The sequence below is a fragment of the Chryseobacterium sp. Leaf405 genome, assembly GCF_001425355.1.
Taxonomy (GTDB): Bacteria; Bacteroidota; Bacteroidia; order Flavobacteriales; family Weeksellaceae; genus Chryseobacterium.
Genome location: NZ_LMQN01000015.1, coordinates 1,038,089 through 1,095,759 on the forward strand (window position 1 = coordinate 1,038,089; position 57,671 = coordinate 1,095,759).

Here is a 57,671-nt window from a genome sequence, read left to right on the forward strand (position 1 = left end):
GACAAGAGGATTGATATTATAGCGTACTCCCACATTTCCGACTAAGCTGTTAAAATCTAAATTACCGCCTTTTACAAAAATACTGTTGGGGAAAGTCCCATCATTTTTAATTCTTGGCAGTGTGTTGAAATCGCTGACCTCAACTTTCATGTTTTCATAACGGAAACCTCCTTTAATGGTTAGTTTTTTCAGTAAATCAATTTTAACTAAAGCAAACGGAGCAATGTTGGTCATGCTCATTTCGGGAGTCCAGAAACGTCCGTCTTCAAGTTTCTGAGCAGTTTTATCATTTAAAACATCTAATCCGTAAATGATTTCTGCTTGAGAATTGGCAGCATTCCAAAGCTGAGTATCTAAATTTAACCTTGCGCCGCCTTTTTTAGAAACAATATTAGACTGACCTCCGTTTAGGAAAGTATTACTGTAACCGTACACCGTTCTAAAATCCTGGTAATATAAATTGATGTTTAAAGCGGTTCCTTTCCAAATGTTTTTGTTGTCGTAGCTTAGTTTATAATTATGATTTCTTGGTGTTCCCTGCGGAGTGGTTTCCAATCCGTTTCCTATACCTTCTCCGATGGTTGGTTTAATTCCGTATTTTCCGTTGACCAAACCTAAATTTAAATCAGATTTTGAAGCATATCCGATATAAGAGGCTTCAATTCTCTGGTTATCATTAATATTGTAGCCTAACTTCAACATTCCGTTATAGTTATCCATTTTGGCAGTGCTGTAAGTCGGACTTAAATTTACGCCGTCTGCATCTTTCATATAGCCTGTTCTTTCGTACGCCAATAAAGCAACGTAGTCGAAACTTTTAGAGATTTGTCCTGATAGCAGCTGACTTGCTCTGAAACCTAACGTTCCGCCATAAGGCTGTCCGCTGATGCCCACCTGAGAAATACCTGTAATCTTCTTATCTGAATTATTTTTTCTTGTAATATAATTGATAATACCGCCGTCTGCGCCGTTTCCGTAGATGGATGAAGCGCCTTTAATGACCTCAATTCTTTCGATAACTGAAGGATCGATCACTCTTAGATCTCTTGCTCCGTTTCGAAGTGGAGTAGACTGTGGGATTCCATCAATTAAAACCAAAACCTGGCGACCTCTCAACGTCTGTCCGGTGTTTGAAGTCTGTCCGGAACTTGTTCCCAAACTTGGAACGGTATATTGTAAAATGCTTGTAATATCCGAATTTACCGTCAGTTGCGACTGAATTTGCTTCTGACCGATAATCGTAACAGAACTTGGAATTTCCTTGATGTTTTCTCTTTTTCTGGAAGCTGTTAAAACGACTTCGTCTACATCTTTTACCTGTAAAGAATCCTGTTGCTGTGCAAATGTTGTGATCGCAGCTAAAGTGGCTACGGATAGTATGAGTTTTTTCATTTCTTAATTCCTTTTTTCTTCTTCCCTAGCCATACCAGAAATCCTGTTACAGGCAGTGAAGTGCAAATTAAACCAGCCATAAACCAGATGATTTTTCCAATGATCCCAAAATAAGAGCCTGTATGAATATCATAATTGGCATTGGCATATTTTTCTGCGTTGGTAAGATTCTGATGAGGTTTGTCTGCTAATAGTTTTCCTGAGTATTTATCAAAAACCAGTTGATTTCTGATGGCAAATTTTCCGTTTTCACCATAAATGAGGACTGGAATATTTTTTAATTCTTTTCCTTTTTTATTTTTTCCGTTCAACGGAATTCTGAAGCTTGATGAAGCTGAATATAATTTTCTCGTTTCTTTTTCTGTAAGATCAAAAACTGTCTTATTTTTTCTTGATAATGAGTCTGGAGATTTGATTTCTTTTTCCTTCGGAAGTTCCAATGAACCTGAAAGTGTAAAATTAAAAGCATTTTTCACCCAAGGGTAAGCAAAATAAATACCTGATAAACTCAATAGTAAAGCAATAAAAGAAGCATAAAATCCCAGAATATTATGAAGATCATAGTTTTTGCGTTTCCAGGTTTTTACGTTTTTCCAATCGAATGTTAAACGTGTTTTTCTTACTTTTTTATTCTGTGGCCACCAAAGAACGATTCCCGTAATGAGCAGAATAATAAATAAAAACACCGGAATACCGACCACATATTTTCCCCAGTCTGATTTTAATAATAAACTCCAGTGAATGACTTTTAAGACAGGAAACAGATCGTATTTTTCATTATAAATTCCTAAGATCTGCCCGTTGTATTGATTGACATAAACAAGTTTATTGATTTTTATTTCATCAAAATAATTCCACGCTTTTTTATCTTTTTCTATATAGAGAAATTCGTAAGATTTGTTTTTGTCTAAATGAATTTCAACTGAGCTAAGGGGATATTTCTCATTAATTTCCATTGAAACTTTCTCCTTCAACACTTCAATCGAAAGCGGTTGTCGAGTAACTGTTTCTGATTTTACATAAATCACATCTTTTCGAAGCTGATTCTGAATTTCATCCTTAAAAATATACATCGTCCCTGTCAACGAAACAATAAACACGATAATTCCAACGGAAAGCCCCAGCCACAAGTGCAGCTTGGCAGACCATTTTTTTGTGAATGAAGGTTTCTTTTTATGGTGATGCTTCTTCTTCATGAGAAAAAAGTTAACCTTTTGAGGGGTTAACTTTTAATTATTTAAAATTTATATCCTATTGATAATCTAAAGTTTCTTGGGGCTTCTGCCTGATAATAGTAACCTCCTTTTTGAGTACCATCTGCCATCGTAAAGTTTATGCTGCTTCCACTATATAAGTATCTGTCGAAAATATTGAATACGTTCAACCCAATTCTGAACTTTGTATTTTCCCAAGAGAGACCAGCATCAAATTTTAGATAATCATTCATTTCTAAAGGAGCATTTGTGCTTCCCCAGTTCCAGCTGCTTCTTCCTCCTAAAAATGTTCCTCCAAAGCTTAATCCAAATCCTTCCAAATCACCTTGTGTGAATGTATAGTTTAACCAACCGTTTATTGTATGTTTTGCATATCCAGGAACTTTATCTCCTTTGTTAGCTAATGGAGTTGTTTCTGTAAATTTATTTTCCGTGAAGGCATAATTGAAAATAGCATTAAAGCCTTTTGTAATTTCTCCTTTTAGATCAAATTCCGCTCCTTGAACTCTTGTTTTTCCAAGAAAAATTGAGAACATTCCCGTTGGATCTGTTGGGTCTGTACCTATTGCATTATTTTTGTTGATATTATATAGCGATAATGTAGTATTCCATTTTCCACCGAACCAATCTTTTTTAGCGCCGACTTCGATATTATTTCCTGTAATTGGTTTGGCTGTTGTTCCATCTCTGAACAATCCAGATTGTGGTGAGAAAGCTTGGTCATATAATGCATATACAGACATATCTGTATCAATAGAATAGCTTAAGCCTATACGAGGAGTAATTCTGTTTGCTTCAGTTTTTGTTCCGTAACTATTTTCTTTTACGTTTGTATATCTTGCAGCAAGCGTTAATCTTAAAGCATCATTAAAAAATCCTAGTTCATCTTGTAAATAAAGACCTGTATATTCCTGCTCAATTGTTCCATATGGTGTTGCTCTTTCTAAAAGCGATTTACCATCATCGCTAAAATGTGGATATCCATTGCTTGGAGTAGAATATGTCGTTGAATTTAAATCAAATGGATTTGTTGCAGTATCCAATGCTCCAAATTTTGACCAATCTGCTAAGTATTTTTTTGATCCTAAATCAAGACCAGCTAAAATTTTATGAGAAACGGGGCCTGATTTGATATAACCATTTAAAAATGCTTGTCCAAATTTCATGACATTGCTTGCTTCCCAGAAATTTAGATTTCTAATGAATTGTGTATTTGAAATAAAAGTTCCTGGCCAAATATCACTCCCCATTGTATATTCATTTACATAAGATAATTGAGTGGTTAATTTCCAATTTTCGTTAAATTTATGTTGCAAATTTACATTTACTGTATTATTCGTAACATTTGTTGGGTCAATTCCCGGATCAGTAACAGTATATTCAATTGGCTTTGTACCATAACCATCAAAACTAAATACATATGCTGATCCTACCTCAGACATTTTAGCTCTTTGGTAAATATATTCAGCTGTTAAAGTTGTTTTATCGGTAAGATTTACTTTTAATGAAGGGTTAATGATATACCTGTCGTTGAATTCATAATCTCTGAAACTTTTTTTGTTCTGAGCCATTAAATTCAATCTAAAGGCTACTTTATCCGTAATTTTTGTGTCAATATCAGTTTCTCCTCTGTACATATTGTAACTTCCAAGGGTTACTCTGGCTGAACCGTTTAAAGATTGTCCTGTCGGTTTTTTTGTAACAATGTTATAAATACCGCTTGGTTCACCGTTTGACATTAAGAATCCTGATGGACCTTTAATAAATTCAATATGATCTACGAAAGACATATCTTCACTAAGTGGTCCCCAGTTTGAAGTTACGTTTACTCCGTTCATGAAAGCGGCTGCTCTTGAACCTCTCATGTTTACTCTCGTGTACATATCACCCCAGTGCTCCAATCTCTGAGCTCCTGCAACGTTTCTCAAAACACCGTCACTTAAAGTTGTTACCTGCTGATCTTCTAAAGCTCTGTTGGTAATGATTGAAACGTTTTGAGGAATCTTGATTAATTCTTCATCTAAACGCATAGAAGATGATCCTTCCTTTTCTACATATTTTTTGTAGTATTTTCCATTTACAACTACCTCTTCAATATCATTAGATTTGATAGAATCTTTTTTCTCCTGAGCAAAAGTCAGCATAGAACCCAACAATGAGGCGCAGATCAGTACATTTTTCATGAAAGTCAAATTTTACGCAAAGATATTGTTTTTAATTATTCTAAATAAATTTGAGTATTGATATTTATCATACATTGCTATTTATTGAATAACAAAAAACCGCTCCAAGCAATGCTGAAGCGGTTTGTATAATAAAATTAATTTTAAACTTATGCAGGAATTTCTCCTTTGTATAAGAATGAAATAATTTCTTTGTTTAATTTGTCAATCATTTCACTGAATAAGTGGAAAGATTCCTGTTTGTAAATTACCAACGGATCTTTTTGTTCGTAAACAGCACCTTGAGAAGATCTTCTTAAATCATCCATTTCACGAAGGTGAAGTTTCCAGTTTTCATCGATAATTGAAAGGGTGATATTCTTTTCAAAATCATTAATTAAACTTTCACATTGCGTTTCATAAGCTTCCTTAAGATCTGCCACGATCGTCATTGTCTTGTGACCGTCTGTGAAAGGAACCTGAATCATTTTAAACATTGAACCCTGATTTTGGAATACATTCTCAATAATCGGGAATGATTTTTCTTTCAATAAATTAAGTTTCATCTGATAATCTTCCTGAGCTGCTTTGAATAAGATATTCGTTAATTCAGGAACTTGTTTATTACCAAAATCACTTTCCGAAACTGGAGAGCCCATTGTGAAATATTTGATAACTTCAAATTCAAAATCTTTATAATTTCCGTTTGCTTTTCCTTTCACTACGATAGAATTGGCAACATCGAAAATCATATTCGTAATATCATATTTCAAGTGATCTCCGAACAAAGCATTTTTTCTTCTCTTGTAGATTACGTCACGCTGTTTGTTCATCACGTCATCGTACTCCAAAAGTCTTTTTCTTGTTCCGAAGTTATTTTCTTCTACTTTTTTCTGTGCTCTTTCGATAGATTTAGAAATCATAGAATGCTGAATTACTTCACCTTCTTTATGGCCCATTCTGTCCATCATTTTAGCAATTCTTTCAGAACCGAACAAACGCATTAAGTTGTCTTCCAAAGAAACATAGAACTGAGAACTTCCAGGATCTCCCTGACGTCCCGCTCTACCTCTCAACTGTCTGTCAACACGTCTTGAATCGTGTCTTTCTGTACCGATAATTGCTAAACCTCCGGATTCTTTTACTTCTTTAGAAAGTTTAATATCCGTACCACGACCCGCCATGTTGGTTGCGATGGTTACAACTCCAGGCTGTCCTGCTCCTGCAACGATTTCTGCTTCTTTTTTGTGAAGTTTTGCGTTAAGAACCTGGTGATTAATTTTTCTTAATTGAAGTGCTTTTGACAATAATTGAGAAATTTCAACCGAAGTTGTACCCACCAAAACAGGTCTTCCTGCGGCAGTTAATTTTTCAATTTCTTCAATTACAGCGTTATATTTTTCTCTGTTAGTTTTGAAAACTAAATCCTGTTTGTCATCTCTTAAAATAACACGGTTGGTAGGAATTACTACAACGTCTAATTTGTAGATTTCCCAAAGCTCACCTGCTTCCGTTTCTGCTGTACCTGTCATCCCCGCAAGTTTATTGTACATACGGAAATAGTTCTGAAGCGTAACCGTTGCAAAAGTCTGCGTTGCCGCCTCAATTTTCACATTTTCTTTCGCTTCGATCGCCTGGTGAAGACCGTCTGAATAACGTCTTCCTTCCATGATACGACCAGTCTGCTCATCAACGATTTTTACTTCACCATCAATAACCACATATTCATCATCTTTTTCAAATAATGTATATGCTTTCAATAATTGACTCATTGTGTGAACTCTTTCAGACTTCTCGGCAAATTCTGCAAAAAGTTTTTCTTTAGCTTCAAATTCTTCTTCTTTAGATAGATTTTGAGCTTCAACTTCAGCGATTTCAGTTCCAATATCAGGAAGAACGAAGAAATTGTTGTCTTCATTTCCCTGAGACATATATTCAACCCCTTTGTCTGTCAAATCAACCTGATTGTTCTTTTCTTCAATAACAAAATAAAGATCTTTATCTACAATCGGCATATCACGGTTGTTGTCCTGCATATATTGAGCTTCAGTTTTCTGAAGCAATGCACGGTTTCCGCTTTCCGATAAGAATTTAATTAATTGTCTGTTTTTAGGAAGACCTCTGTATGCCTGAAGCAATTTAAATCCTCCTTCTTTTGTTTTTCCTGCAGCGATTAATTTTTTAGCTTCATTAAAAATTGCAGAAACAGTTTTTTTCTGAACTTCAACAATTCTGTCGATAGAAGGTTTTAGAACATCAAATTCCTGTCTGTCTCCTTGAGGAACCGGACCGGAAATAATCAACGGTGTTCTTGCATCATCTACCAAAACAGAGTCAACCTCATCTACGATAGCAAAGTTTAATTCCCTCTGTACCAGCTCTGAAGGTGAAGTTACCATGTTATCTCTCAAATAATCGAAACCGAATTCGTTATTTGTTCCATAAGTGATATCTGAATTGTATGCTTTTCTCCTTCCGTCTGAGTTCGGTTGGTGATTATCAATACAGTCGATGCTCATTCCGTGGAATTGGTACAATGGTCCCATCCATGCCGAGTCTCTTTTTGCAAGGTAATCATTCACAGTTACTACGTGAACTCCTCTTGCAGGAAGTGCATTTAAGAAAATTGGAAGCGTACCTACCAACGTTTTACCTTCACCGGTTGCCATTTCGGCAATTTTACCGCTGTGAAGAATAACCCCTCCGATAAACTGAACATCGTAATGTACCATGTCCCAATGTACGGGTGTTCCGGCAGCATCCCATGAGTTTTTCCAAACAGCCTGATCTCCCTGAATTTCTACGAAATCTTTACCAGCCGCCGCCAATTGTCTGTCCCAATCGGATGCTGTTATGCGGATTTCGCCATTCTGTGCCCATCTTCTTGCTGTTTCTTTTACTAATGCAAAAACTTCAGGAAGAATTTGAAGGAGAACTTTTTCTTCGATTTCGTATGATTCTTTTTTCAGCGTCTCAATTTTTGAGAAAAGACCTTCTTTTTCGTCTACGTTTTTCGAATTTTTTATCTGCTCTTGTGTCTGTTCTATTTGAGCTGTGATTTTGCTGGTTGCAGATTTAATATTTTCTTTAAACTCAGCAGTTTTCTCTCTTAAACCATCATCAGACAATTGCTGAATAGTTGGTTCAACAGCTTTGATTTTTGTTACAACTTTTTTTACTTCTTTTAGGTCCTGCGCTTTTTTGTCTCCCAAAAACCCTTTTAGAACTTTGTTTAAAAAACTCATAAATTTTTTGCTTTATGCCTAAAGTGATATCCTTTAAGCGTTTTTAATAACACTTATCGTGTAAAAATTGATAGTTAAAAAATGGCAAAAAGCTTCAAGCAAGACCTAAAGCTTCATGCAATTAATTAATATTCGTCTTCGTTCCAAAGATAATCTTCGTCCGTAGGATAATCGCTCCAGATCTCGTCGATTGCATCATAGATCTCTCCTTCATCTTCGATTGCCTGTAGGTTTTCTACTACTTCCATCGGTGCACCAGTTCTGATTGCATAGTCGATAAGTTCTGACTTAGTCATTGGCCAAGGTGCGTCGCTTAAATATGAAGCTAATTCTAATGTCCAGTACATAATTTTCTAATTTTTTGCAAAAGTATAAAAATAGCTTATATTATATGCCTTTTTACACCTGATTTTCAATTCTTTTTATTAATTTTTGTTCATCGTATGCCAACAAAAAGTATTAGAGCGACTTTCTGAAGCTTACTTGAGGTCACTTTCTCAAAAACCATTCCACAAATTTTTTTATGCCATTTTGGAAGTTTGTGTCAGGTTTGTAGCCAATTAATGTCTTTGCTTTGGTAATATCTGCATTGGTTTTCTGGACATCGCCGGGCTGCATTGGCAGATTTTTTCTGATGGCAGATTTTCCCAGTGTATTTTCTATAGTGGAAACCATTTCATTTAAATTAATCACCTGACTTTCTCCAAGATTAATGATTTCGTAAACATCAGCGTTATTTTCCAGATAATAGATTGATTTTACTATCCCATCAATAATATCATCAATATAAGTGTAATCTCTGGCTGTCGTTCCATCGCCATAGAAAGGGATTTCTTTGTCTTCAGAAATCAATCTTGTGAATTTATGAATAGCAAGATCCGGTCTCTGTCTCGGTCCGTACACTGTGAAAAACCTTAATTGAATCATATCAATTTTATATAGGTCATGATAAACATGACCTAAAATTTCACCGCATTTTTTAGTGGCAGCATAAGGAGAAATCGGATTATCTACGTTGTCAGTTTCGGCAAAAGGAACTTTGTCGTTATTTCCATAAACACTTGAAGATGATGCACAAACGAATTTATTGATATTGAAATCTTTACATAATTCCCAAAGGTTCATTGTTCCCCGAATGTTTACTTCTTCATATTCCAAAGGTCTTTCGATAGAAGGGCGAACTCCGGCAAGTGCTGCAAGATGAATAATTAAATCAATCTCATGATTTTTAAATATCTCCTCCAAACCTTTTTTATCCCGAATATCCTGATAGTACAGTACGTAATTTTCTGATTTTGAAATTGAAATTAAATGTTGGATATCATTTTCCTTATCAGAAAACTCAAAATGCTGATTTTTGCCAATGGACTCTAATGTATTTTTAATTTTCACCCGATAATCGTAGAAATTATCGAAGTTGTCAACGTTTATGACAGAATGTCCTTTTTTTAATAATTGCTCGACTAAGTGGGAACCAATAAAACCGCTTCCTCCGGTTACAAGATACTTCATCTGTGTATTTTTAAGGGTACAAAAATATAAATTTACTTCGTGAAAAATATAATCATTAAATTTACTTAAAAAAGTTAACTAAAATTAATATGCAGTTTCGAGGGCAAATTTTAAAAATGACGAGCTTCAATGATGAGCCGATTCAATATTACCTGAACCTTTCCGGCGACCTTATTCACATGAACGAATTGTTTGGAAAAGAATTAACTATAAAACATGTCGGTTTTCAATGCGTGAATTGCGGAGAAAATAAACCAATTTACCGAATGGGATTCTGTAAAAGCTGCTTTTTTGAAAGTCCTTATGCAAGTGATACAATCATTCGTCCCGAACTTTCTACAGCCCATTTGGGAATTGCGGAACGGAATTTGGAAGTAGAACAGCAAATCCAATTGCAGCCGCATGTCGTATATTTAGCGTATACCGGCGATGTGAAAGTCGGGGTAACGAGAAATACGCAGATTCCTACAAGATGGATCGATCAGGGTGCAACTTTTGCCTTGCCGATTGCCAGAACAGAGAATCGTTATGAAGCAGGAATGATAGAGGTTGCATTAAAACAACACGTTGCAGATAAAACAAGCTGGAAAAAAATGCTCCAGGATGATTTTGAAGGAGAAGTAGATTTAGCAGATTTTCAGCAAAAAATTAAAGAATATTTTCCTGAAGATTTCCAGAAATTCTACAGCGAAGGTGATGCGATGTGGAAATTTGATTATCCTTTTGAAAAACCGGAAAAAGTAACATCATTTACTTTAGATAAAAGACCTGAATTTACAGGGAAGTTAACGGGGATTAAAGGACAGTATCTTGGTTTCCATGGTGGCGAATTTATTAATGTAAGAGGACATGAAGGATATATGATAGAGCTGGATATAAAGAATTAATAGTAATAAAATTAATAGCCAAACATGAAAAAATGGGTTAAAAAAATAGTTATTGGTCTTGGAGTTTTGCTGGTAATTATTTTACTGGCAAATTTTGGACTTAATGTTTGGCTTAAAACCCAGCTTCCAAAATATATAAAAAATAATACCGATTATAAAGTTTCCTACAAAAATATGGAGGTTGACCTCATGTCGGGAAACATTCTGTCAACTGGAATTACGGTCAATAACAAAAATCCTCAAAACGTTGATGTGATTGGCTTGCAAGGCACAATTGACACTTTGAAAATCAGTCGTTTTGGTATTTATGATGCGATTTTTAATAAGCAGATCAGTTCCTCAGACTTGCTTTTATCGAAACCTAATCTGAATATTATTCTTGCAAAACCGGTTGATGTGAAAACCGATAAGAAAAGAAACCCTGTCCGCTTCGAAAATATAAGAATTAATAAGGGAAATATCAGTATTTTCAAATATACAAAGCAAAAGTTTTTTTCTGTTGAAGAGTTGAATTTATATGTTGAAAATTTACAGTTGACGGAAGAATCTATTGAAGATAAATTACCTGTTGTTTTTGATACGTATGATGTTAAAGGAAAGAATTTTTTCATTCAACCGGATAATGTTTATGCTTTGAAAATCAATTCAGTAAAGACCTCAAATGGAAGAGTGTCTATTGAAAATTTTCAGGTAATTCCTTTAATTACGATTGATCAGTTTAAAAAATATTACCCTAAAAAAACAAAACTTTTCCAAGTCAATATTCAGAAAATGGAATTCACTGATGTTGTTTTGAAAAAGAATAAGGTTTCTCTTGCGAATGCTAATTTTTACAATCCAAATATTGTTGTTTATAATACAGGAGCAATGGCTGTAAAATCTGATAAGCCCATGAATTATGAGGTGGATTTGGGTGGTTTTAAACTCAGCAATGCTAAAGTTCAGGTAGTTAAGCCAAACGGTGCAGATCTGTTTACTGGTGAAAATTTAAATCTGAATATAAATGAACTGCATTTTGATAAAGAAACTTCAAAAGAAAAAATTCCCGTAAAATATAAAGATTTTGCGTTTTCGGGAAAAAATGTACTTTTTTCTAATGGTAATAATTATTTGGTTAAAAATATTTCTTTAAATCCTAAAAAAGGAGAAATAAATGATGTTTCCATTGTTCCGGATAATGTACATTCCGATGCTGCTAAAATAAAGATGGTTATAGATCGTATTGGTTTCAATATTAATACGATGAATTTTGACAATGATAAGCTAAATCTTAATATTAAAGATTTTCTTGTAGAAAATGCTAAAGGAACAATTACTTCAAATAATTCGAAAATTGAAAAGAAAAATAAACCTTCCGGAATAGAATCTGTTCTGATAAGAAAAATATCACTGAAAAATTCTGATATTACTTATGACAAAGGAAATCAGCCGTTAGTTTTTAATGATCTTAATGCGACAATTGATAATGTAAAATTAACCCCAAAATCTGATAATTCAGGATTGGCTGTTGATGTGAAAGATTATTTGGTGACAAGTAAGAATTTTGCCTACAAAACTGAGTTTTACAATATGACGGGCGGACTTTTAAAATTAAGTAAAAATAAACTTCAGATGAGTCAGTTTGTTACAAAACCACTCGTTTCACGAGCTCAGTTTATCAAAATGATTCCTGTTGAGAGAGATTTGTATGATATTAAAGTCAGCCAAATTACAGCGGACGGAACCTGGGATTTCTTCTCTCAAAACAAATATATAAATGCATCTAATGTTACCGTACAGTCTGCGGATGCCAATATTTTCAGAAGTAAAATTCCGAATGACGATCCGAAAGAAAAATTATTGTACTCGGCGATGCTTCGAACAATAAAAATTCCGTTAAATATCAATAATCTGAATGTGAAAAATTCTATTTTGGTATATGAAGAAGATACACCTGAAAGCGCCGGACCCGGGAAACTGATATTCAATAACTTTAATATGAATGTCAAAAATCTAAACTCTGCAAAAGCCAAAGGAAAACCTACTAGAGTTGATATTAAAATCAATTGTTCATTTATGAATTTGGCGCCCCTTTCTGTTAATTGGAATTTTGATGTTGCAGATCGTAGAGATGTATTTAATATTTCAGGAAAAGCGGTTAATCTTCCTGCGGTGGGCATCAATCCGTTTATACGTCCGTATTTGCATGTGACAGCAACGGGAACTATTCAGGAAATGCTGTTTAATTTCAGAGGAGATCCTAAAGGGTTGAATGGAAGTTTTAATCTTAGACATAAAGATTTGAAAATTGCTATTTTAGATAAAGACAACAAAGAGAAAAAAGGATTTTTAACAGCTATTGCCAATTTGGTGGTGAAATCTGATTCTGGTAAACTTCCTGAAGATGTGCAGGTTGAAGACGTGGAAAGAGATCCTACGAAATCATTCTTCAATTTATTTTGGAAAGGAATTGAGCAGGGTTTAAAGAGAACGTTAATCGGAATTAATATCGAGAAAGCTAAAAAAACAGTTGACAATACCAAAGAGAAAGTGCAAGAGGTAAAAAAAGATGTGAAGGGAATGAAACAATCTGTAAAGGAGATTGGTCAGGAGATTAAGAAAAATTCAAATGAGAAAAAGCAGGAACAACCTGCAGAAGAAAAACCGAAAAAAGGCTTTCTGAAAGGAATCTTCAATAAAAAAGAAAAGTCCGAAACAAAATAGTTCCGGACTTAGTATGCTAATCAAAATCAAATTCATGACTCTCTAAAATTTCAACCTCTCGTATAAATTTATCGAATTCATCGCCGGGATAGTTACTGTCGGCACCGTATGAATCTATAATCATTCCCAAATTTCCTGCATCATCCTTTACGAGATATAAAACAGCATTGTCATCCGGGCTGCTGGGTCCTTCGAAACGGTACGTTTTGATGATCGTTAATTCAGAGGGCTGATATACCTTTTCGGAATTTTCAAACTTCATTTCGCCGTTTTCATTCATTCGAAATTCTCTGTGAATACCTCGCTGAGCCAATCTGGTCATAACCTGACTCAAGGTTGTCATTTTATCGATATTTCCTGTGCTTTCCATAATAATATTTTTCAATTGAAGTACAATAATTAAACCATTGATATTGAAAGAGTGGTATTTAAATGAATTATGTTCTTATTATAAATCATATAATGTTAACAAAATTTATAATATCTGAAATATATTGGGTATACTTTTTGCAATAGACCACCATATAAATCAGACAAAATATGAAAAAAGAAGTCGGAGTTTTACTGGCAGGAGGATTTGGTCTTTTGGCAGTATTAAGTATCATCGGAATAAAAAAGATATTACACAAGAAAGATAAAAAATACAGTGATACCTATTCAGACTATCACAGACATTTTGATGGAAAAAATAATGATGACGATACCCATGGGGTAGAGTTTTTTGCACTGAAGTAGTAAAAAAATATATTATCAGGTTAAGATCCGGCGCTATCACAGCGTTGGATTTTTTGTTTAAAAATTTACTGTTAAAGTTTATTATTTTATAAAAATTCTGTTCTAATTTTACACTTGAAATGCAGAACGAAAATATCATAAAAGGTCAGGGAGCACAACGAAATGTTATCAACCGTTTCGATAAATATACCTTTGAGCCTGATGATGAAGATTTCGAAACAGTAAAAACTTCTTTCACGGAAATTTTCCCTAAAACAATTGTCAATCAGGTGAAAAGCGAAGATTTGCCGATGGAATATTCGATGAATCCTTATCAGGGTTGCGAGCATGGATGTTCTTATTGTTTCGCCAGACCCACCCACGAATATTGGGGATATAGCGCCGGAATTGATTTTGAAAGAAAGATCATGATCAAGAAAAATGCACCGGAATTACTGGAGAAATTTTTTCAGAAAAGAGGATACCAACCGGCTTCTATTTTACTCTCAGGGAATACAGATTGTTATCAGCCGGCGGAAAAGCAATTTGAAATTACCAGAAAAATGTTGCAGGTTTGTCTTGATTACAGACACCCTGTCAATATTCTGACAAAAAATGCCTTAGTGTTACGTGATCTTGATTTATTAAAACCGATGGCAGAACAGAATTTGGTTTCCGTTTCATTAAGCATTCCGACAATTAATGAAGATTTAAGACGTAAAATGGAACCTAGGACGAGCTCTTCCAAAAATAAACTAAAGGCTGTAGAAATCCTTTCAGCAAATAATATTCCTGTGAATGTAATGGTGGCGCCGATTATTCCGGGATTGAACAGTGATGAGCCTTTAACGATTTTAAAAACAATTTCCGAAGCTGGGGCTCAAAGTTTCGGATATACAATGGTTAGGTTAAATGATACGGTGGAACCTGTTTTTGTAAAATGGATCGAGCAGGCTTTTCCGGATCGAGCGCAAAAAGTTTTAAACTTAATCCGCTCAATGAGAGGTGGAAAATTGGGTGAGAAAAGATATTTCGACCGACAAAAAGGAGAAGGGAATATCGCCGAAATGATTCATAATACTTTTAAAATCGGAAGGAAGAAATATTTCGAAGGGAAAGAATTTCCAAAACTTTCAACAAAAAATTTTACAGGCTCTAAAGATCAGCAGTTGAGGTTTTTTGATTAAAGATTTTTAAATAGTTTGAAATTAACTTTTATCTATCGTTAAAACAAAAAAGAAACCGCTCCAAAAGGAACGGTTTTTATCGTTTGGGGTTTTGTGTTAGATGGAATTATCCGGACATTTGAAATCATCGCTGCATGTTGCACAAACGATTGTTCCATCTGGACACGCATACATACAAAATTCTGGTTCAGGAAGCTTGATTCCACCTGCTCCTTTAATCGTTTTTAATTGACCTTTGCTTAGTTTTTTTAAATTTTTCATATTGTTTTAGTTAAAAATTTGACACTATGGTAAAGGTAATCAAAAATATGATATGTCATCATCCTGTGGTATATTTTTAATTTAGAATTGTTTTTTCGTGTAAAAGTTTTAATTTTATGCTTATGATATGCCATGAAAAATTAAAAAATAAAGGGAAGATTGTATTATTTCTGATATTTTCTTGTCTAAGTACAGCACAAAATATAATGATTGATAATAAAAGTGATTTTCCTGTTGAGATAGAATTTAACCAAAAGAAAGTTGGTATAGAAGTTAATCAAAAGAAAACCATTAATGAGAAAACCAGGCTAAAAGAGATTTCCATATTGTATAAAAATGAAAAAAAATTGGAAAGAAATATTCCTTTGTTTTTAAATCCAAAGGAGTCTTTGTTGATAAGTCTTGTAAAAGATACGATCAAATTCAAAGGTGATAAGGAGGCACTTCATGATTATTACCAACATGGTTTTGGATTTCTTACCCTTAAAATCGGAGAATATCAAAATTATTATCAAAAAGGCAATACAAAAGGGTTTATTAATACATCAGAAATGTATTTGGGAGAAGTGTTGAAAAAAGCGGAAAGATTAAATAATTCTCCTTTAGGAAGAGAAGATATTGGGTATAAAGAATTTGAAAGACTGATAAAACAACGATGGTTTTTTACTGTTTTTATGAGTTTTGGCGGAGCAAAATTAGGAAATGTGGAAAAAGACCTAATGCTCTATTATTATGAGAAATATTTTGAAAAAGATATCGAAAAATATCAATGTGATACGTGGGTAGAATATAATATTTTGGAAAGATATGCCATACATCAAAAAACTTTGGGCTTTAATCTGCCGAAGTATGAGATCATAGAAAACTCAGATGAAGATGAGGTCAACCAATATTTACCTGCAAAATGCCAGGAAGAATATTTCAAAAGTTCATATAGTTTTTGGGTTCAAAAAAAAGACTTGGTGAGAGCAGAAAAGTATAAAAAGATCTTAACAGAAAAATTTCATGCAAAACTATAATTAAACAAAAAACCGGGCAAAGATACCCGGTTTCATTATTATTTTTTGATCAATCCTAATTCGATCAGTCTTTCATGTAAAAATTCTCCTGCTGTTGTATTTTCATACAATTTCGGATGATTTTCGTCTACACAGTTTTCAAGGGCATTTAATGACATAGAACTCACAGGATGCATAAAGAAAGGAATTGAATATCTTGAAGTTCCCCATAATTCTCTTGGCGGGTTTACCACTCTGTGAATTGTAGATTTCAGTTTGTTGTTAGTATGTCTTGATAACATATCACCAACGTTAATCATCAATTCGTCCGGTTGTGCAATAGCATCGATCCAGTCTCCGTTGTGATTTTGAACCTGAAGGCCTTTCCCCTGAGAACCCATCAAAAGAGTAATCAGATTAATGTCTCCGTGTGCCGCTGCTCGTACAGCATCATCCGGCTCTTGTGTAATTGGTGGATAATGAATAGGTCTTAGAATGGAATTTCCTTCCGCAATTTTATCGTCAAAATAAAATTCATCAAGACCAAGATACAATGCCAAAGCTCTCAAAACGTACTGTCCTGTTTTTTCAAGCATCTGGTAGGTTTCCTTACCCACCTCGTTGAATTTTGGTAATTCTTCAACGATTACATTGTCAGGATACTCGCTTTTGTACTTTGAATCATCCGAAACATACTGTCCGAAATGCCAAAATTCTTTCAAGTCTCCTTTTTTGAAGCCTTTTGCAGTCTCTTTACCGAATCCTACATAGCCTCTCTGTCCTCCAATTCCCGGAATTTCATACTTCTGTTTCGTTTCCGTTGGAAGTTCAAAAAAGTTTTTTACCTCTCCATACAATTCACTCACTAGCTTATCATCAAGGAAATGTCCTTTTAAGGCTACAAATCCGATTTCTTCATAAGCTTTTCCGATTTCATTTACAAATTTCTGTTTGCGTTCCGGTTCACCCGAAAGGAAATCACGCAGGTCTACACTAGGTATTTTATCCATTTTAGAAATTTAACGTGGAGCAAAATTACATTTTTTTTAAATTAAATGATTTTAGAATTAAGTATTTATAGACTAAATTTGTCTTATGAAAAAATATTCTTCCAAAAGAAGTATTCAGATACTCGCACATCTTCTTCAACAATACGGAATTTCAGATATTATTATTTCTCCGGGGTCAAGAAATGCTCCTTTGGCGATTCATTTTGCGGAAATGCCGGGCGTTTTTCATGCGTTCAGTATTGTGGATGAAAGAAGTGCAGCTTTTGTAGGAATGGGAATGGCGATGAATGAAAAGAAACCTGTTGTTATTACTTGCACAAGTGGTTCTGCTGCTGCTAATTATTATCCTGCAATTACGGAAGCATTTTACTCAAACATTCCGATGTTGATATTAACTGCCGACCGACCGACTGATTATGTTGACATATTTGACGGACAAACCATCAGGCAGAATAATCTTTTTCATCAGCATTCTTACGGCGATTTTCAATTGTTGGAAGACAGTAAAGAAAATTCGGAGGATGTAAATTTTGACACGATTAAAAAAGCCATCGAACTTTGTTTTGAAAAGCAAGGTCCGGTTCACATCAATATTCCGTTGGAAGAGCCTTTGTATGAATTGGTTTCAGAGCTTCCGACTTTCCCGACGATTGAAAAAACAATCAAGGAAAAAGAATATGAAATTCCATCAACTCTCGTAGCAGACTGGAATACTTCTCAAAGAATTATGATTCTTGTCGGAACCAGAGATCACAGTCCTGAATTGGAAAATCAATTGACACAGTTGGTTAAAAACCATTCGGTTGTGGTTTTGAGTGAAGCCAATTCAAATGTATATCACGAAAAATTCTTTAAGCATATAGACCGTTATGTTTTCAATTTTACAGAAGAGGATTTTAAAACCTATGCGCCTGATTTACTGATTACTGTAGGACAAAATGTGGTTTCAAAAAAAGTAAAACAGTTTTTAAGAAGTGCCAGACCGAAACAGCATTGGCATTTGGATGATGTCTGGCAGCCGGATACATATTTCGCTTTAACGGAAAAAATCGAAGTCAAGCCTGAAGTTTTCTTTTCTAAATTATTGAAATTCGCAACTTTAGAGCCAAAACCTTACTTTAATCTTTGGGATGTGCTGAAAGATAAAAAAGATGCAAAACACGAAAAATTTTTAAATACGGTCGAGTTTTCAGATTTTTATTTCTTTAATACCACTTCTAAGGCAATTCCGGAAAATTATAATATCCATTTCAGCAACAGCACGGCGATTCGGTATGCGCAGTTGTTTGATTATGGTAAAAGAAAAATTTACTGTAACAGAGGAACTAGCGGAATCGACGGTTCAACTTCTACGGCAATGGGTTTTGCAATCAAAAATGCTAATCCTACTTTGTTGATTACCGGTGATTTGAGTTTCTTTTATGATATCAACGGATTGTGGAATCAATACATTCCGCCGTTTACAAGAATTATGATTTTTAATAATTCTGAAGGGAATATTTTCAAGTTTATTCCGGGGCCGGGAAATGCAAATCCTAATACTTTAGACGAATTTATTACCACGAAACATCATAAAACTGCGGAACATTTAGCAAAACATTTCGGATTCTCTTATACAAAAGTTGACGAAGAATTGACGCTTGATCGTGTATTAGAAAATTTCTTCAAACCTGATGCTCAGCCTAAAATATTGGAGGTCAATACTCAAGGTAAAAATAATGCTGAAGTACTTAAGTCGTATTTTGCCTTTATGAAAGAAGATTTAAAGGTCTAAATATTCTTCTTTTCCCGGTAGATTAATAATTCTGTTAAGCGGATAAATAAACATATCATCAAAATCATTCATTGAATTAATCATTTGAAAATGAGTGAATTGATTGATATTTTGTAATGTAATGTCAGTTTCTTTAATCTTTTTAGTTTTCAAAAGATGCTGTCTCTGAACACCGTTGAGAAGATACGTATTTGGAGTGTACCAATCTTTGCCTTCCAAAAATAAAAGGTTGGAGAAAGAGGTATCGGTAATGTGATTATTTTTAACGATCAAAATCTCTTCAGATTTAGATTTCATCTTCATTTTTTCCAACTCTTTTCGGTCTTCAAATTTGAAAGAATAATCATAACTGTTGTTTTCAACCAGCTGAAAGCTATGAATTTCCGGAATAGCATAAGGAATCATCTGGGTACGCACTTTTTTTTCAAGATCATAAACGATTCTTAATTTAAAAAGCCCGTCTTCATCATGTTCCAGATGCTTGTAAATTTTAGCAAGATCGATAGAATCCTCTTTTCCAAAGTGGGCAAAAGTCTGATCTACACGTTTCTGATGATATTCTAACAGGAAAATTTCCTGATCTTCTACTTTAATACTTTCAATAAATTGGGACATAAATTTTATTTTTCATTTCCTGATACTCATCTTCTAATTTACTCATATGGGTGATTCCGCCGCCGCTTTTAAAATAAAGTTCATCGCCTTCTTTTTCAATAAAACGAATCATCACGCAACTGTCAACATTGTTACCGTCAAACCAACCGCAGACTCCAGTGTAATATCCTCGGTCAAAACCTTCCGACTCTAAAATTATTTCCAACGTCTTCTGTTTGGGTGCTCCTAATATTGAACCCGCAGGAAGCAGTTTTTTCATAATACTTCCCACTTTTCCATCAAATTCAGGTTTTATATTTCCTGAAATCTCCGAACTCATCGCATACAGATCCATTTGCTGTGTTTTGATGAAATCAATATGCTGAAATTTATCAACTTTCACATCATTTGCCACCATGCTGAGATCATTTCGCAGCAAATCGACCACTGTGTAGTGCTCTGCTTTTTCCTTTTTATCGTTCTTCAGAATTTCGGCTGCATTTTCCAGAGAAGCGTCTATTGTGCCTTTCATCGGATAAGTCAAAATTTTACCGTCAATGATCTTCACAAAAGTTTCAGGAGAAAAAAATACGAAAAAATCTTTATAAAAAACTTTATATTTTGAAGTTGAATGATAAAATATTTCTTTTAACGTAAGATTTGTGTCGATTTTAGTTTTTCTGGTGTAATTTATTAAGTAAGAATTACCTAAATGAAGATTTTTCTGAACATTATCAAAACCTTTTTTAAAGCTTTCTAAACTTTCAGGATATGATTTCCACTCGACTTTTTTGTCTAAATCATATGTCGTTTCTACGTTTGAAAAGTTCTGAAAATCAATTAATAAACCTGAATTTTCAATTTCATTTTCTTTAAAAATTTCTACATTCTCCGTAAGGAAATCGACGATGAAGAAGAAGGGAGCTTTCTGAAGAGAAAGCTCATCCATTTCGATAAATTTTTGATTATTCACTGAAAACATTCGGCAAAAGTACTTATTGATGTTTACTTTTGCACAAAATTTTTTAATGCAAAATAAATATCCACAGAAACCGGGACTAGATTTTATACTGAAGCAGGCATTTTTCTATTGGAACAAAACATTGATTTTTCAGTTGATGTTTTCAATTATATATTTTGGAATTGTAATGACTGTCATTTTTTTCTGTGATGCCAAATACGGCGTTGTAGGCGAATACATAGAAACTGCAAAATATGCAACGAAGGGCGCTCAAGTATATACAGCGGAATTACAGAAGCTGCTGGCGACCGACAATTTTCAGAATTTCTCTATGTGGCTGATAGGAACTATTATATTTTTATACCCTTTAAATCTTGGCTTTTACCAGATTTACAGAAAAATAGATTTAGGCGAAAAACTTGAATTGGGAGATTTGCTGGTCGGTTATAACGGACTGAATTTTTTTAAATATGTAGGATATTTTATTTTCTGGTATGTCATTTTTGCTTACTCTATTCAGACTATTATTCTTGGTATTGTTTGGGTTTTTATCACTGTTTTTGTAGCTCCGATCATGTTTTTTATGAACAAGACAATCTTCGAGTCGATTTCTTTGAACTTTAAAGCCTTGAAAATGTATTTTGTCGAAATACTTGTTTGTGTGGTAGTTGCAATTATATTCAAATATATTGGCTTTATGCTGTTTTTTATCGGTGGGCTGTTTACTTTTCCATTCTGGAATGCGATGATCTATTCATTATACAAGATTATTTTTTCGGAAAAGAATTAAAATTCAGATAGGGGTAATGTTTTATCTGCCAAAAAAAGTTAATTTTGGTGAGAACAACATTAAAAAATATACACCATGTCAGAATTTAATGAATTTGACCAACAAGGTTCTGTTCCGGAAAGGAGCACAGGATCAATTATTTCTCATGCCATCGAAATGTATAAAGGAGTTATCCTGTATGCGATTGTGGCAATGATCGTCTATATTGTTTTAGGGTACGTTATCCAATTACTCACAGGATTCAATTCTTTTGCTATTATGGAAAGTATGAGAGATTCCGGAGATTATTCAAATTTCAGATATTGGGAGGTACCAGGATTTTCTATGTATGTCACCTTATCGAGTTTGCTTGGGCTCCTTTTGGCTCCACTTTATGTAGGTTTAATTTACATGATCAATAAGTATAATACAAAATCGCCAATTGATTTTGCTGATCTTTTTATTGGATATAAACAAAACTTAGGGAATATTCTTATTTATGCATTAATATCTTGGGTAATTACAACAATTGCATTTTCTCTTTGTGTAATTCCTGTAGTTTTTGTATATCCTTTCTTATTTTTAGGATATCCTATTTTATTATTTGAAAACGCTTCTGCCACCGAAGCATTGGGGAAATCCTTTAATATTGTAAAGGAAAATTACGGCACGTTCCTTGGAGTAGTGGTTCTCGGGGCAATCATCTCATGCGCCGGAATAATACTTTGCGGTATTGGTATTATTTTGACAGCTCCTTTCATGATGGCAGTAATGTATTCTGCTTACTGTGCCTATCTTGGAAAGCCAAGACAAGTAATCACTAAATAATATAAATGAATAAAGATCAGCAAATAAGCAGCGTTAAAATAAAGCAGGTATCTTTACTTGCCATCATTCTTGTGTTGGCAGGTTTAATCTGTTTTAATCTTGCCCTTTTTATACCTTCTGTATTAGGTGCCATTACAATTTATGTAGTGTGCCGAAAGTATAACTTTTATCTGCAGGAAGAACGAAAATGGAAACCATGGGCATCTTCATTGGTTTTAATGCTTGCGAGTCTGATTATTCTTATTCTGCCGGTTTACTTTATTGTAGATCTATTGATAGAAAAACTGGGAAATGCACAGGCTTATATGGATAAGTTTAATGTATTTCTTGAAAAGATTCATACTTTTATTTATTCAAAAGTCGGTTTTGATATTTTAAGTAAAGAAAATATGGACAAACTGAAGAATGGAGTAGGAAAGTTTTCTACAACCGCTCTTAGCAGTACTTTTAATACGCTTACGGTGATTATGTCCACATATTTTATTCTTTATTTTATGCTGGAAAGCCCCCGTTTTTTCGAACGTATTTTAGCTTCATCAGCACCTTTAAAAAGAGCTAATGTTGCTTTGATAGGAGAGAAAATGAGAAAACTGATCATGGCAAATGCTATTGGAATTCCGGTTGTAGCACTCGGTCAGGGTCTTGTAGCACTTATAGGATATTTCATTTTTGGAGCGCCCAGTCCCATTTTATTATTTGCTTTAACAGCAGCAGCATCAATGATTCCGGTAGTGGGAGCAGCAATTGTTTTTGTACCTATCTGTATTTTCATGATTGCTGAAGGAAATATGGGTGGAGGTCTTGGATTGGGAGCTTATTGTTTAGTAATTGTCGGTTTAACTGATAATCTGCTTCGGTTTACGCTTTTAAAAAAATTAGAAGATATTCACCCGTTAAATACAGTGTTCGGGATCATTATGGGGATGAATTTATTCGGATTTATGGGACTTGTTTTCGGACCGATTCTTATTTCTCTTACCATCCTTTTGGTTCAGGTATACAGAAATGAATTTTCTGATAACGACACTCCCGAACTTAAAATCCCGGGTAAAGATGATGAAATTGAAAATAAAATTGATCTAATAGTATAAAATGATAGACGGAATAAACCCACAGATATTACAGGAAATATGTGTCGTAAAAATGCCTTTCGGAAAATATAACGGAACAGTTTTAGCAGATTTACCTATAAGTTATCTGGAGTGGTTTCACCGAAAAGGAATGCCACCCGGAAAACTGGGAATGCAGCTTTCTACAATTTATGAAATAAAGTTGAATGGTTTAATGGATCTGCTTACTCCGCTTCGTGGGGGAGCAGTAAGTTATGAAAAACCTAAAACAAAGACTTACAAATTTTAATATCAAGTTTTGGCGGCATCGAAGATGCTGCCAAAACTTTTTTAAACCGTTTCTAATTCCAGTTTTGCTGCCAATACATTTTCTTTATAGCAATAAAATTCATAAGCAGGTTCTTTATTAAACATAAAAATTTTCTCCAGATAAATTTTACTGTATTGTGCTTTTAGGATGTTATATTTTTCTTTGAGATGTTCGGGCAATTCTTTGTAAGTAACAGGTCTTTCTATTTCGAAACCGTCATCAAAAGAAAACTCAATCACAAAATCTGTGTTTCTCCATGATATGACAGATTCAGATTCGCTGCTGCGGTGATTGGTCGAAAACGAAATTTTATCCTCCTGAATGATTTTGTCTGAAGTTCCTAAAAATAAGATAATCCCAGATACCACCATGGCTCCGTATCCAATTTTTTTAAATAAAAATTCGCTTAAATAAGGTAAAATATATTTTACGGTATACGACGAAATAATTGTTGCCCCCGCAATCGTTAATCCCAGCCATAAAGCAGTATTTGAATACAATCCGATTGATAGGTAAATAATTAATTTTATTAAATGTAAAAAGATTTCGTTGGCGGCTCTTGTTGCAACAATTTCTTCTTTTTTTAATCCGAATCTTAAATAAAACCGATTGAATAATAAGCCAATCGCTCCTGTAATTCCCGAAACAAATCCGGCACAGAATCCTATGATCATTAATAAATATTTCGGATATGTTTTAGGATTTTCCTGTTCTTTCTTTTTTGATTTAAATAATTCAGGAAGATTTAGTAGTAATAAAAAGGCGACAATTAACTGTAAATAATTTGGATTTATATATTTAATCAACCAGGCTCCCAATAGAACGGACGGAATTGAAAACGGGACAAACCAAAAGAAAATCTGCCATTTTATATGTCTTTTAAAAACAGCAATTCGTGATACTGAGCTGGTAAAAGTACCTATTGTTAACGAAAAAGGAACAACTGAACTGGGAAGAATTAAATTTAAAATAGGAATTAAAATTAAACTTGCCCCGCCACCACAAATGGCACTGATCCAAAATGCGATAATGGTTCCGAAAAAGAGAAGAATGATATTTAAAGTCATCTTAATAATTTAAAAATTCTTCACAAAACCGATTCCGGCATTTCCCTTTTGATAATAAGGCATGATCATAGTTTGGGATTTTTCCTTTTTTCCACCCAAAATATTGTTGATTTTAGGATAAAGCCAATAAGCGAGCTCTGTAGAAAGAATCCCGAAACCGGCACCTCCGACTACATCTCCAAACCAATGCTTGTTATTCAACATTCTGTAAACACCCGTAAAAACAGCTAAAGAATATCCCGAAATACTCAACAAAAAGTTGGTGTCTTTGTATTCTCTGTACATAAACTGTGCAGATGCAAAAGCGATAGCGGTATGACCGGATGGGAAAGATTGATTATTGGACAAATCCGGTCTTTCTTCTTTGGTTATATTTTTTAAAGGAATTGTGATAGCAGACGTGATAAGCATTGAGGTTCCGTAAATAATGCTCCTGTCCCGAAGATTATGCTTCCCTTCAACACCGAATGCATTCAGCCCATACACTAATGCAGCAGGAGCAAACTGCGTGAAATTATCCAGCCTGATATGATCCGGTTTATGTTCGCTGATCTCATATTGTGTGGATGAATTAAGCTGTCTCAATCCTTTTATTCCTAAACTTGCAGTTCCATATGTGATTAGCGCCGCCGGAACAATTAGTTTTTTGTAACTGAACTGATGGGTTTTATCTTCAATGTTAACCGTAGAAACAATTGTACTGTCTTTAACTTCTGGTGTGGCTAAACTATCCTGTGCATAGATTTCCTGAAAACTGGTCACAATAAATAATAGGACTAATAGTAAGATTCTCATGAGCGTATTTCGTGTCTTTAAGATTAATAATAGACCAAAAATGCACTTTAAATTAGAAGAAATTTTGAAGAGATTCTTTAAATAAAACAAAAAAATTCACAGAAGAGTCTGTGAATTTGTAATTATAAGAAATTGTGAAAATCAGGATTTATTTCACCTTCATTTTTCCTGTTTTAAATCTCTCACTTGCCGTCTGATAATAAGAAATCGTCTCAGAAACCAAATCATTGTTTTTAAAATTAACCTCAGATAATGATTTATCTGCACCGGAAACTGTAAATTGTTTTACTCTTTTTCTATCATCAATTTGAGTGAATAAATTATTTCTCAACAGACCCAACGTTCTGTAATTTCCGATAAAGGCTCTTTCTTCTCCAGGATTCGTCTGGTTTATATCTTTTCCGTACAAACTTGTTGTATAATTCCAGCCTAAATATCCGAATAATGTTGGCATTAAGTCAATCTGAGAAGTTAGTCTGCTGATTTTTTCCGGCTGCTGATTTAAATTGTAAATGATGGCAGGAATATGATGTTTGGCAATGTTAATTTCCCATTTTCCGGCACTGCTGGCGCAATGGTCTGCAACGATTACAAAAACGGTGTTTTTAAACCAAGGCTTTTTCTTCGCATCATTAATGAATTTACCCAATGCATAATCTGTATATTTCACTGCTCCTTCTCGGCTTCCCTGTGGCAGGTTTATTTTTCCGTTAGGGAAGGTATAAGGTTTATGATTGGATGTCGTCATCACAAATTGAAAGAAAGGTTTATGCTCTTTGCTGCTTTTATCTGCATATTTTACAGATTGTGCATATAGATCTTCGTCACAGATTCCCCAGGCATTTTCAAAACTTACCTCATTATCGTTTATCGAATACCTTTTCGTCTGAATATCGTCCGACAAAGGGTTTCCTCTGTTTCTGTCGACAATCTGAAAGCCCTGACCGCCGAAAAAAGTATTCATATTATCAAAATAGCCGTCACCTCCGTAAATAAAATACGGGAGATAATTTTTTTCTTTTAAAATAGTGGAAATAGAAAAAATATTCTGATTATTCGGTCTTCTTACAATACTATTTCCTGGAGTTGGAGGAACGCTGAGAGTTAATGCTTCCATTCCTCTTACGGTTCTGGTTCCTGTAGCGTACAAATTGGTGAAGAAAATACTTTCGCTGGCAAGTTTTTCGTAGTTGGGGGTTAGATTTTCCTTATTCCCGAAAGTGCTTAAAAAGTCTGCGCTGAAACTTTCAATTGCAATTAAAATAATATTGGGTTTCTGCTCAGGATTTCCGGTTGTCGATCTTGAAATGTCATCCCATTTTGTATTGGCATAATGTTGATTTTTTTGCAAGAGATTCTTTTTCACAATCGAATATGCTTCTTTATCAGATATTTTTGGATAAAAGGTTTCATAATCAAGTTCATTAGATTTAAATGCTGAAATAAAAGAAAATGCACCGTTTTTCCCCAATTCATTTATGACCATATTATTGCTGAAATCTGCCTGTTTGTTTTTCATGATTAAACCTAATCCCGCTGCTAAAACAATTGCAGGAATGCCATAGGATAAACGTTTCTTTACAGGAAGTTGATCTGAAAAAGTATTGATAAAAACTTTGTTTCTTTTTAATAAAACAAACGTCAGAACAATTAAACCAACCAACACTAAAATTATTAATGGAAGAGGGTAAGATTGGTTAATATTTTCAATTACTTCATACGTATAAATTAAATAATCAACCGCAATGAAATTGAATCTCACACCAAATTCATCCCAAAAAGGAATTTCTGCCAACAGGCTAAAATAGATGATAATAAGAAGTAATGTTAAGTAAAAATAAGTGAAAAACTTATCAAAATCTTTTCCTATCCATCTTTTGGGCAGCACTAAGAGGTATAATAGATAAGGCATTAGAAAGAATAAAATAATTTCAATGTCGTAAAGAAAACCCGTGATGAAAGCTCTTACAAGGTAGAAAAATGTAAAATCAACATCTTTTGAAGACCAAATCAGGAAGGTAATTCTGATCAGAAATGACAGAACGAGATACAATCCTAAAATGCTGAAAAACATTGAAAATCTGCTGCCAAGAGATTTTTTGATCAATTTTGAAATCATACTTTAACTCTTTAATTGAGCAAAGTAACTTTCCAATTTTGAAGAAATTTTGAATTTTTAAAATATATTGAAAAAATGTGATGCTTATTTTCAAATCTGTAACGGATTTTCCATTCTTGGAATTTGCAGATTTCCTTAATGATCGCAAGCCCCAAACCGCTTCCGCTGTTGTCCGTAGAAAGTCTTGAAAATCTTTTAAATAATAAATCCTGATTAAGTTTTTCCGTTCCGGAATTAGATATTTCAAAATATTGATCAGTCAGTTTTACATAAATATTTCCGTCTTTTGGCGTATGACGAATAGCATTCATAAACAAATTGTTAATTAAAACTTCTGTTAAGCTGCTGTTTCCGCTTACTTCAATTCTAGGAGAAATCTGTGAATTGACCGAAATGTTTTTTTGTTGAAAATGTTCCTCAAATATTTCAAGGCTTTGTTCCATTAATGCATCAAGCTTGATTTTTTCAGTGCTGTCAAACTGATGATTATCAATTTTTGCAAGTAAAAGGAGATTTTTATTAATTCTTGAACTTCTGGTTAAGGCTTTATTAATATCTTCCGTTATTTGATATTGTTTTTCCGTTAAATGTTCATCCTGGATCAAAATATCCAACTTGTGTTTTATAATTGCCAAAGGAGTCTGCAGCTCGTGGGAAGCATTTTCTGTAAATTCTTTCTGCGTTTGATACACGGAAACGCTGTGTTCGATTAATTTATTTAGAGACAAATGAAGTTCTTCAAATTCTGAAGTATTTGTTTTCTCAAATTCAATAGTATTTTGATGATTAAGATTAAACGTTTTTAATTTTTCCAATGTTCTGCGAAATGGCTGCCAGACAGTTTCCGACAATCTACGGTTGAGAAAAAGAAGTCCGAGAACGATAATAATAAAGAAAAAAATAGTAACCAAAGCAATCATCCCGATGGTTTCTTCAGATTCTTCTATATTGGTCTGTATGGTAAAGAGAAATGGAATATTATTAATAAAAACAATCTTTTTTAAACATCTGTACCGTTCGATTTCCGGTTCTGATGAAAATGTTTTCTGTTTTTCAACAGTAAAAAAAAGATCTTTCTTCAGATTGTCTGAGGGAACTCTTTCAATATTGGTCTCTGGTTGAATAAAATTCCATAGCTTAATCCTTTTTTTTAGTTCGGTATCCGTTAATTTAAGATGATTAAATTCAAAAGCTGTTTTTTCGGCGATTGTTTTATTATGCTCATCAAGCTCGCTTTTCCAGATCGCATCAACGACCAGAAAATATACGGGAATGCTTATGACGAGGATAATCAGGACATAAATAAGAAAAGGTCTTGTGGTTTTGCTTAATAGAGGTTTCAATATGTTACTTACCGATTTTTCATTATTATGAAACTTCCCATTTATATCCAGTTCCGTACACCGTTCTTAAATAATGTTCGCAACCCGAATCATAAAGTTTCTTTTTGAGATTTTTAACGTGCGCATATACAAAATCATGATTGTCGAGCATATCTGCAAAATCGCCGGATAAATGTTCTGCCAACGTACTTTTAGAAATAACTTTATTTTTATTTCCAATGAAATAAATGAGCAGATCAAATTCTTTTTTAGTCAAGGTAATCATTTGATTATTAATGCTTACGGTTTTTGCCAACAAATCAATCTGAAGTTCATTCTGAGTGATAATATTTGAATTATTGAATTGTTTCCGTCGAATAATCGAATAAATCCTTGCCATCAGTTCAGAAAGATGAAAGGGCTTGGTAAGATAATCATCTGCCCCCATTTGCAGTCCTTTTATTTTATCGTCCAATGCATTTTTGGCAGAAACAATGATCACTCCGTCCTGCTTGTTTTGATTTTTTAATTCTTCTAAAATTTTAAATCCGTTTCCATCCGGAAGCATGATGTCCAAGATGATACAGGCGTAATCAAAGATTTCTATTTTGTGCATTGCTTCCTGAAATGTCGCGGCAAATTCACACAAATAATTTTCTTCCGAAAGATATTCTGCAATACTTTTGGATAATTCTGTTTCGTCTTCAATGATTAACACTTTCATACGGCGAATGTATTGATGAATTTTGAAGAAATTTTGAAGAAAAAATTAAAAATTAAACCAAAATATGCTATTATTTAGGTTCCCACAACTCAATTTTATTTCCTTCCGAATCAAGAATATGAATAAATTTTCCGAAATCATACACGGCAATTTCGTCAAGAATTTCTACCCCTTCTTTCTTTAATTCTTCTACCAAAGCTTCAAGATCTGCAACCGTATAATTGATCATAAATTCTCTGGTTGATGGTTCAAAATAATTGGTTGTTTCCGGTGAAGGGCTCCACGTCAAAGAGCCTTTTGGGTTAGATTCTGCAACTTCTTTCCAGTCGAAAGTAGCACCATAATCATTAACGTTAATTCCAAGATGGGTTTTATACCATTCTTTCAATGCTTTCGGATCTTTACATTTAAAGAATATTCCTCCGATACCTGTTACTTTTTTCATTGTACTGATGTGATTTATTGAGATTAAAATTTATTCTTTTAAAGCAACGATTTCATCTCTCAATTTTGCGGCTTTAATGAAATCGAGATTTTTTGCGGCAGCTTCCATTTCTTTCTGCTTTTGCTGAATTACTTTTTCGATGTCTTCGCTGGTGTAACTTGCCTTTGTTTCTGCAACTTTCTGAAGAATTTCCTTTTGCGTATATTTTTCATCAGGGAAATCTTTGCTTCTTCCGACCAGATTTTCTGATATTTTTTTATTTAAAGCCACAGGAACTTTTCCGTGCTCTTCGTTGTACTGCATCTGTTTTGCACGGCGATATTCTGTTTCATTGATGGTTGACTGCATAGATTTTGTCATCTTATCGGCGTATAATATTGCTTTTCCGTTGAGGTTTCTTGCAGCACGGCCAACCGTCTGAATCATTGATCTTCTGCTTCTTAGCATTCCTTCTTTATCGGCATCAAGAATCGCAACTAATGAAACTTCAGGTAAATCCAACCCTTCTCTCAACAAGTTTACTCCAATTAATACATCAAAAAGACCGATACGTAAATCGTGCATAATCTGGATACGTTCCAGTGTTTCTACATCTGAGTGAATATATCTTGTCCTGATTCCGAATTTTGTAAAATATTTGGTTAATTCTTCCGCCATTTTCTTTGTTAAAGTCGTCACCAGAACTCTTTCATCAACATCAGCTCTTTTCTGAATTTCTTCCATTAAATCATCAATCTGATTCAACGACGGACGAACCTCAATAATTGGATCTAAAAGTCCTGTCGGTCGAATAATTTGTTCAATATAAGCCCCTCCCGTTTTCTCCAGTTCATAATCTGCAGGTGTCGCCGAAACATAAATCACCTGATTCTGCATGGCTTCGAATTCCTCAAACTTCAAAGGTCGGTTATCCATCGCTGCGGGAAGTCTGAAACCATATTCCACCAAAGCTTCTTTTCTGCTGCGGTCACCTCCGTACATCGCATGAACCTGTGGAACAGTAACATGGCTTTCATCAATCACCATCAGAAAATCTTTTGGGAAATAATCAATCAGACAGAAAGGTCTTGTTCCCGGTAATCTTCCGTCCAAATATCTTGAATAATTCTCAATTCCTGAGCAATATCCCAATTCTTTAATCATTTCCAAATCGAGCTCTGTTCTTTCCTGAAGTCGTTTTGCTTCTAAAGGTCTCTCAATGGAAGAGAAAAAGTCAACCTGTTTTACCAAATCATCCTGAATGTCTTTAATTGCACCATTAAGTGTTTCTTTTGAAGTCACAAACAGATTGGCTGGATATATCTGAATCTGATCGAAATTGGCAGTCACATTCCCTGAAACAGGATCAAAACTTTGGATTTTTTCAATCTCATCTCCGAAAAACTGAATCCTGACTGCATTATCTGCATAAGCCGGAAAAACGTCAATAACATCTCCTTTCACACGAAAGGTACCTCGTTGGAACTCATTTAATGTTCTGGAATAAAGTGCGTTAACTAATGAATGTAATAAAGCCGTCCTGGTTACTTTTTCTCCGGTTGCTATTGAAATTAATGATTTGTGAAATTCATTTGGGTTTCCGATACCGTAAATACAAGAAACTGAAGCTACGATCAATACATCTCTTCTTCCTGAAAGCAAACTTGCTGTTGCAGAAAGTCTTAATTTTTCTACTTCTTCGTTAATGCTAAGATCTTTTTCAATATAAGTTCCGGAAGTTGCAATGTAGGCTTCGGGCTGGTAATAATCATAGTAACTTACAAAATATTCTACTGCATTATCTGGAAAAAATTCTTTAAATTCCATGAAAAGCTGCGCAGCCAACGTTTTATTATGCGCTAAAACTAAAGTCGGTCTTTGGACATTGTGAACAACATTGGCAACGGTAAAGGTTTTCCCAGATCCGGTAACCCCCAATAATGTCTGATATTTCTCACCAATTTCGATTCCTTCGGTAAGTTTCTCAATAGCAGTGGGTTGATCGCCGGTTGGTTTATATTCTGAGTGAAGTTTAAATTCCATAGAAAAGTGATCTTGTACAACAAAAATACGAAAGAAATTTTTGGATTATACTATCAGAATTTTTAATTGATGATTTAATAAATAAATGTTACAGCAATCGATTGCGCAAATTTAATGTGTTTTTACCCATTTATTGTTTCGTTTTTGATTTATTTTGAATAATTATTCTTATTTATTATGGAGTTTATAATTTTAATACCATAATTTAAATTATATTTGCATTAAATCTATAAAAAGTGATATGAAGCAAAATTTACTTACTTTAATTCTATTGAGTTTTTTCGGTTCCGTATTCGGAAAAAATAATTCCGGAACTGTACTTCCGCCGACAACAATTTCTCTTTATCAGGATGCTGTTTTTTATGATATGTATGCGTCCACGGTTTCTCAGCCTTTACCGACAGATGCGGTTCGTTTGAGCAATAGTACTTATACGAGAAAAATGACAGATACACAATTAAATGCTTTTGGTAATGTTGTAACCATGAATATTACCATCGGAGCATTGTGTGACAATTATGACAGATTAGCCCACGTTTTTCTTGCCTTTGCTCCAAAAGGGGCGACTTCTTATGATACCAACACTGTGAAAAAACTGGAAATAGGAAGATTTGTAACGCCTTTTATGAATAAAAATATTTCTCCGACTACGGTTCCTTATACTTTTCAGATCGATAATTTAGGAGCAATATTTAAAGATCCAAATTTACGTGCTCAATTTGATTTTTGGGTTGAATTTTCTGTTTACGGTGTTCCTTATGCTGCACAGACGCAGGTTTCAGGTTGTGCTTCAAGAATAGATACTTTCAAAGGTTCATTAAGTTTTACAACAGATACCAATACGGCAATTCCTGCAGTTAATAATTTCCTTTTAACAATGGCAACAGTCAAAAGCATGAATAATTACAGTGCTACTGATGAACCGGGAACTACCATGAGAATTTTATCTTTTGAATTGCTGAATACGATTAATAATGCCAATTTTTATCTAATTACTTCCAATCACGGGGCAAATTCCGGAGGAGAAGAATATGTGAGAAGACAACATTATGTTTATCTGAACGATGCACAGATTTTTACGTACAGACCTGGTGGAATCTCTTGTGAGCCTTTCCGTCAGTACAATACACAAGGAAATGGGATCTATGGAGGTACGCCACAATCTACAGCTTGGTGGACTTCATGGAATAACTGGTGTCCGGGAAATTCAATTCCGATCAGAAAAATAAGTGTAGGAAATTTGGAAGCTGGAAATCATGCTTTTACTATCACAGTTCCGGAAGCGCAGTTTGTTGATCAGCAGGGAGATTTTCCACTTTCTGTATATCTTCAGGGAGAGGCTACGAACATATTAGGAACAAAAGAAATGACCGTTACAGACGTTAAAATTTATCCTAATCCTGCTTCGGAGTTTATTAAAATCTCCAGCACAAAAAAAGTAAAAGAATCTGAAATCTATTCTATGGAAGGAAGATTGGTAAAAAGCTTTAAAGGGGGAGAGTCTGAAATTCGTGATCTGCAAACGGGTGCTTATATTTTAAAAGTGACGTTTGAAGATCTAACTTCTATGAAACATAAAATCATTAAAAAATAAATCATTTATAAAACGAAACAGCACTCCTATTGAGTGCTGTTTTTATTTATTGAAATGACATCATTAAAGGAATTCTCATTCTGTATCGAATCGGTTTTCCATCTTTTTCAGCAGGTTTCCACGTTATGTTTTCATTTGCTTTTCTAAATGAGATAACGGTCTCATTATTAAATTGTTCATTACTGCCGGATGCTTTTATATCTGTTACATTTCCATCTTCAGTAACCGTATATGAAAGATCGGTTCTACGTATTTCTTTGGTTTTATTAGATTCTAATCTTGAACCGTCAAATGATTTCGCAATTTTGGTTCTTAATTCATTGATACCTCCGGGATATTGAGGAACGAGAATATTTTCATCTTTTGTTGCTGTAACCTCTTTTGTGGTCTGTACGACTTCCTGATCTATTTTTGTGTTTTTACCTTCTTTTGGGCGAATGGTATCCATAACTTTTTTAGTCTCGGTTATTATTTTTTTAGACTCTGTTTTTACTGTTTTCAAATATTCCTCATATTCACTGTTGTCAGTTTGTTTGAAGCTTACAGCAATATTCTTCTGGCTATTGAATTTCTTGGCATATTGTGGTGTATATAAAGTCACTGAGTAATCAAATTTTCCATAATCAGGATTTTTAGGATGAATTTTGAGAACATAGACACTGTAAAAATCGGTTGTTTTATAGTTTTTCAAAATACTGTTTTCTACAGTATTTCCATCAAGAGTTACATTGAATTTGGTGTCAAGAAATTGATTTAACTGTTTTTGAGTTGGAATCTGTTTGTTGATTTCATCATAATGAATCCAAATTGGCAGATTTAGTCTGTTTTTAATCTCTATTTTATCAAACAATTCAACCAGTTTTACCTGCTCAGCTCTCGGAACTTCTGTTTTAAATCTTTCAAAATCTTTATTATCAATAATATCTTTATACTTCTCTGTAATTTTGATAAATTCCTCATAAGCTTCAGAATTATTTTTTTGATCTGATGTTGATGTCTGAAATCTTTCAGTTCCTTTACTCGTCATTTCAGTAGGATTATTGGCGTATACTTTTTCAGCGAAAACAAATATTAGTCCGAGAAAAATAGGGATCGAAAGATACTTTTTTACTGGTGCAAATTTTGAATTTTTAGTTGTCATCATAATAAATCGTTTTTTGGTGTTATCGAAATTGAATGGATGTATTAAATCAAGGTTTTGCTGCTTTAAAATTTCACTTAGAATGAGTTGCTGATAGCTTTTGATGTCATTGTTTCTGCCAATTACCTTTTCATCAGCCAAGAATTCGTGATTGGTAGCAATCGCTTTCTTGTAGACATAAATAAACGGATTAAACCACATCAGGATTTTCAGAATTTCAACGAAGAAAATATCCAGAGAATGTTTTTGGTCGACGTGAATTTGTTCGTGGAGAAACATATTTTCGTCTATTCTGCTACTTTTTAAATAGCTTTTAGCAAAATAAATGGTGTTCATAAAACTGAAAGGAGCCATTTCCTTTTTCAGTAAAATGATCTTTTTGTTGTTATAAATGATTTTTTCCCCTTTAAGTTTTTTAATTTTAATAATAGAATAGATGAATTTTAATAAAAAGAAAACTGCAACAATTGCATAAACGATAATAAACAGATTTTCATAATTAAAAGTTTCTTTTGCCGGAGCCATTATTTCCGAAGCTGGCTGTTGGGTAATTGTCTCAAAAACAAATGTAGGTTTGTCGCCTTCTGGTGCTTCTTTTTCAATCGTTACGAAAGGAATACTATAAGAAAATCCTAGTCCGAAAAGCAGATAAAACCTATTAAATGTAAAGGTTTTTTCCTTTGCTAAGAATATATAATATAACCCAAGCAAAAGTCCTGAACACAGGATTATTTTGAATAAGATTATCATTTTTCATCAATTTGCTTGTCAATAATTTCTCGGAGTTCTTTCAGTTGTTTTTGTGAAAGTTTTGCATTGGATGTAAAAAATGATGCAAACTGCGTCACCGAACTGTTGAAAAAACGGTCAATCATAGAAGACATTTCTTCCTTAAAATATTCTCCTTTCGCTACTTTTGGGTAGTATTCACGGGAGTTTCCATACAATATGTAGCCTACAAGATCTTTGTTCTGCATTCTTTTTAAAAGAGTAGCAATGGTTGTGGTTGCAGGTTTCGGTTCCTGGTAAGATTCTAAAATATCTTTCATGAAAACTTTTTCTTTTGCCCAGAGGATTTCCATGAGATCTTTTTCGGTATCGGTAAGTTTTACTTCTTTCATATTCTACGTGTTGTTATTTTATTCTACAAATGTAGAATAATAATTTAAATTACCAAATTTTATGGCATTATTTTTCCATGTTATTCATTATCACTAAATCGTATTTATATGAAAATCAATAAATTTTATATTCCAACGTTGAGTCTTTTTTTATTTTTAACATCTTGTAAGGATGGTAATGCAAATGCCCAGCAACTTGGAAAAGACGGAAGCGTAGAAACGGAAAAGCCAAATTCGCCTGAATATAAACCAGCATTTGCCGGACAAACAAGAATAAAAGCAGTAAAAACGACAGCGCCGTATACTGTTGAAGTTTTGAGTACTGATCTTGGGAAACCGTGGGGAATTATCAACCTGCCGGACGGGAGATTTTTAATCACCGATAAAAGAGGGTACATGAATGTAGTTTCGGCAGACGGAAAACTGATCTCTAAAATTGAGGGATTCCCGAAAGTGGATTCAAAAGGTCAGGGCGGAATGCTTGATGTGGCGCTAGATCCCGATTTTAAAACAAATAATATTATTTATTTCAGTTTTTCTGAACCTTACGAGAAAGGAAATCATACAGCAGTTGGAAAAGGAATGCTTTCTTCTGATTTAAAGAATATTTCTGACATAAAAGTTATTTTTAGAGCGACTCCAACATATGATGGTGATAAACATTACGGAAGTCGACTGGCATTTGATAAAAATGGAAATCTGTTTGTAAGTACGGGCGAAAGATCTGATAAAGAAACAAGAGTCTACGCTCAAAGAACAGATAATTATTTGGGTAAAATTTTAAAAATTACCAAAGACGGAAAACCTGCACCGGGAAATCCTTTTGTCGGAAAAGCTGGATTTAAACCTGAAATATACGCCTATGGAATCAGAAATCCTCAGGGAATGGCGATTGATCCAAACGGAACTTTGTGGGATGTTGAAATGGGACCAAGAGGAGGTGATGAAATCAATTTAATTCAAACCGGAAAAAACTACGGTTGGGGAGATGTTACTTATGGAATTGAATATTCCGGCAGCAAAATCAATAATGGAACAACGCAAAAAGCAGGAACAGAACAACCTGTTTATTATTGGGATCCGGTGATTTCTCCAAGTGGAGTCACGTTTTATACAGGAAATATTGATGAGTGGAAAGGTAATTTAATGATTGGATGTCTCAGCGGCGAACATATCAACCGAATCGTTATGAAAGACAATAAAGTTGTCGGTGAAGAAAGACTTTTAGCAGATCAGAAAGAAAGATTTCGTGATGTTTTGAATGGAAGTGACGGAAATTTGTATGCAGTGACGGACAGCGGAAAACTGTATAAAATTTCTAAGAAATAATTCTTTAAAATAAGCGATTAAAAAGTTTGGGGCAATCGAAGATTTTGCCCCAAACTTTTTTAAAAACTATTAATTAATCTATTCAAACCTTCAATCAGAATTTCCTGTGAAGTAGAGAAACAGATTCTCACATGACCTTCGGCGCCTTTTCCGAACCATCTTTCTGAACCGGGAACAATGGCTACTTTTCCTTGTTTTAAAACATGCTGAGCAAATTCATCACTCGACATTCCGTTTTCAATTTTAGGGAAAATAACGAATGTAGCTTCCGGTAAATTTGGTGTTAAAACTCCGGAATTACTTAATATTGTATGAGCTAAATCTCTGTTATGCTGTAAATGAGTTAAAAAATCATTAAACCAAGGTTTTGCTTTGTCAATAGCGACGCTTGCAGCAATTTGCGACAACGTAGAAACACCTTCAATAGTAGAATTAAAATGAGATTTCTCCGTGAAATCATCCATCAATTCCTGATCGTTACATAAAACGGCTCCAATTCTCAAGCCGGCAATTCCAAACGATTTTGAAAATCCGAAAACCGTGAAACTTTTCTTTTTTGCATGCTCAGAAACAGAAGAATACGTGTTAAATTCTTTTTTATCATACACAATATCGCTCCAGATTTCGTCACTCATTACCCAAAGATCGTGGGCAGCGGCAATTTCAGCAATTTTTTGTAAAATTTCTTTAGAATAGACTCTTCCCACAGGATTGTGAGGGTTACAAATGCTAATCAATTTTGTTTTTGGTGAAATTAAAGAGACTAACATTTCAAAATCAATATCTCCGGTCTGAGAATCTACGGCACATAATTTAATATTTCCGCCAACTGCATCTACCGTTTTTTTAAACAGAAAATCTACCGGATCAAAAATGATAGCTTCATCTCCAGGATTTAAAACGTATTTTGCAACCATAAACATTCCCATTGCAGCACTGTTTACTGCCAACACGTTATCAGAAGTAAAGCTTCCTTTTTTTTCAGTATTAAAATGTTCCGAAACACTTTTTTTGAACTCAGGAAGTCCGGAGAATGGACCGTAACTTAAATATCCGTCCTTAATATATTCAATAATACCCTGTTCGATTTCTGTTGACATTCTGAAATCCGGATCTGCTGCCGTTAAAGGAATTATTCCGTCTTCTAAAGTTGCCCATCTGCCATTGAAAGCTTTTCTTTTCAGGGCTTCGAAATTAATATCGTTGTTTGTAAACATTTTTATTTGTATGAAATTGGTAATGTATTTTTCGGTTGTTCGCTCAGCGGTAAAAGGAATTGCTCTAATAAAGCTCTTCCATTTTTGATGTGAATATCGATTTCAGGTCGTCTTTCCTCTTCATATTTTCTGAATGTTTCCTGAAGATCATTGCCTTCAACTAAAAGATTCGTTAATGTAAAAGAATCTTTCAATGCAGAAGTTACGCCCTGACTTGTAAAAGGGATCAAAGGATGAGCTGCATCACCGATAAAAACGACATTCTCGTGATAAAAAGGATTTAGCTTTTCCAGTTCATAAACTCTCCAAATGTGAGCATTGTTGTAGCTTGAGCCTTCAATGATAGATGAAATCAAAGGATTCCAATCACCGAAATTATCCAGCATAAATTGTCTGATGCAATCCGGTGTATAATCTTCATTAATAAAGAATTTAGTAATGTCAAACTGACAATACCAAAGGATTTTATAGGCAGATAATTTTAAAACTCCAAAGGTCAATCCACCGTTTTCATGATGATATTTTAGAAAATTACTTTCAATCTGACTTGCCAATTCTTCATTTTCGATAATATTCACAACTTCATTTTCCAGAACAGCTTTCATTACTTCATCCTGAAAAATATTCCTTCTGATTCTGCTTCTGGAACCGTCGGAAGCAATAACTAAATCAGCTTCTAGGGTTGTGGTTTCATCAAGCATGATATTGGCTTTTCCCTCTGAAAATCCATTAAAATTCACCGTTTTTTCATAAGAAATTTTTTCGGCAGGAACTCCTTTTGCCAGAATTTCTATCAATGCACTTCTGGAAACCACAAAAACATCATCAAGGTCTTTCTCAGAAATAACTTCTCCGCTTTGACTGTAATGAATATATTTTTTAAGGAAACTTCCTTTTTCGTAAAGATCATCAATGTTTATAATGCTTGACAGAAACTCAATGCCTTCTTTGGGAAGAATAAATCCGTGTCCTTTCAGGTCATTTGGGGTTCTTCTTTCGTAGAGATGGTAATTGATATTATTATTTTCCAAATAATTTGCCATGCTCAATCCTGAAACTCCAGCTCCTATGATTGCAACTTTGCTCATTCTATTAATTTAGTCGTTGTTAGTTTTATTAAAATGTGAAATTTTCAATCACTAAAATTTAAAAAAACGGTGAAATATCCGCATTGTTATTTTAGTCGATATGAAGTAGTCTCTTTAATTGATTGTATATTATCAATAAAGAAAATATAAGTGATAATATCTGAATTTGATATTAAATGAAAGTAAGAGAAATATTATTCCGGTGCTTTGAAAATATTGTCATCAGAATGGAATCCTGCAACACCTCCACTTACTGCAAATTTCATGGCAGAAGCGGCCGTCATACCTACTACAGGTTTGATATTTTTTTCTTCCGTTACAATTACCCAACCGGAAATTGCGTAAGAATGCGGAAGATAAACAGCAACGTAATTGTGTTTTTCTACGTCGGCCATTTCTTTTTGTGTTAAAAACCCAATTCTCCAGATTTCCGGATTTTCATTGGTTTTTACCCAAACAGGATCGTTGAATTTCTTCTTATCGCCTACAAATGAAGACATTACATCTTTTGTAGGGGTGTAAATATGTTTTACTCCGGGAGTTTTTTCCAACAGCCGATCCATAGAATCGAAGAAGAATTTTCCAAGAACGAATTTGTTTCCTAAAAATCCTAAAATTGCTGTTATTAAAATGGTAGAAATAAAAACTAATCCCGGAATTTCCTTTGCCACAGACGGAATGATGTTGTCAATAGAAGTAACAACATACCATATTACAGAAATTGTCAGCCCGATCGGACCGATAATTACTAATCCCTGAAAGAAGTTTTTCAGGAAGAAATTTGTAATATTTTCAAACGTCAGTTTTTTCAATGCAAATATTTTTTATCCGTGAATGGTTTCACTTTTTCCGTAAGACTGAATGACTTTAGCTTCGTATTCCAGCCATTCTTCCCAACGTTTGTTTACTTTTTCCTCGTCTCCAAGCTGTCTTGCAAACCCGATGAAAGTGGTGTAATGATTCGCTTCAGAAATCATTAATTCTCTGTAAAAAGTTTTAAGTTCTTCGTCTTTGATATTTTCAGTCAAAACTTTAAATCGTTCACAGCTTCTTGCTTCAATTATCGCTGCAAAAAGCATTTTGTCGACAATTAAAGTATCTCTATGCCCTCCTTTCTGAATGAAATTAACCAGTTCGTTCACGTAATCGTCTTTTCGTGTACGTCCAAAAGTATAACCTCGTTTCTTGATAATTTCAAGCACCTGACCAAAATGTTCCAATTCTTCCTGAGCAATCATCAAAAGTTCACTGATAATGTCGGGACGTTCTGGAAGCATTGTAATCAATCCGATGGCATTGGTTGCTGCTTTTTGCTCACACCACGCATGATCCGTCAAAATTTCCTGAATGTTTCCTTCTGCAATATTTGCCCATCTCGGATCGGTCGTGAGCTTCAACTTAAACATATTTGTAAATTTTTTGTAAAATTAAAATAATTTGTGATATGATTGGATTTTATTTATACTGTAAGCCTCCTTACATATAAATTTTTTCAAATAGTAAGATGCTGGTATTTTTTTTGTTATTGTCTTTATAACCAAATAAATATTAAAAAAATGAAAACAATTACAAATTTTAAATCAAAAGTAAATCGTTCATTAGTATTGCTGTTCACTATGTGTATGTCTTTTTTTGCTTTTGCCCAGGATACTGCTGGAGGAGTAGTTACTAAAGAAAATACGAGCACAAGTACAACTACAACTGAATGGTATGCAGATCCCATGTATCTAATTGGCGGTGGGATTTTATTGTTAATTATCATTGCACTTTTCGTGAGAGGAGGAAGAAGAGGGGAAAATTAAACGGTTTTATTGGCAGTTTTTCTTCTTAGAAACTCAAGGATATTCCATCCGAGATGATCTATTTTTTTCAATCCTAATGAAATGAGGAAAGCTAACATAATATTAACACCGTAAATTATAATCATTAAGATCCACCAAGGCATATATTCTTTTAACGGAACTACTAAAAAATAAACCAATGATGAACTTATGCCTTGTCCAAAATAAAAGAAAATGGCATTTTTACCGACATGGGTAATGAAACTTTCTCTGGAAATTTTTAATCTGTTGTAAAATACAAATAATGTTACCAGTGAAAAGAATGTCCAGATAATATAAGGAATCTGGGGAGGGAATTTATTTTTATTGATTTTATAAAAAATATCTGCTCCGTAATACCAAGACATTCCTATTAAAGCTGCTGCTACGGTTGCATACAACACAGGAATTATTTTTGTGGGAATTTTTTTGCCTCGCAATTTGTTGGCGGCTAAGAAAATTGTCATATAAAAAGCAACGTAGCCAACTTGTCCTGTGGGATACATTTCAGGAAAAATATTAAATAAAAATGTCAAAACGATACAAAGTCCGATGAACCAATTGATATGTTTCGGGAAAAATCTTAAAATTAAAACACCAAAGACTGTTAGTATAAAATATACTTTCAAATACCAGAAACTTCCCATCACAACAGGAAAAGTATCTGCGTTTGTATATTGATGAAGATACCAATTTCCAAGATTTTGCCATTGTGGGATATTTGAAATACTGGTGGTTGCATATTTTGACCCGAATGTTGAGTAAAAACTTTGCAGCCATTCTAACGAGAAAAAAGTTAGTCCAAAAACTTTAAAAAAGTAATCTGCAAAGAATAGAAACGTAACGAAAATCATGTACGTAATCTGTAATTTCAATAATCTGTAAAATGTTTTTTCGATATTTGAACCTGAAGTAATTCCGCTTAAAGCATAAAATAAGGCAACATCAAAAACCAAGGAAAATACCCGGATTTCTACCGGAATATAAAACTGTCCCGACCAAAAAGCGGTGTGAATAAATATGATGGAAAGGGTTGCCAATCCTTTTGCGAAATCAATATAAAGGTCTCTTTTCATTTTTTTGCTATGATTTTCAAAAGTAATTAAACTTTGTGAATATTTATTAAACAAAAAGAGGCAAGACAAACGCCTTACCTCCATGAGAAAGATATATCAAAAATGAATTTTATTTAAGGTCTTTAAATTCTTCCGCAGAGATTTCTCCGTTCTGAATTTTTCTCAATTCGTCTGTATATTGGCTCATGTAAGCGTCAATTTCAGGATATTGAGAATTTTTGCCCATTTTATAAGTTCCGTTTAAAACTCCCTGATAATAATAGAAGAAGTTATAATCAAATGAAGAAGCTGTAAGATCGTACTGACCTAGTAAAAATCCTAAACGAACGGCAGATCTTCTTTGTGGCGGAGTTCCGTGATGCCCTGCACTTGTTGTCTGATAATCTCCGATGCTTTGTGCGAATTCGTAAGCAGCTGCAATCTGCGCAAACGTTGTTTGATTGTAACCGTTTGGTCTTCTCAGATAATATCCTGCAAAACCGTCTGCTTCCAGTTCATTTGGTCTTGCGGTTGATTCACTTACAGAAGGTAATCCGAATATATACTGAAGCTGATGACCGTATTCGTGAGCCAAAATCATGGCATTAACAATATTTCCGCCCTTATTTTTGGCATCTGCATAGATGGCATATCCATAATAAATTTTCCCTGTAGAATAAGAAATTGCGTTGTAGGTAGAGTTTGGACTTGAAGGATCATTGACAAATCTCAGCGTTGGACTGGTTCTTCCCCATAAACCTGCGATCTGTGTCATTTGAGAATTCATGAAGTTGGTATCAGCAGAATTTGGAAGTGATGTGGTAAGAACTGCCGTAGAATTCCAGTATTGATCTACGTAATAACATACTTTTTCCAATGCATTGGGCTGTTCGATCTTGAGATTTTCCGGTTGTTGTTCTGTTTGTGCAGGACTGTCCATTGAATCGTCGTTACAAGCTGACAATGAGAGTGCAGCAATGGCTCCCACAAGGAGTGGAAAATAGATGTTTCTTTTCATATAAATAAATTTAGGTGTTAACGAATGTATAACTTTAAACGCAATTTATTGTCACTTTATTGTGAGATAATATTCAAAACATAGTTAATTTTTAAAATAATAAAAAGATTGTTTTGATTGTAAGGTATTTAGAAATTTATTCTTATATTTGCACCTCGAAATAACTAAAAATTTATAAACAATGTTTGCAATTGTAGAAATAGCAGGGCTTCAATATAAAGTTGAGCAAGACCAGAAGTTGTTTGTGAACCGTTTGAAAGGAGACAAAGGAGGAAAAGTATCTTTCGATAAAGTACTTCTTACTGTAAACGGAGCAATCACTGTAGGCGCCCCAGCTGTAAGCGGAATCACTGTGGAAGCCGAGATCCTTGATCATGTAAAAGCTGATAAAGTAATCGTTTTCAAAAAGAAAAGAAGAAAAGGTTATCAGGTAAAGAATGGTCACAGACAATCTTTAACTCAAATTCAGATTACTGGTATTACAGGATTTGAAGGAGCTAAAAAAGCAGAAAAGCCTGCTAAGAAAACAACTAAAAAAGCTGACGCTGAAAGCGCAGAATAATTTAAACCAAAAAACCTTAAAATAAAATGGCACATAAGAAAGGAGTTGGTAGTTCCAAAAACGGTAGAGAATCTCATTCTAAAAGATTAGGTGTTAAGATTTTCGGAGGACAAGAAGCTATTGCCGGTAATATTATTATCAGACAAAGAGGTACGCAACACCACCCGGGTACTAACGTGGGAATGGGTAAAGACCACACTTTGTTTGCTTTAGTAGACGGTAAAGTAGTTTTCAGAAAGAAAGCAAACAACAGGTCTTTTGTATCTGTAGAGCCGAACGCTTAATTGTAGCGTTTCATAAAAATTAAAATCCTCAGCATTGATGTTGAGGATTTTTTGTTGTGCCCAATTTTATTTAAAAAGTTAAATTTTTATAATTTATTCTATATGTGGTGAAATGTTTTTATATTTGGTAACAATCAAATAACAAATTAGTTGCGGAAGCCGAAAAGCAAATAGAGTAGGCGACAAATTAAAACAAAATATTATGAAAAATCTAAAAAAACTAACGAAGAAAAATTTGAAAAATATTAATGGTGGAGCAGAAAGATGTCCTCCTTTGGCAAATTGGTGTGCTGAATGGTGTACTTGGTCTGCCTGGCAAAAAGCGCATTGTTTAAATGCTGTTCTTGACACACCTTGTGATTGCTAAATATCACATTACTCATTATATCTAAGCCTCAGTTTTATGGGGCTTTTTTATGAAATCCTGATAAAATATTATTCCTTACATTTATCAAACGTCAAATTAAAATCAATTACTATGAAAAATTTAAAGAAAATCAACAGAAACGAACTTAAAAATGTAATGGGAGGAGCACTTCCTGTAAAAGACTGTCTGCCTTGCGATATTTATTGTAAAATTCCTGAAGGGCAAAGACCTTCTTGCGGTATTGTGTATATTGTTGCTCACTGTAATAGCTGTAAAGATTATCCGGCAGAATCTTAAAATGAAAAAATCTCCTTCAAATTTGAAGGAGATTTATATTTTAAAAACCAACTTGGAATCCGGCTTTAATGCCGAAAGTGGAAATATCCGGTCTGTCAAGATAATTTCCTCTCCAGTTGAAATCTACTCGGAAAATTCTAAGATTCCCGAAACCTATATTTTCAATTCCTACTCCGTATTCATAATAAATATGTTCGCTGGGCGCAGAATATTTAATTCCTTCCACATTAATTGCTTTAGATGCATCGCTCAACGTTCCGTAAGCTCCTCTTATGAATGCGATTTCCCTCAATTTTAATTTCTTAATCAAAGGGATGTAGGAAAGGATTTTACCGTTAAAATGATGCTCTAAATGAAGCGTTGTGTAAGTGTCTGCTACAAACTCATAATAATTAAGCTGTGCAAAAGTATTTTGAGCCAAACTGTAAGACTGGTTTCCGGGGATTACATTCTGTAATGCCAATGGAACGGTATCGAAATTTTTTCCTGCTTCAAAACTAACCAATGTTTTACCCCAACTTCCGATCAGCATCGGTTTGTAGAACATAAACTGTAATTTATTATAACTGAAATCAGATCCGAATAAGCCTTCAACGCCTTTTGTATATTTTAAAACAATGGTTGGTGCCAATGTTCCGTGTTCGTATCTGTCGATTCCGGTTTGTGAGAATTTAGCGCCTGGTCTTGCGATTAAACTAAACGTAAAGTGCGAATCGTTCGTTGTTTGTCTTAGAGCTCCGTTTTTGTAATACATTAAATTGAACCCTGCCGGATTAGCAGATTTAATACTTTGCATAGTACCGTCTAACCTTACCTGAAAGTTTTTCCAGGGTTCGATAGACGTGAAAACGTTGGTTTGATTTACCGAACTTAATGAAGCATTCTCTCCTCTTGCAAAAAGCGTGGAAGAAGCGAAGGTTCTCGCCATAATTCCGTCGTCGTTGGTTAATTGAACTCCCAACTGAAGAATGTCTCTTCGTGTTCCTGCTCCAACAGTGAATCTATTGACTCTGTTAAACATAAATCGACCTTCAGCACCATATTTTACCTGTTGATCTTTAAATCCGTAAGCCGTATAAAACTGAAGTCTCCAAGGGTCATTTCTTGTGAAATAAGTTCTCGCTCCCAGTCGAATTCTGTCTCCTTCCACTTCATTTTTTCCATAAATTGAGAATATTGGACCAATATCAATAGCTTTAAAAACGTTATAATAGCCTGAGCCCAACGTTTCATATATTTTTACAATTCTGTTGAATTTAGGAGTCTGCTGTAATTTATCAAGCATCTCATAGACTCCCTGTTCGGTTTTTGATAATGAATCAGGTCTTGCCTTTACCCAGAAAGCATCATCTTTATCTGTGAATGCATCGTCATATTCTTCCTCTTTTCGTACAAAAACTTTATCATCAAGAGGCTTATTAAATTCATACTCAGAATAATCGACTGATCTTTTTGCTACAATACTTTTTGCTGATTTCTTTTTAGAAAAAGGGGTCATTTCTATCTCTGTGACGAATTTTCTTGGTAAGAAAGTATTTTCATCGGGATTGTCGTACTCCAATTCAGTAGAAATTCCATTAATGAAATTAACATTGATTTTTTGTGTCGATTTCAATGTTGCTCCCAAAACGGCATAGCTGTCTGTATCAATAAAAAGATAGCCCTGAAAAGCTAAAACTTCGGTTCTTTTTGGCTGATAGCGGATTTTGTAGGCTTTTTCTCCTCTTACCGAAATCGTATCAATAAGGTTATAGTCGTAGGTGCTGAATCCTGTTTCTCCAACTGGACTTGGAAAACCGATATCAAAATAATTTAACGTATTGTCATAAATATTAATATCACGATAAAGATTTTTCGCCGTTAAAGTAACAATCTGATTGTCCTGAAATCCTGATGTTTTCTGCGCAACAAGCAGTTTTTTTGTTTTTTTGCCAGGTTTATTTTCTCCGTAATTTTCGTAAATAGCTTCGTTCAAAAAGATCGGAAGTCCAATCTTTCCGCTTGCGGTAGAATCTGTGTAATCAAAAATGAAATCCATCTTGTTAAAGATTTTTCTCTTCATGAAAACACTATCCAGATTATTGGCATCAAACTGAATTTTTTCGTATTCTTTGAAAGTATATGTATCAAATTTGTCTAAACCGTTGTTCCTTTTTCTTTCCCAGACTTTCTGCATGATAGCATATGCCGGATTCTCTTTCTTATTTTTGTATTTTGGTTTTTCGTTGTGAATGACAACTTCTTCAATGCTGCTGACTTTTTCTTGAGCTAATTTTACAAAAATATTTTCTGCATTTTCAGAAGTTACATTCACGAATTCTAGCGCATAGCTTTTTCTCTGGAATTTTAATTTATAAATAATACTGTCAGACTGAATGCTAAAATTCCCTGAAGCCGTTGTTTGTGATGGCTTGTCATTTTCATTAATGAAAATATCAACACCGGAGATTTCTTTATTGGTTTTCGAGTCTACAATTCTGCCTTTTGCTGAGTTCTGCGCACAGATAAAGTCGGAAAAAAAGATAAGAAGGAAAAGAGGATAATATTTCGAGTTATTAATTAACATTTGTTGTTTCTTCAAGCTATTGCATAAACAAAAAGTATGCAGATTTATTGTAATAAGTAAATAATATTTAAATTTTAATGCATTTAAATACAAAACTGCAAATGTAACGAAATAACATCATCATTTTAACGTGTTATAGTTATTGTTTTGTTAAAGTCTAGACTTAAATATGAATAAAACGATATAAAATAAAAAAGACCTACATTTCTGTAAGTCTTTTAGCTCCTCCTGCTGGGCTCGAACCAGCGACCCTCTGATTAACAGTCAGATGCTCTAACCAACTGAGCTAAGGAGGAATGAGCTAAGGAGGAATGTCCTTTGTTTTAAGTGGTGCAAATATAATATGAAAAATAATAGTATGCAACTATTTATTTTAAAAATATTGAATTTTTTCGTGTGGTAGCGGGTGTTTTAAGGCTATTTAATTATTTATCAGTGATTTAAATTTAGAGAAATTAAAGCTGATTTTTAGAATTTTGAAAATAAAAAAAGACTTACATTTCTGTAAGTCTTTTAGCTCCTCCTGCTGGGCTCGAACCAGCGACCCTCTGATTAACAGTCAGATGCTCTAACCAACTGAGCTAAGGAGGAATAATGTCCTTTGTTTTAAGTGGTGCAAATATAGGACGAATATTTATACCCTACAAATATTTTTATTGAAAAATTTCAAAAATATTATAACTTATTGGTAAAGATCTTGAATATGTCACTTCCGAAGATCAGTAACATCAAGCCTAACAGGAAGATAACCCCAATCATCTGGGCGTTTTCCAATACTTTTTGAGGAACAGGTTTTCCAACAATCATTTCATATAATGTGAAAATTACGTGTCCACCATCCAATCCCGGGATAGGAATTAGGTTCAAAAATGCCAACCAGATAGAAAACATTGCTGTAAAACTCCAGAAAGCTGCCCAATTGATTCCGATACTTCCGTCAGCAGCTCTGTCAACCGGCATATTTTTTACAATAGCAATCGGCCCACCAACATTTTTATATCCTTGAATTTTTGAGTTGAACATGATTTTAAATTGTTTAACCTGCATAGTCAAGGCTTCAATCGTTCTTTCTAAACCTCTTGGAATAGACTCTCCGAAAGAATACTGTTTGTTTGTTACTACACTTGCCAATGCTTTCTGATCAACGCCAACACCTAATTTTCCGTCTTCATCAACAGCAATTGAAATCGTTTCCGGTTTTCCGTTTCTTACGACATCAATAGCAATTGTTTTTCCCTTGTTTTCTAATAGTGTAGAACTTACTTCATCGAAGAAAGGTGTCTGTTTTCCATTTACTGCGATTACTTTATCGCCTTTCATCAAGCCTGAAGCTTTTGAAGCCGGACTTACTAAAGTATCAATAATCATTGGAAATCTTGGAGAAATGTATAATTTTGCCTCTTTCTGTTTTAAAACATCTGCAACACCGTCTTTATTTACTGGAAAAGTAACTTCTTTTCCGTTTCTTACTACTGTTACGTTATCTCCTAAAAGGATATTGATAGAAGCATTTTCTAATCTTTCGGCAGGTTTTCCGTCGATAGTAACGATTTTATCACCGTTCTGGAATCCCATTTTTTTTCCTGCTTCACTTACACCGATACCATTGTTGAATTTAGTAAGATCAGTATACATTTCTCCGTTAAAGAAAGAAAGACAACCATAGATCAACCAAGCTAAGAAAAAGTTTACCGTAACTCCACCCAACATGATGATTAATCTCTGCCAAGCCGGTTTTGCTCTGAATTCCCAAGGTTGTGCAGGTTGTTTCAATTGCTCGGTATCCATACTTTCGTCTACCATTCCTGCGATTTTTACATATCCACCAAAAGGAAGCCATCCGATTCCATATTCCGTTTCGCCGATTTTTTTCTTGGCGATGGAAAACCATGGATCAAAGAAAAGGTAGAATTTTTCAACTTTGGTCTTAAAATATTTTGCTGGTAAGAAATGCCCAAGTTCGTGAAGGATTACCAAGATAGAAATGCTCAATATAAATTGAAACAGTTTGATTGCTATTTCCATTAATGCTTTTTATGTTTAATTTGCAAAGGTAACAATTATCAAAACTATGCCAAATAAAAAAACTCCTCGAAACGAGAAGCTTTGTCATATAATGTGATGATTTCTTATAAATTGATGGAAACTCCAAGGCTGCCATTGTTTCCGACTTCTGCAAAAACACCTATTTTCTCTGTAAAAAAGTATCTTGCACCAATATGAGCGCCCAATCCGAAATTTTTTCCGACAATACCAACATCAACACCGGGATAGATATCTAATTTTTCAGGCAATTGTAAAGTTTCTTTCAAATGAAAATTCACTCTTCCGAAAACAAAAGCACGGTTTTTATCATCATTATCTTTATAATTATCAAAGTAAACATTGAGTCCTGCTCCCACGGAAATCAAATTATTTAAACCATAATCATACGTTCCTGTAATTCCTGTTCCATATCCCCAGGCGCTTAATCCTGCGTTTATTTTCTGATCTCCTGCTCCTGTCCACGCTTGTGCATTTACGGAAACTCCTGCGAAAATCACCATCACCATAAAAAACAATTTCTTCATAAATTTTTATTCTTTACTATTGTTACTAAAAAATATCCTCAACAAAAATAGAACCGAAATCACAGGAAAATCGTATTTTTATTGAAGTTTTTTAACAAAGTTTATGAAGATCATAGGACTTAATTTAGATATCATCTGGAAAAATAAAACGGAAAACTTTCAACTAATAGAAAAGGAATTACAGAATCAGGAAAGTGATATTTTCCTTTTACCTGAAATGTTTTCTACGGGTTTTTGCATGGATGCCGATGAAGTTGCCGACAAAAATCTGGAATCGTTGGAATTTTTAAAGAAAATTTCAAAAGAAAAAAATGCTGCTTTCTGCGGAAGTGCGCCTGTGGAAGAAAATGGAAAGTTTTTCAACAGAATGTATTTCTTACAACCGGATTCTCAAGTTGATTTTTATGATAAGAGACATTTGTTTTCATTTTCGGGAGAAGATAAAGTATATACTCCAGGAAAAGAAAGAGTGATTGTGAATTATAAAGGTTTCAGAATTTTATTACAGGTTTGTTATGACCTTCGTTTTCCTGTTTTTGCAAGAAATAATGATGATTATGACGCTATTTTATATGTTGCCAACTGGCCTGAAAAAAGAGTGGGAGCATGGGAGCATTTGTTAAAAGCAAGAGCAATTGAAAACTTATCTTTTGTTTTTGGCTTAAACAGAATCGGAACCGATGGAAATGATTTATTTTATCAGGAAAGTTCGCACTGTTTTTTTGCGGATGGAAAAGAAATTTCAGATAAAAACGGAAATCTCGTAACTGGGGAATTGAGTCTGGATGAATTGAAAGACTTTAGAAATCATTTTCAGTTTTTGAATGACCGTGACGATTTTAAGATTTTTGGTTTAGACTAAAATAAAAACTTCTGCAGATTTTCATAAATAATTTTTTAAAATCATCCGTGAAAATCTGCAGAAGTATAGTTTTATATCTATTAAGTAAGAATTAAATATACTGCTTCAAAAGTTGCGTCAGTCGATTAACATCATGAACACCGCTTTCCTTATACAATAATTCTCCCTTTTTGAATACCGCCAAAGTCGGAACACCACGTACGCCATATTGTGAGGCAATTGCGGGATATTGATCCACATCTACCTTGATGATTCTTGCGTTTTCACCAACGTTTTCTTTTACAGTATTTAAAACCGAAGACTGCACTTTGCAGGGTTGGCACCAGGTTGCAAAAAAGTCGATTAAGACCGGTTTTTCGGAATCTATGATTTCCTGAAATTTTTGTGACATAGTTTTATGTATTAATAAACTAAAGTGTATTGACTTATTGTTTTGTTATTGAAATCATTAAGATTTTGCTTGAAAATAAACCCTAATATGTTGAATTTAAAGCAAGAATGATTCCAAAATACTTTTATATTATAATGTTTTTGAATGGCACATGAAGTCTGTCGTCGGAAATTTTTCAGTTTTTTTGATTCCGTTGAAACCTCCGTCGATTTCTGTAAAGTTTCTGATTCCATGTGAATTAAGAATGCTTGCGGCAATCATGCTTCTGTAACCTCCTGCACAATGAAGGAAAAAATGCTCAGAATCATCGATTGTTTTTACCCAATCACTTATTAAATCCAAAGGTTTGTTATATGCATTATCAATATGCTCCGCAGAATATTCTGAAATCTTACGAACATCAATAACTTTAGATTCTTCATTAAATTGTTCTGCAAATTCAGCCGGAGAAATTCTTTTCACTTCATCTGTTTCTTTGCCTGCATTTTTCCATGCTTCAAAACCGCCGTTCAGATATCCTACAACATTGTCAAAACCAACTCTGCTTAGTCTTGTAATTGCTTCTTCTTCAGTTCCTTCGTCAACGATTAATAACAAAGGATGTTTAACATCAACAATTAAACTTCCTACCCATGGTGCAAAATCTCCTTTTAACCCAATATTTACAGAATTGGGAACAAATCCTTTGTAAAATTCTCCAGGACTTCTTGTATCTAAAATTAATGCTCCGGTTTCTTCTGCATATGCTTCAAAATCATCCACAGAAATTGGTGATAAACCTTTATCCATAACAGTGTCAAGACTTTCATAACCACCTTTATTCATGGCAACATTCATCCCAAAATACTTTGGCGGAGCAGTCAGTCCGTCCAGAACTTCTCTGATAAATGATTCTTTATCTGGTTGGTTCAGCGCATAATTGGTTCTTTTTTGATTTCCTAAAATATCGACTGTTTCCTTTTGCATATTTTTTCCGCAAGCTGAGCCTGCACCGTGAGCTGGGTAAACAGTGATACTGTCGTCTAATGGTAATATTTTAGAATGTAAACTTTCGTAAAGAATCCCAGCAAGATCTTCCTGTGTGATGCTTCCTGCCTTTTGAGCAAGATCAGGTCTTCCAACATCTCCTAAAAACAGTGTATCTCCCGTGAAAATTGCCGTTTCTACACCGTTTTCGTCAATCAAAAGAAAAGTGGTACTTTCCATAGTATGACCAGGCGTGTGAAGGATTTTTATTTTTATTTTTCCTATTTCAAAAATCTGATTGTCTTCTGCAATAATTGCATCAAATTCAGGTTGCGCCGTCGGTCCGTAAACTATTGGAGCACCTGTTTTTTTGCTTAAATCTAAATGTCCCGAGACAAAATCTGCGTGAAAGTGTGTTTCAAAAATATATTTTAGAGTAACGTTGTCTTTTTCCAGTCGGTCAAGATAAGGTTTTACTTCTCTTAATGGATCTATAATCAATGCTTCATTCTCAGATACCACATAATATGCGCCCTGAGCCAGACATCCTGTATATATTTGTTCAACTTTCATTGCGTGATTGTAAACTTTAATGTTTTATTTGAATTACAAAAATCGTGTTTATTTTTTTAAAATCGACTAAAAATAAAAATCTATATTAATAGAGTAAATCTATAAAGTTTTTATTTGTTCTAATTAATTATTTCAGTCTTGAAAAATTTAAATCCAAGCATTAAATTTACAGATTCTCTATGATTACTTAATTAAAATTAAACATGACATTCGAATATTTTCCAAAAACATTTATATTTATAATTTAAAAAAATCAAATGACCGATAAAAATAGTTTTGTTGAAGAATTAAATAAAAGATACACTCCAAAAGGAGATCATATTATCCTGGGAAAAGGAATGTTGGATGGGGAAGTTGTTCCTGAAGTCAACGTAACCATTCCTTTGAAGACAATTAACCGTCATGGCTTGATTGCCGGAGCTACCGGAACGGGTAAAACGAAAACATTGCAGGTTTTTGCCGAACAGCTTTCTCATCAGGGAATTCCATCTTTGGTTTTGGATATTAAAGGAGATTTTTCAGGAATTGCAGAGGCTGGTAAAATGAATGCTGTGATTGAAGAAAGATATTCAAAAACGCAGCTTCCTTACAATCCGCAGCCATTTCCTGTAGAGTTAATGACTATTTCAGGAGAAAAAGGTGTAAAGTTAAGAGCTACCGTTACCGAATTTGGACCTGTCTTATTGAGTAAAATTTTAGAATTGAATGATACCCAGCAAAGTATTATGTCAATTGTTTTTAAATATAGTGACGATAAAGGATTGCCTTTAATTGATTTGAACGACCTTAAAAAAGTCCTTCAGTATGTTACTGAAAATCCGCAAGGGAAAGCGGAACTTTCATCTAATTACGGTTCGATTGCCTCGGCTTCTTTGGGAGCAATTCTGAGATCAATTGTTGCTTTGGAACAGCAGGGAGCTGCAAGCTTCTTTGGCGAATTAAGTTTTGACGTTCACGATTTGCTTGAGACGAGAGATGGAAAAGGCGTTGTGAATATTTTGAGAGTGGCGGATATTCAAAGCAAGCCACAATTATTTTCTACGTTTATGCTTTCGCTTTTTGCGGAAATTTACATGACTTTTCCGGAAGAGGGCGACAGCGGAAAACCTAAATTAGTTCTTTTCATTGATGAGGCGCATTTAATTTTTGATGAATCCTCAAAAGCTTTGGTTTCCCAGATTGAAACTATGGTAAAACTGATTCGTTCAAAAGGAGTGGGGATTTATTTTATTACACAAATTCCGGGCGATGTTCCTGAAGCGGTACTTTCTCAGTTAGGACTGAAAATTCAGCACGCGTTGAGAGGTTTTACGGCAAAAGATAAAAAAGAAATTTCGAAAGCGGTAGAAAATTATCCTACAACTGATTTTTATGATGCGTCAACGTTGATCCAGAATTTAGGAATCGGGGAAGCATTTATAACGGCTTTAGATGAAAAAGGAATTCCTACGCCATTAGTTCATACTTATTTAATTTCTCCGGAATCGAGAATGGATGTTTTGAACGAATCCGAAATTTCAGAATTAACATCTAGATCAGCTTTAGTCGCTAAATATGAGAAAGTTATAGACAGTGAATCAGCTTACGAAATATTAGTAAAAAGAATGGAGCAGGCGGCACAAAATGCGGCTCCTACCCAAAAAACAAAACCTGTAAAAGAAGAACCCGGAATGTTGCAGCAGGTATTGGAAAGCAAAGCGGGACGAACTTTTACAACAACATTATTGCGTGAAGGAGCAAAAGCTATCCTTGGAATGTTAGGTTTAGGTGGCAGAAAGAGGTAAATTATATAAATTTTATTATTTTAGCAGGATTGCCTGAATTTTTTTAGATTTATTGGCATAAGTTATGTAATTTAATGATCAGGATTTAATGAAGATCGATAGTAATCTAAATAGAAAGTGTAGAAAATCAGATGTATTCAATAATTGATATAGAAAGTAATGGTGCAGGTTACAGGAAAGAATGCATTATAGATATCGCCATTTACAAATATGATGGTCAGAAAATTGTGGATCAGTTTATCTCTTTTGTAAATCCTGAAAGTGATATTACGCCTTTTGTACAGAAATTGACCAATATTACTCCGAAAATGGTTAAAACAGCACCAAAATTCCATGAAATTGCCAAAAGAGTCATCGAAATTACCGCCAATACAACGCTTGTTGGTCATAATATAGATTTTGATTACAGAATGCTTCGCCAATCGTTTCAAAGGCTTGGTTATGATTTCAAAACCAATACATTAGATACAATTCCTTTAGCGAAAAAACTGATTCCGGATGAAGCAAGCTATTCTCTTCAGAAATTAGTGAAATCTCTGGGTATCCCGTTGTTGAATGCACATAGGGCAGAAGGCGATGCTCTCGCAACGTTGGAATTATTCAAACTTTTGGTTTCAAAAGATACTGAAAATGAGATTGTTCAAAAGCAGTATGATGAGACGAATGCGAAGACGTATATTAATAAAATCAAAGTACTTACGCAGGATATTCCGAATGAAAAAGGATTTGTCTATTTCCAAAATGAGCAGGGAAAAATTATTTTCTCGGATCATGTTCAGGATATTAATAAATTTTCCAAGAAGGTTTTCAATTCAAAATCAAAAAAGTGGGAAACTATTCAAAGGGAGGTTGAACAGATTAATTATGAGCTTACCGGAACAGATATTATTGCGAAATTGATCTTAAATTCTAAAGGAATTAAAAAAAGAGATCCCTTAGCTTTCGGGCTTTATCATAGGAATAATAAATATATTGTTGAAAAAAATCAACTGAATAAAGTAGAAAAACCGATTCTGAAATTCAGGTCTTTTACACAGGGTTCCAAAGCGGTTCAGTTTATAGAGAATATTGAAGAATACAAAGATATTGAGGCTTTTAAAAAGAAGATAGATTTCAAAAAAAGAAGTGAACTCTGGCTTGGACAGGGAAGAAAGTTGGGTGAGAAATTATTCTTAATCATTGAAAACGGAAAAATAATGTCCTACGGGTTTTATGAACTTTTTACACAAATTCAAACTTTAAGCAAATTATCAAAATTAAAAATCGATCTGCTTTCTCAGTCTTCAGAGCTGAACAATGAATTGCAGCTGGCACTTATCCGTGGTGACTTTGAAACGTTACCTTTACCGAAATAAGAGAATATTCAAAAATTCTGTCGGTTTTTATTAAAAAAGCCCCTTTTTTGATCAATTTTTCTAAAAATAAAAAAGAATTAGTACTTTTACAAAAAAATAAAGGAAGCAATGCAAAATTTTAAACAACATAAAACCGGTAAAAAGGGAACTGTAAAGTTTTCTAAGGTTTGGAACATTTAAAAGAGTTGTCTTGCATAAAAATAATTATGATGGCAGGCTCTTTTTCCGAAGAATCTGCCTTTTTTTATGTTAAAATTAAATTATGAATTCACAAGAATTATTAAAGATCGCCCAAGAATTTGGCACACCGGTGTATGTTTACGATGCGGAATCGATTAAAACTCAATACGAAAAACTTACATCTTCTTTTTTAAAACACACAAAGTTCTTCTACGCTGCAAAGGCGTTGACCAACATTAATATTCTAAAGTATGTGAAGAACTTAGGTGCTTCTTTGGATTGTGTATCAATAAATGAAGTGAAGCTTGGTTTAAAAGCGGGCTTTCCAAAAGAAAAAATACTATTTACTCCCAATTGTGTTGATCTTGCTGAAATCGAGGAAGCAATGACTCATGGAGTTCACATCAATATCGATAATATCTCAATTCTTGAACAGTTCGGAAACAAATATGGAAATACATATCCGATTTTGGTAAGAATCAATCCGCATATCTTTGCAGGTGGGAATTATAAAATTTCGACGGGTCATATCGACAGCAAATTCGGTATTTCTATTCATCAGGTTCGTCATATTGAAAGAGTGATGAAATCTACAAACTTGAATGTAGAAGGACTTCACATGCATACAGGAAGTGAAATCAAAGATCCGGATGTTTTCCTTCAGGCTTTGGATATTATGTTAGAATTATCTGAACATTTTCCGAATTTAAAATATTTGGATATGGGAAGCGGATTCAAAATTCCTTATCAAGACAGCGAAGAAGAGACTGATGTAAAAACATTAGGAAAAAAGGTTGAAAAGGTAATTTCAGAATTCTCAAAATCAACAGGAAAAAAATTCGAATTATGGTTTGAGCCAGGGAAATTCTTAGTTGGTAAAAGCGGATATTTATTGGTGAAGGCTAATGTTATCAAGCAGACAACGGCTACGGTTTTTGTTGGAGTAAACTCAGGTTTCAACCATCTGATCCGTCCGATGTTCTACGATTCTTATCACCAAATCGAAAATTTATCCAATCCAAAAGGGGCAGAAAGAATTTATACTGTCGTAGGAAATATTTGTGAAACAGATACTTTCGCATGGGACAGAAAACTGAATGAAGTGAGAGAAGGCGATGTTTTGGCATTCCATAATGCGGGAGCTTACGGTTTTGAAATGAGTTCAAACTTTAATTCAAGACTAAAACCTGCCGAAGTTCTTTTCTTAGACGGAAAAGCGCATTTAATCAGAAAAAGAGATGAATTTGAAGATCTTTTGAGAAATCAGATTGAAGTCATCAATTAAAATAGAAGAACTCTGCAAGAAATTGCAGAGTTTTTTATGAGATTAAGTAAATTTTAATATTCAGAAATCTTAAACATATTTATTATTCCTTAAATTTGGTAGAGATTAGAATCTTTTTAAAAGATCTTAGTTCATTCCTATTCCAACATTCCATATAAACA

General features: G+C 34.1%; 52 protein-coding genes and 2 tRNA genes (1 of these 54 cut by a window edge). 21 read left to right on the forward strand and 33 right to left on the reverse strand.

Annotation, left to right across the window (positions count from 1 at the left end):
* The 6 genes from ASG22_RS14675 to ASG22_RS14700 all read right to left on the reverse strand — a co-directional run.
* On the reverse strand, positions 1–1,392 hold the 5' portion of the coding sequence (locus tag ASG22_RS14675) for a TonB-dependent receptor (protein ID WP_055986115.1). Its footprint begins 723 nt before the window's first position; only the first 1,392 of its 2,115 coding nucleotides appear in the window; it begins with the start codon at positions 1,390–1,392; its stop codon lies off the left edge, out of view.
* Positions 1,389–2,588 (reverse strand): PepSY-associated TM helix domain-containing protein, encoded by a 1,200-nt coding sequence (locus ASG22_RS14680; RefSeq protein ID WP_055986118.1) that lies wholly within the window; start codon positions 2,586–2,588, stop codon positions 1,389–1,391. Before ASG22_RS14680 ends, ASG22_RS14675 begins: the two co-directional genes overlap by 4 nt.
* 41 nt (positions 2,589–2,629) lie before the next feature.
* A complete protein-coding gene (locus ASG22_RS14685) occupies positions 2,630–4,789 on the reverse strand; it encodes a TonB-dependent siderophore receptor (RefSeq protein WP_055986121.1) in 2,160 nt (719 codons plus the stop codon).
* Positions 4,790–4,938: 149 nt separating this feature from the next.
* Entirely contained in the window at positions 4,939–8,013 is a 3,075-nt protein-coding gene (gene secA, locus ASG22_RS14690; RefSeq protein WP_055986124.1) for a preprotein translocase subunit SecA, read from the reverse strand.
* 125 nt (positions 8,014–8,138) lie between these two features.
* Positions 8,139–8,360, reverse strand: a complete 222-nt coding sequence (locus ASG22_RS14695) for a DUF2795 domain-containing protein (protein ID WP_047399050.1) — start codon at positions 8,358–8,360, stop codon at positions 8,139–8,141.
* Positions 8,361–8,502: 142 nt separating this feature from the next.
* Complete coding sequence (locus tag ASG22_RS14700; protein WP_055986126.1) at positions 8,503–9,525, reverse strand: GDP-mannose 4,6-dehydratase; 1,023 nt, start codon at positions 9,523–9,525, stop codon at positions 8,503–8,505.
* Between the two features lie 89 nt (positions 9,526–9,614).
* On the opposite strand from ASG22_RS14700, the gene ASG22_RS14705 reads away from it, so the two are divergent.
* Entirely contained in the window at positions 9,615–10,412 is a 798-nt protein-coding gene (locus ASG22_RS14705; RefSeq protein WP_055986129.1) for a DUF2797 domain-containing protein, read from the forward strand.
* 24 nt (positions 10,413–10,436) lie between these two features.
* Entirely contained in the window at positions 10,437–13,115 is a 2,679-nt protein-coding gene (locus ASG22_RS14710) for a hypothetical protein (protein WP_055986132.1), read from the forward strand.
* Positions 13,116–13,131: 16 nt separating this feature from the next.
* Here the strand turns inward: ASG22_RS14710 and ASG22_RS14715 are convergent, their stop codons facing one another.
* Positions 13,132–13,485, reverse strand: coding sequence for a hypothetical protein (locus ASG22_RS14715; protein ID WP_055986135.1), 354 nt, complete (start codon positions 13,483–13,485; stop codon positions 13,132–13,134).
* Between the two features lie 170 nt (positions 13,486–13,655).
* Here ASG22_RS14715 and ASG22_RS14720 point away from each other — a divergent pair, with 170 nt between their 5' ends.
* Both ASG22_RS14720 and ASG22_RS14725 read left to right on the forward strand, forming a co-directional pair.
* The gene (locus ASG22_RS14720; RefSeq protein ID WP_055986138.1) at positions 13,656–13,850 is read left to right on the forward strand and encodes a hypothetical protein; all 195 of its coding nucleotides are present in this window, start codon (positions 13,656–13,658) and stop codon (positions 13,848–13,850) included.
* Between the two features lie 119 nt (positions 13,851–13,969).
* The gene (locus ASG22_RS14725; protein WP_055986140.1) at positions 13,970–15,016 is read left to right on the forward strand and encodes a PA0069 family radical SAM protein; all 1,047 of its coding nucleotides are present in this window, start codon (positions 13,970–13,972) and stop codon (positions 15,014–15,016) included.
* 96 nt (positions 15,017–15,112) lie between these two features.
* Here the strand turns inward: ASG22_RS14725 and ASG22_RS21165 are convergent, their stop codons facing one another.
* The gene (locus ASG22_RS21165; RefSeq protein WP_185113811.1) at positions 15,113–15,277 is read right to left on the reverse strand and encodes a bacteriocin-like protein; all 165 of its coding nucleotides are present in this window, start codon (positions 15,275–15,277) and stop codon (positions 15,113–15,115) included.
* A 206-nt stretch (positions 15,278–15,483) separates the two neighbouring features.
* On the opposite strand from ASG22_RS21165, the gene ASG22_RS14730 reads away from it, so the two are divergent.
* The gene (locus ASG22_RS14730; RefSeq protein ID WP_055986143.1) at positions 15,484–16,296 is read left to right on the forward strand and encodes a hypothetical protein; all 813 of its coding nucleotides are present in this window, start codon (positions 15,484–15,486) and stop codon (positions 16,294–16,296) included.
* Between the two features lie 38 nt (positions 16,297–16,334).
* On the opposite strand, the gene ASG22_RS14735 is transcribed toward ASG22_RS14730, so the two are convergent.
* Positions 16,335–17,285: an isopenicillin N synthase family dioxygenase gene (locus tag ASG22_RS14735; protein WP_055986146.1), complete on the reverse strand. Its 951-nt coding sequence runs from the start codon at positions 17,283–17,285 to the stop codon at positions 16,335–16,337.
* 85 nt (positions 17,286–17,370) lie between these two features.
* Here ASG22_RS14735 and menD point away from each other — a divergent pair, with 85 nt between their 5' ends.
* Positions 17,371–19,059, forward strand: coding sequence for a 2-succinyl-5-enolpyruvyl-6-hydroxy-3-cyclohexene-1-carboxylic-acid synthase (menD, locus tag ASG22_RS14740; protein WP_055986148.1), 1,689 nt, complete (start codon positions 17,371–17,373; stop codon positions 19,057–19,059).
* Here the strand turns inward: menD and ASG22_RS14745 are convergent.
* Both ASG22_RS14745 and ASG22_RS14750 read right to left on the reverse strand, forming a co-directional pair.
* Positions 19,048–19,674, reverse strand: a complete 627-nt coding sequence (locus tag ASG22_RS14745) for an aminotransferase class IV (protein WP_055986151.1) — start codon at positions 19,672–19,674, stop codon at positions 19,048–19,050. The two genes, menD and ASG22_RS14745, sit on opposite strands and share 12 nt — an antisense overlap.
* Positions 19,658–20,635 (reverse strand): aminodeoxychorismate synthase component I, encoded by a 978-nt coding sequence (locus ASG22_RS14750; RefSeq protein ID WP_055986153.1) that lies wholly within the window; start codon positions 20,633–20,635, stop codon positions 19,658–19,660. The genes ASG22_RS14745 and ASG22_RS14750 overlap by 17 nt, the downstream gene beginning before the upstream one ends.
* Before the next feature lie 46 nt (positions 20,636–20,681).
* Between ASG22_RS14750 and ASG22_RS14755 the strand changes: the two genes are divergently transcribed.
* The 4 genes from ASG22_RS14755 to ASG22_RS14770 all read left to right on the forward strand — a co-directional run bounded on the left by ASG22_RS14755 (position 20,682) and on the right by ASG22_RS14770 (position 23,570).
* The gene (locus ASG22_RS14755) at positions 20,682–21,404 is read left to right on the forward strand and encodes a hypothetical protein (protein WP_055986156.1); all 723 of its coding nucleotides are present in this window, start codon (positions 20,682–20,684) and stop codon (positions 21,402–21,404) included.
* A 75-nt stretch (positions 21,405–21,479) separates the two neighbouring features.
* Entirely contained in the window at positions 21,480–22,211 is a 732-nt protein-coding gene (locus ASG22_RS14760; protein WP_055986159.1) for a hypothetical protein, read from the forward strand.
* 5 nt (positions 22,212–22,216) lie between these two features.
* Complete coding sequence (locus ASG22_RS14765) at positions 22,217–23,302, forward strand: AI-2E family transporter (RefSeq protein WP_055986162.1); 1,086 nt, start codon at positions 22,217–22,219, stop codon at positions 23,300–23,302.
* A gap of 13 nt (positions 23,303–23,315) precedes the next feature.
* Complete coding sequence (locus tag ASG22_RS14770) at positions 23,316–23,570, forward strand: DUF3820 family protein (RefSeq protein WP_055986858.1); 255 nt, start codon at positions 23,316–23,318, stop codon at positions 23,568–23,570.
* A 41-nt stretch (positions 23,571–23,611) separates the two neighbouring features.
* On the opposite strand, the gene ASG22_RS14775 is transcribed toward ASG22_RS14770, so the two are convergent.
* The 7 genes from ASG22_RS14775 to uvrB form a co-directional block, all read right to left on the reverse strand.
* A complete protein-coding gene (locus ASG22_RS14775; protein ID WP_055986165.1) occupies positions 23,612–24,658 on the reverse strand; it encodes a sulfite exporter TauE/SafE family protein in 1,047 nt (348 codons plus the stop codon).
* A 9-nt stretch (positions 24,659–24,667) separates the two neighbouring features.
* Complete coding sequence (locus tag ASG22_RS14780; RefSeq protein WP_055986167.1) at positions 24,668–25,453, reverse strand: phosphatase PAP2 family protein; 786 nt, start codon at positions 25,451–25,453, stop codon at positions 24,668–24,670.
* A gap of 148 nt (positions 25,454–25,601) precedes the next feature.
* Complete coding sequence (locus tag ASG22_RS14785) at positions 25,602–27,572, reverse strand: LTA synthase family protein (protein WP_055986170.1); 1,971 nt, start codon at positions 27,570–27,572, stop codon at positions 25,602–25,604.
* 11 nt (positions 27,573–27,583) lie between these two features.
* Positions 27,584–28,915 carry a sensor histidine kinase gene (locus tag ASG22_RS14790; RefSeq protein WP_055986173.1) on the reverse strand — a complete coding sequence of 444 codons (1,332 nt, stop codon included), beginning with the start codon at positions 28,913–28,915 and terminating at the stop codon, positions 27,584–27,586.
* A gap of 25 nt (positions 28,916–28,940) precedes the next feature.
* A complete protein-coding gene (locus tag ASG22_RS14795; RefSeq protein WP_055986176.1) occupies positions 28,941–29,618 on the reverse strand; it encodes a response regulator transcription factor in 678 nt (225 codons plus the stop codon).
* A 70-nt stretch (positions 29,619–29,688) separates the two neighbouring features.
* Positions 29,689–30,063, reverse strand: a complete 375-nt coding sequence (locus tag ASG22_RS14800; protein WP_055986179.1) for a VOC family protein — start codon at positions 30,061–30,063, stop codon at positions 29,689–29,691.
* 30 nt (positions 30,064–30,093) lie between these two features.
* Positions 30,094–32,085 (reverse strand): excinuclease ABC subunit UvrB, encoded by a 1,992-nt coding sequence (gene uvrB, locus ASG22_RS14805; protein WP_055986182.1) that lies wholly within the window; start codon positions 32,083–32,085, stop codon positions 30,094–30,096.
* A gap of 241 nt (positions 32,086–32,326) precedes the next feature.
* Here uvrB and ASG22_RS14810 point away from each other — a divergent pair, with 241 nt between their 5' ends.
* Positions 32,327–33,679 carry a peptide-N-glycosidase F-related protein gene (locus ASG22_RS14810; RefSeq protein WP_082505016.1) on the forward strand — a complete coding sequence of 451 codons (1,353 nt, stop codon included), beginning with the start codon at positions 32,327–32,329 and terminating at the stop codon, positions 33,677–33,679.
* Between the two features lie 46 nt (positions 33,680–33,725).
* Here ASG22_RS14810 and ASG22_RS14815 read toward each other — a convergent pair whose 3' ends face one another.
* Together ASG22_RS14815 and ASG22_RS14820 are read right to left on the reverse strand one after the other, a co-directional pair.
* Positions 33,726–35,570: a M56 family metallopeptidase gene (locus ASG22_RS14815; protein WP_055986184.1), complete on the reverse strand. Its 1,845-nt coding sequence runs from the start codon at positions 35,568–35,570 to the stop codon at positions 33,726–33,728.
* Positions 35,567–35,941 (reverse strand): BlaI/MecI/CopY family transcriptional regulator, encoded by a 375-nt coding sequence (locus ASG22_RS14820; protein WP_055986188.1) that lies wholly within the window; start codon positions 35,939–35,941, stop codon positions 35,567–35,569. The genes ASG22_RS14815 and ASG22_RS14820 overlap by 4 nt, the downstream gene beginning before the upstream one ends.
* A gap of 108 nt (positions 35,942–36,049) precedes the next feature.
* Here ASG22_RS14820 and ASG22_RS14825 point away from each other — a divergent pair, with 108 nt between their 5' ends.
* On the forward strand, positions 36,050–37,270 hold the full coding sequence (locus ASG22_RS14825) for a PQQ-dependent sugar dehydrogenase (protein WP_055986191.1): 1,221 nt from the start codon (positions 36,050–36,052) through the stop codon (positions 37,268–37,270).
* 59 nt (positions 37,271–37,329) lie between these two features.
* Here ASG22_RS14825 and ASG22_RS14830 read toward each other — a convergent pair whose 3' ends face one another.
* From ASG22_RS14830 to ASG22_RS14845, 4 genes are all read right to left on the reverse strand, one after another.
* The gene (locus tag ASG22_RS14830; RefSeq protein ID WP_055986193.1) at positions 37,330–38,487 is read right to left on the reverse strand and encodes a pyridoxal phosphate-dependent aminotransferase; all 1,158 of its coding nucleotides are present in this window, start codon (positions 38,485–38,487) and stop codon (positions 37,330–37,332) included.
* 2 nt (positions 38,488–38,489) lie between these two features.
* Complete coding sequence (locus ASG22_RS14835) at positions 38,490–39,575, reverse strand: FAD-dependent oxidoreductase (protein ID WP_055986196.1); 1,086 nt, start codon at positions 39,573–39,575, stop codon at positions 38,490–38,492.
* A gap of 194 nt (positions 39,576–39,769) precedes the next feature.
* Complete coding sequence (locus ASG22_RS14840; RefSeq protein WP_055986199.1) at positions 39,770–40,387, reverse strand: DUF502 domain-containing protein; 618 nt, start codon at positions 40,385–40,387, stop codon at positions 39,770–39,772.
* A 12-nt stretch (positions 40,388–40,399) separates the two neighbouring features.
* Positions 40,400–40,981 (reverse strand): tRNA-(ms[2]io[6]A)-hydroxylase, encoded by a 582-nt coding sequence (locus tag ASG22_RS14845; protein WP_055986202.1) that lies wholly within the window; start codon positions 40,979–40,981, stop codon positions 40,400–40,402.
* A gap of 150 nt (positions 40,982–41,131) precedes the next feature.
* On the opposite strand from ASG22_RS14845, the gene ASG22_RS14850 reads away from it, so the two are divergent.
* The gene (locus ASG22_RS14850) at positions 41,132–41,377 is read left to right on the forward strand and encodes a hypothetical protein (RefSeq protein ID WP_055986206.1); all 246 of its coding nucleotides are present in this window, start codon (positions 41,132–41,134) and stop codon (positions 41,375–41,377) included.
* Here the strand turns inward: ASG22_RS14850 and ASG22_RS14855 are convergent.
* Positions 41,374–42,471 carry an acyltransferase family protein gene (locus ASG22_RS14855; protein ID WP_055986210.1) on the reverse strand — a complete coding sequence of 366 codons (1,098 nt, stop codon included), beginning with the start codon at positions 42,469–42,471 and terminating at the stop codon, positions 41,374–41,376. The genes ASG22_RS14850 and ASG22_RS14855 overlap by 4 nt on opposite strands.
* A 109-nt stretch (positions 42,472–42,580) precedes the next feature.
* The gene (locus tag ASG22_RS14860; protein ID WP_055986213.1) at positions 42,581–43,468 is read right to left on the reverse strand and encodes a hypothetical protein; all 888 of its coding nucleotides are present in this window, start codon (positions 43,466–43,468) and stop codon (positions 42,581–42,583) included.
* 181 nt (positions 43,469–43,649) lie between these two features.
* Here ASG22_RS14860 and rplU point away from each other — a divergent pair, with 181 nt between their 5' ends.
* From rplU to ASG22_RS21170, 4 genes are all read left to right on the forward strand, one after another.
* Positions 43,650–44,030, forward strand: coding sequence for a 50S ribosomal protein L21 (gene rplU, locus ASG22_RS14865; protein WP_055986216.1), 381 nt, complete (start codon positions 43,650–43,652; stop codon positions 44,028–44,030).
* A 26-nt stretch (positions 44,031–44,056) separates the two neighbouring features.
* On the forward strand, positions 44,057–44,314 hold the full coding sequence (gene rpmA, locus ASG22_RS14870) for a 50S ribosomal protein L27 (RefSeq protein ID WP_034701234.1): 258 nt from the start codon (positions 44,057–44,059) through the stop codon (positions 44,312–44,314).
* A gap of 202 nt (positions 44,315–44,516) precedes the next feature.
* Positions 44,517–44,681: a bacteriocin-like protein gene (locus ASG22_RS20860; RefSeq protein WP_117590800.1), complete on the forward strand. Its 165-nt coding sequence runs from the start codon at positions 44,517–44,519 to the stop codon at positions 44,679–44,681.
* Positions 44,682–44,792: 111 nt separating this feature from the next.
* On the forward strand, positions 44,793–44,978 hold the full coding sequence (locus tag ASG22_RS21170) for a bacteriocin-like protein (protein ID WP_055986218.1): 186 nt from the start codon (positions 44,793–44,795) through the stop codon (positions 44,976–44,978).
* A 40-nt stretch (positions 44,979–45,018) separates the two neighbouring features.
* Here the strand turns inward: ASG22_RS21170 and ASG22_RS14880 are convergent, their stop codons facing one another.
* From ASG22_RS14880 to ASG22_RS14900, 5 genes are all read right to left on the reverse strand, one after another.
* Positions 45,019–47,544, reverse strand: coding sequence for a DUF5686 family protein (locus ASG22_RS14880; protein ID WP_055986220.1), 2,526 nt, complete (start codon positions 47,542–47,544; stop codon positions 45,019–45,021).
* Between the two features lie 222 nt (positions 47,545–47,766).
* Positions 47,767–47,840: transfer RNA gene (locus tag ASG22_RS14885), tRNA-Asn, on the reverse strand.
* Between the two features lie 221 nt (positions 47,841–48,061).
* A tRNA-Asn gene (locus ASG22_RS14890) sits at positions 48,062–48,135 on the reverse strand.
* An 84-nt stretch (positions 48,136–48,219) separates the two neighbouring features.
* Positions 48,220–49,569, reverse strand: a complete 1,350-nt coding sequence (gene rseP, locus ASG22_RS14895) for an RIP metalloprotease RseP (RefSeq protein WP_055986225.1) — start codon at positions 49,567–49,569, stop codon at positions 48,220–48,222.
* 104 nt (positions 49,570–49,673) lie between these two features.
* Positions 49,674–50,114 carry a DUF6646 family protein gene (locus tag ASG22_RS14900; protein WP_055986228.1) on the reverse strand — a complete coding sequence of 147 codons (441 nt, stop codon included), beginning with the start codon at positions 50,112–50,114 and terminating at the stop codon, positions 49,674–49,676.
* 103 nt (positions 50,115–50,217) lie between these two features.
* On the opposite strand from ASG22_RS14900, the gene ASG22_RS14905 reads away from it, so the two are divergent.
* Entirely contained in the window at positions 50,218–50,976 is a 759-nt protein-coding gene (locus tag ASG22_RS14905; RefSeq protein ID WP_055986230.1) for a nitrilase-related carbon-nitrogen hydrolase, read from the forward strand.
* Positions 50,977–51,067: 91 nt separating this feature from the next.
* On the opposite strand, the gene trxA is transcribed toward ASG22_RS14905, so the two are convergent.
* Positions 51,068–51,367: a thioredoxin gene (gene trxA / locus ASG22_RS14910; protein ID WP_055986233.1), complete on the reverse strand. Its 300-nt coding sequence runs from the start codon at positions 51,365–51,367 to the stop codon at positions 51,068–51,070.
* A gap of 129 nt (positions 51,368–51,496) precedes the next feature.
* Positions 51,497–52,906, reverse strand: a complete 1,410-nt coding sequence (locus ASG22_RS14915) for an MBL fold metallo-hydrolase (RefSeq protein WP_055986236.1) — start codon at positions 52,904–52,906, stop codon at positions 51,497–51,499.
* A 257-nt stretch (positions 52,907–53,163) separates the two neighbouring features.
* Between ASG22_RS14915 and ASG22_RS14920 the strand changes: the two genes are divergently transcribed.
* The 3 genes from ASG22_RS14920 to lysA all read left to right on the forward strand — a co-directional run bounded on the left by ASG22_RS14920 (position 53,164) and on the right by lysA (position 57,510).
* Positions 53,164–54,690 carry a helicase HerA-like domain-containing protein gene (locus tag ASG22_RS14920; protein WP_055986239.1) on the forward strand — a complete coding sequence of 509 codons (1,527 nt, stop codon included), beginning with the start codon at positions 53,164–53,166 and terminating at the stop codon, positions 54,688–54,690.
* A gap of 131 nt (positions 54,691–54,821) precedes the next feature.
* Positions 54,822–56,045, forward strand: a complete 1,224-nt coding sequence (locus ASG22_RS14925) for a PolC-type DNA polymerase III (protein WP_055986242.1) — start codon at positions 54,822–54,824, stop codon at positions 56,043–56,045.
* A gap of 262 nt (positions 56,046–56,307) precedes the next feature.
* Positions 56,308–57,510, forward strand: coding sequence for a diaminopimelate decarboxylase (gene lysA, locus ASG22_RS14930; RefSeq protein ID WP_185113812.1), 1,203 nt, complete (start codon positions 56,308–56,310; stop codon positions 57,508–57,510).
* The last annotated feature ends 161 nt before the right edge of the window (positions 57,511–57,671 follow it).

Bases quoted from the DNA above. Each gene is read 5' to 3' on its own strand.
- ASG22_RS14860 (WP_055986213.1), bottom strand. From the start codon at position 43,468: ATGAAAAGAAACATCTATTTTCCACTCCTTGTGGGAGCCATTGCTGCA.
- ASG22_RS14830 (WP_055986193.1), bottom strand. From the start codon at position 38,487: ATGTTTACAAACAACGATATTAATTTCGAAGCCCTGAAAAGAAAAGCT.
- ASG22_RS14730 (WP_055986143.1), top strand. From the start codon at position 15,484: ATGATTGATAATAAAAGTGATTTTCCTGTTGAGATAGAATTTAACCAA.
- menD (WP_055986148.1), top strand. From the start codon at position 17,371: ATGAAAAAATATTCTTCCAAAAGAAGTATTCAGATACTCGCACATCTT.
- ASG22_RS14820 (WP_055986188.1), bottom strand. From the start codon at position 35,941: ATGAAAGAAGTAAAACTTACCGATACCGAAAAAGATCTCATGGAAATC.
- trxA (WP_055986233.1), bottom strand. From the start codon at position 51,367: ATGTCACAAAAATTTCAGGAAATCATAGATTCCGAAAAACCGGTCTTA.
- ASG22_RS14845 (WP_055986202.1), bottom strand. From the start codon at position 40,981: ATGTTTAAGTTGAAGCTCACGACCGATCCGAGATGGGCAAATATTGCA.
- ASG22_RS14880 (WP_055986220.1), bottom strand. From the start codon at position 47,544: ATGTTAATTAATAACTCGAAATATTATCCTCTTTTCCTTCTTATCTTT.
- ASG22_RS14720 (WP_055986138.1), top strand. From the start codon at position 13,656: ATGAAAAAAGAAGTCGGAGTTTTACTGGCAGGAGGATTTGGTCTTTTG.
- ASG22_RS21170 (WP_055986218.1), top strand. From the start codon at position 44,793: ATGAAAAATTTAAAGAAAATCAACAGAAACGAACTTAAAAATGTAATG.
- ASG22_RS14925 (WP_055986242.1), top strand. From the start codon at position 54,822: ATGTATTCAATAATTGATATAGAAAGTAATGGTGCAGGTTACAGGAAA.
- ASG22_RS14680 (WP_055986118.1), bottom strand. From the start codon at position 2,588: ATGAAGAAGAAGCATCACCATAAAAAGAAACCTTCATTCACAAAAAAA.
- uvrB (WP_055986182.1), bottom strand. From the start codon at position 32,085: ATGGAATTTAAACTTCACTCAGAATATAAACCAACCGGCGATCAACCC.
- ASG22_RS14750 (WP_055986153.1), bottom strand. From the start codon at position 20,635: ATGTTTTCAGTGAATAATCAAAAATTTATCGAAATGGATGAGCTTTCT.
- rseP (WP_055986225.1), bottom strand. From the start codon at position 49,569: ATGGAAATAGCAATCAAACTGTTTCAATTTATATTGAGCATTTCTATC.
- ASG22_RS14765 (WP_055986162.1), top strand. From the start codon at position 22,217: ATGAATAAAGATCAGCAAATAAGCAGCGTTAAAATAAAGCAGGTATCT.
- secA (WP_055986124.1), bottom strand. From the start codon at position 8,013: ATGAGTTTTTTAAACAAAGTTCTAAAAGGGTTTTTGGGAGACAAAAAA.
- ASG22_RS14905 (WP_055986230.1), top strand. From the start codon at position 50,218: ATGAAGATCATAGGACTTAATTTAGATATCATCTGGAAAAATAAAACG.
- ASG22_RS14705 (WP_055986129.1), top strand. From the start codon at position 9,615: ATGCAGTTTCGAGGGCAAATTTTAAAAATGACGAGCTTCAATGATGAG.
- lysA (WP_185113812.1), top strand. From the start codon at position 56,308: ATGAATTCACAAGAATTATTAAAGATCGCCCAAGAATTTGGCACACCG.
- ASG22_RS21165 (WP_185113811.1), bottom strand. From the start codon at position 15,277: ATGAAAAATTTAAAAAAACTAAGCAAAGGTCAATTAAAAACGATTAAA.
- ASG22_RS14745 (WP_055986151.1), bottom strand. From the start codon at position 19,674: ATGTCCCAATTTATTGAAAGTATTAAAGTAGAAGATCAGGAAATTTTC.
- rpmA (WP_034701234.1), top strand. From the start codon at position 44,057: ATGGCACATAAGAAAGGAGTTGGTAGTTCCAAAAACGGTAGAGAATCT.
- ASG22_RS14855 (WP_055986210.1), bottom strand. From the start codon at position 42,471: ATGAAAAGAGACCTTTATATTGATTTCGCAAAAGGATTGGCAACCCTT.
- ASG22_RS14795 (WP_055986176.1), bottom strand. From the start codon at position 29,618: ATGAAAGTGTTAATCATTGAAGACGAAACAGAATTATCCAAAAGTATT.
- ASG22_RS14810 (WP_082505016.1), top strand. From the start codon at position 32,327: ATGAAGCAAAATTTACTTACTTTAATTCTATTGAGTTTTTTCGGTTCC.
- ASG22_RS14695 (WP_047399050.1), bottom strand. From the start codon at position 8,360: ATGTACTGGACATTAGAATTAGCTTCATATTTAAGCGACGCACCTTGG.
- ASG22_RS14710 (WP_055986132.1), top strand. From the start codon at position 10,437: ATGAAAAAATGGGTTAAAAAAATAGTTATTGGTCTTGGAGTTTTGCTG.
- ASG22_RS14785 (WP_055986170.1), bottom strand. From the start codon at position 27,572: ATGATTTCAAAATTGATCAAAAAATCTCTTGGCAGCAGATTTTCAATG.
- ASG22_RS14815 (WP_055986184.1), bottom strand. From the start codon at position 35,570: ATGATAATCTTATTCAAAATAATCCTGTGTTCAGGACTTTTGCTTGGG.
- ASG22_RS14735 (WP_055986146.1), bottom strand. From the start codon at position 17,285: ATGGATAAAATACCTAGTGTAGACCTGCGTGATTTCCTTTCGGGTGAA.
- ASG22_RS14835 (WP_055986196.1), bottom strand. From the start codon at position 39,575: ATGAGCAAAGTTGCAATCATAGGAGCTGGAGTTTCAGGATTGAGCATG.
- ASG22_RS14780 (WP_055986167.1), bottom strand. From the start codon at position 25,453: ATGAGAATCTTACTATTAGTCCTATTATTTATTGTGACCAGTTTTCAG.
- ASG22_RS14685 (WP_055986121.1), bottom strand. From the start codon at position 4,789: ATGAAAAATGTACTGATCTGCGCCTCATTGTTGGGTTCTATGCTGACT.
- ASG22_RS14915 (WP_055986236.1), bottom strand. From the start codon at position 52,906: ATGAAAGTTGAACAAATATATACAGGATGTCTGGCTCAGGGCGCATAT.
- ASG22_RS14850 (WP_055986206.1), top strand. From the start codon at position 41,132: ATGAAAACAATTACAAATTTTAAATCAAAAGTAAATCGTTCATTAGTA.
- ASG22_RS14725 (WP_055986140.1), top strand. From the start codon at position 13,970: ATGCAGAACGAAAATATCATAAAAGGTCAGGGAGCACAACGAAATGTT.
- ASG22_RS14715 (WP_055986135.1), bottom strand. From the start codon at position 13,485: ATGGAAAGCACAGGAAATATCGATAAAATGACAACCTTGAGTCAGGTT.
- rplU (WP_055986216.1), top strand. From the start codon at position 43,650: ATGTTTGCAATTGTAGAAATAGCAGGGCTTCAATATAAAGTTGAGCAA.
- ASG22_RS14920 (WP_055986239.1), top strand. From the start codon at position 53,164: ATGACCGATAAAAATAGTTTTGTTGAAGAATTAAATAAAAGATACACT.
- ASG22_RS14825 (WP_055986191.1), top strand. From the start codon at position 36,050: ATGAAAATCAATAAATTTTATATTCCAACGTTGAGTCTTTTTTTATTT.
- ASG22_RS14775 (WP_055986165.1), bottom strand. From the start codon at position 24,658: ATGACTTTAAATATCATTCTTCTCTTTTTCGGAACCATTATCGCATTT.
- ASG22_RS14755 (WP_055986156.1), top strand. From the start codon at position 20,682: ATGCAAAATAAATATCCACAGAAACCGGGACTAGATTTTATACTGAAG.
- ASG22_RS14700 (WP_055986126.1), bottom strand. From the start codon at position 9,525: ATGAAGTATCTTGTAACCGGAGGAAGCGGTTTTATTGGTTCCCACTTA.
- ASG22_RS14760 (WP_055986159.1), top strand. From the start codon at position 21,480: ATGTCAGAATTTAATGAATTTGACCAACAAGGTTCTGTTCCGGAAAGG.
- ASG22_RS14800 (WP_055986179.1), bottom strand. From the start codon at position 30,063: ATGAAAAAAGTAACAGGTATCGGAGGAATATTCTTTAAATGTAAAGAT.
- ASG22_RS14900 (WP_055986228.1), bottom strand. From the start codon at position 50,114: ATGAAGAAATTGTTTTTTATGGTGATGGTGATTTTCGCAGGAGTTTCC.
- ASG22_RS20860 (WP_117590800.1), top strand. From the start codon at position 44,517: ATGAAAAATCTAAAAAAACTAACGAAGAAAAATTTGAAAAATATTAAT.